The sequence below is a fragment of the Mesorhizobium sp. B2-7-1 genome (assembly GCF_006440735.1).
Taxonomy (GTDB): Bacteria; Pseudomonadota; Alphaproteobacteria; order Rhizobiales; family Rhizobiaceae; genus Mesorhizobium.
Genome location: NZ_VFUA01000034.1, coordinates 1 through 54811, shown reverse-complemented (window position 1 = coordinate 54811; position 54811 = coordinate 1). Strand labels below are relative to the sequence as shown.

Genomic DNA, 54811 nt, shown 5'->3' with positions numbered 1-54811 from the left:
GAATGAAGGGAGCGACCGATGGCACAGGCGAAACGCAAACTGAACTGGCTGGGTGGAAATCCGGGCGACGGCTGGTACGAGATGAGTGAAGGCCTCGTGGCGCTGATCAACGAAGCCAATCCCGGACTCAACATCCAGCTTATCGCGGGCGGTGGCCGCAGCAATCTCGAGAGCGTCCAAGCGGGCCACGCTCACGTCGCGATGAGCATAGATGTCGTGACCAGCGCGGCGAGGAACGGTGGCGAACCGTTCATCAGCCCGATGGATAGGCTGAACGTGCTTGGAACGGGTTGGTCGCCTCTTCCCTACAATCTGCTGAAGGGACCCAATGGGCCGGCCGATTTGTCCGAGGCCCTGCATAAGGACGGTTTGCGCTTTGGCGCTCCGCCCGAAGACACGACGGACGAACTTGTATTCCGCCGTGTCCTCGGCTTTTGCGAGACATCCTACAAGGACATCGTGCGACGCGGGGGCAAGATCGTCCTCCGAGGATATGATGCGCTGGTCGATGCGCTGGCGCAAAGAGAGATCGACTATGTCTTTGGCGCGACAACGCTACCGGCCCGAAGCATCGCACAGGCAACGGCCACCAAGGGGCTGCGCCTAGCTCCTCTCCCCAATAAGGTCATCTCGCATCTGGCGCGGGAGTGGGGACACGGAAGCGGCATCATCCCCCAAAGCGCCTATCCTGGCCTGTGCGATGGCGACATTCCTACATCGTTCGTTCAGACAGTGCTGGTCGTGTCCTCTGGCGCGTCGGTCGACGACATGCAGGCAATCACGAGAACGCTGCTGGAACACCGCCAAAAGTTGCCCAGGATTCATCCGAGCCTCGCCGCCCTCAACCCGCGGACTGCGTGGAGGAACGTTCCCGCGCCAATGCATCCTGGAGCGTCACGAGCATTTCAAGAACTCGGTTTCATGAGCTGATAGGCGCCGTGCGGAGCAGCTGCGGCGTATCTTCCCGGGTCTATTCCGAAGGTCCGCGATTTTCGATTTGCGAAGTTTCGATTATCATGTGATTCCGGCGCGCGCCCACGCCTCCTCCCTCCATCGGGAAGCATCGTTCATGCAGGGCAGTCCATTACCCGACCAACTGTTCGAGCGCCAGGCATAAGGAGGGGTTGTCGAGACTGCTCGCAGCAGGAGGTTTTTCGATGCGGCTTTCCGCACCCGTCTATCATTTGAAGCGTCAGGCGAGGCTCCTTTCCCGGCGGGAAAATGTGCCCCTGCATCAGGCGCTCGACCGCGTTGCCGCCAGCCAAGGCTTTGGCAGCTGGAGCCTGCTCGCGGCGAAAGCCGCCGAGGCCGCGCCCGCCGGCGTCCTGTTGGCGCGGCTGATACCCGGCGACATGGTTCTCGTGGCGGCGCGGCCGGGCCAGGGCAAGACGCTGATGAGCCTCGAGCTCGCCGTGGCGGCCATGAAGCAAGGCAGTCGCGCCGTGTTCTTCACCCTGGAATACATGCACGCCGACATCCTGGACCGGTTCCGGGACATCGGCGTCGAACCGGCCGATTTCGCCCACCTGTTCGAGTTCGACAATTCCGACGCCATCAGCGCCGACTATATCATCGAGGCGTTGCGCTCGGCGCCGCGCGGCACGCTGGCGGTCGTCGACTATCTGCAACTGCTCGACCAGAGACGGGAGAATCCCGAGCTCATGGTCCAGATAAGCGCCTTGAGATCGTTTGCCCGGGAGCGCGGGCTGATGCTGGTCTTCATCTCGCAGGTCGACAGATCATATGATTGCGCTCGGAAACCATTTCCGGATATCGGCGATATCCGGCTGCCCAACCCCCTCGACCTGTCGCTGTTCGACAAGGCCTGTTTCCTGAACAAGGGCGAAATCCAGTTCCAGGCGACTTGAGAGCGATCCGCGTGGTGGCTATGTCGGTCTCGACAGGAAACGAGCCATGATCGAAATCGTCAAACCCGCGCTCGAACATTTGCCGTCCTACAAGGCGGCGCTGGAGCGCGGGTGGTCGCCCGACAATGTGCGGCTGCTGGAAGCGACGCGCGAGCAGCTCGAGGCGATCGAGAAAGATCCCGTCGAATTCCTCGCCGGCCTCGACGACCCCGAAGCGAAAGGGCCGCCCATCACCTTGCCCGACGGCGCCAAGGTCGCGCGGCTGCCGGGCTTCCGGCGCTGGATCTGGGACGGCGAGGCCGCCGGTTCGATCGGCTTTCGCTGGCAGAAGGGCACGTCGGCGCTGCCTTCGCATGTGCTTGGCCATATCGGCTATGCGGTGGTGCCGTGGAAGCGGGGCCGCGGCTATGCCACCGAAGCGCTGCGGCTGATGCTGGAAGAGGCGAGGGCGGTCGGACTCGACTATGTCGAGATCACTGCGAAGCCGGGCAATCCGGCATCGCAGAAGGTGATCGCGACCAATGGCGGCAGGCTCATCGGCCGCTTCTTCGAGGACGCCGCCTATGGCGGCGCGGAGAGCCTCAAATTCCGTATCGACCTTTAAAGGTCACTCGCCGGGCCTGGCCAGCCTGCCTTCTTCCGCCTTGTGGTAAAACTGGCTTGCCACGAGCCAACCCTTGAGCGGCCTGAGCGGCGGGATGCAGGTCGCGAGAACGATCGGGATCGAAACGAAGGCGTGGAACCACATGGAGGGCTCGAAGGTCACCTGCGCCCACACGGCGAAGAGCACCGAAGGCACGCAGGCAAAGCAGATGACGAAGAAGGCAGGGCCGTCGGCGGGATCGGCAAAGGAATAGTCGAGCCCGCAAACATCGCATTTCGGCGCCAGCTTCAGGAATCCTTCGAACAGGTGGCCCTCGCCGCAGCGCGGGCAGCGGCCCCGGATCCCTACCTGCCAAGGTATCAGACGTGGATAATGCGCAAGGTCTTCCATGATCGTCGCTCCAGTGGACCTCGCGGGTGGCCAGACCGGCCTTGAGGTCTCTCATGCATACATATATCATTCTTGTATGCATACAATGCGACAAAATGTATGGATGGTGAAAAGTGGCGGGCGAAAGTGACATCGGCTGGCTCCCGGTCCTGGAGGCGGGGCCGCGACCGGTCTATCTGCAGATCGTTGGCGCCCTGGCGGATGCCCGCTCGAACGGCCGCTTGCAGCCTGGAGACCGGTTGCCGCCGCAGCGGGAGCTTGCCCGGCTGCTCGGGGTCGATCTTACGACCGTCACGCGGGCTTTTTCCGAAGCGCGGCGCAGGAACCTTATCGACGCGACGGCGGGCCGGGGCACCTTCGTCACGCCGGGCGAACCTGAAGAGCCCGTCCTCGATCTCAGCATGAACATTCCGCCGGCACCGGCCGGCCTCAACCTGCCGGCCTTGATCAGGACGGGCATCGAGGGGTTGCTGAAGCGCTCCAGCGCCGAAGCGTTGCTTTCCTACCATCCCGGTCCGGGCTCGCCCGTGGAGCGCGCCGTCGGCTCGTCATGGCTGGCCGAAACGGGGGACAGGCTGCCGGTCGACAGGGTCGTTGTCGGCTCGGGCGCGCAGGCGCTGCTCACGGCCGTGCTCCTGTCAGAGACCCGCGAAGGCGACACGATCCTTGCCGATGCGCTGACCTATCCCGGGCTGATCGCGCTGGCCGGGGCCACGCGACGCAGGCTTGCCGCCGTCGCAAGCGACGGCGAGGGCATGCGGCCCGACGATCTCGAACAGGCGGCGCGACGGCATGGCGCCCACGTTCTCTACCTCAATCCGACGCTGCAGAATCCGACCGCATCCGTCATGCCCGAAGGCCGGCGGCGCGAACTCGCCCGCATGGCCGCAAAGCTCGAGCTGACCATCGTCGAGGACGATCCTTACAGAAGGTTGCTGGCTGCACCTCCGCCGGCCTTTCTGAAGCTGGCGCCGGAGCGGACCTTCCATGTCGCGACATTGGCGAAGTGCATCTCGCCTTTCCTGCGTACGGCTTTCCTGGCGGCGCCCGATCAGCAAGCCGCGGAGCGGGTCGCGGCAGCGATACGCGGCACGACGATGATGGCGCCGCCGCTGATGACGGGCCTTGCCTGCGAATGGCTGCGCAGCGGCCTTGCCGGGGAAATCACCGCCGCCGTGCGCGCCGAAGCGCAGGCCAGGCAAGAGATCGCGCGCAACATCCTGCCCGAAGGCTTTGTGGCGGCGGAGTCCAGCCTGCATCTGTGGTATCCGTTGCAGAGCCAGTTGCGCTCGGCCGAATTCGCCGACATCGCCCGCCGCCGAGGGCTGGCCATCAGCCCCGCAGAAGAGTTCGCGGTCGGAGACGACTTCGCCAACGGCTTCCGCCTGGCGCTGGGCGCTACCCCCAATCGGGAGCGGTTGAAGGAAGGTCTTCAAAGCCTGGCTTCCATCCTTTCGGGCGTGCCGGGCTCGTCGCGGCCGCAGGTCTGAGGCCAGCTATTCCGCCGCTGCCGGCAGTGGCGGCGTCGCGCGGCTGCGCCATTCCCAGGCCTGCGAGGCGACGGCCACCACCACCGCCACCAGCATGGCCAGGGCGCCGGCCAGCGGCAGGCTGCGATAGCCGTAGCCGGCATTGAGCATCGCCGCGCCCAGCGAGGCTGCGAGCGCGATGCCGACATTGAAGCCGGACGGGATCAGCGCGGAAGCGAGGTTCGAAGCATCGGCCGTCCAGGCGAGGATGCGCGTCTGGATCGGCGCGCCGATGGCGAAGTTGAGACCACCCCAGACGACGATGGCGACGACCATCGGCACCGGGTAGGGGCTGACAAGATGGATGACGCCGAGCGCCACCGCCTGCAGGGCGAGCATGACGATCAGCGACGGCATCAGCTTCCAGTCGGCGAGCTTGCCGCCGACCAGGACGCCGATCGTGGCGCCGACGCCGTTGAGCAAAAGCACCCAGGGGATCAGGCTCTGGTCGAGGCCAGTCACTTCGAGCAGCATCGGAGTGATGTAGGTGAACAGCGCAAACTGGCCGATCATCAGCATCAGCATCAGGATCAGCGACGTCCAGACCTGCTGGCGGCCGAGCACCCGAACTTCGCGCGCCAGCCCGGCGGGCCGGTTGGCGGCGCCCGCCGTTCGCGGCAACAGCGCCAGCATGGCGAGGATCGCGATGATGCCCAGCGCGCTCATCACCCAGAAGGTCGCGCGCCAACCCCAAAGGCTGCCGATCGCGGTGCCGGCGGGCACGCCGATGACATTGGAAACCGTCAGTCCCGAGAGAATGACCGCGACCGCCCGGCCGCGCTGGTCCTCGCGCACAAGGCTGACCGCAACCACCATGGCGACGCCGAAATAGCAGCCATGCGCCACGGCGGTGGCGACGCGCAACAGCAGCATCGAGGTGAAATCAGGCGCCAGCGCGCAGGCCACCTGGCCAAGTGTGAAGGCGATCGTGAGCCCGATCAACAGCGTCTTACGCGAGACTTTGCTGGTCGTGAGCGCCAGCAGCGGGCCGCCGATGGCAATGCCGCAGGCATAGCCGGAGACGAGATAGCCGGCGGTCGGCACCGAAACGCCAAGGCCCTGAGCCACCTCCGGCAGCACGCCGGCGATGACGAATTCGGTGGTGCCGAAGGCGAAGGCGGCAAGGAAAAGGGCAATCAGCGGCAGCATGGTTCAAAACATTTGGGAGGATGCATGCCTCAAACCACGCCCGGGCGGGCACGGCAATGCAGAAATTGACGATGGCGCTTTAGCTTTTCTTGACTGGACCGATCCGAGCCGGCCTATCGCTCCGCTATGCGGGCGTTTTGCGTCCATACGGGATCTTCAGCCAGGCCCGTTCATGCAGGTAGTAGAGCAGCGACTTGGTGACGACTTCGGTGAGGCCGATGGTGGCAGCGAGCTTGATGCTGCCGGTGACCACCAGCGATATGATCATCGTGTCGATCGTGCCGGTGGCGCGCCATGAGAGTGCCTTGGCGAAGCTGCGCGAATGCGTATCCATCGACCGATCGTCCTCCCATCAGGTCCTCAGGTGATCCTTAGCCGACGGAAGCGAGGATGAGCAAAGCCTAATTTTCTCGGCCGCAACCGCCGAGCCTCAGCTGGCCTTCAGCCGCGAGCCGCCAAGCAGGCCGCGTTCCTCAAGCACGGGATAGGCCATCGAAGCCAGCAGCGAGTTGATCTGCTTCAGGTCGCGAATGGTATCGAGATGGATCGAACTGGTCTCGACGCTCTTGGCCGTGCCGTCGCGCAGCCGCACAAAATGGCTGGCGCTTGTTTCCTTCTCGCGCTCGCGCAGCAGATCTTTTTCCAGCACCAGCTGCCTGGCGGTTTCCGGATCGCGCGAGACCAGCACGTTGAACGCGAGCCGCGCATTGGCAAGCACAGAGGAATGGAAGGCGCAAAGCTCCTGCCAGCCTTCGGGCGTGAACTCCAGACCGCGCTCCAGCTTCTTCTTCACATGCACCAGCATGTTGCGCACGATGATGTCGCCGACCTGCTCCAGCTTGACGCAGGCGCCGATCAACTCCTGGCACCGCAAGGCCTCGTCCTCGGTTAGCGGATTCCTGGTGATCTTGGCGAGATAGAGCTTGATCGCGGCGTGCTTCCGGTCGACGCGGTCGTCGAGCGCGGCAAGCGCCTTGATCTTGGCGGGGTCGGCATCCTCGTAGAGCTCGATGATGCGCTTCAGCATGATCTCGACCGTCTCGCAGACCCGCACCACCTCGCGCGTCGCGTTGGCCAGCGCCTGGCTCGGCGTATCGAGGGCGCTCTCGTTCAGCGCCGACAGCTCGACGACCTCGAGTGTGGCGGCCGGTTGCGGCTTGCTGCCCAGCGCCACGATCTTTTCGGACGCGCGGTAGACGAGGCCGGCCAACGGCAGTCCGGCGAGCAGGATCAGCACGTTGAACAAAATGTGGGCGTTGACGATCTGATCCGGCGCGGTCTTGCCGAGGAAGGCGACGTCCGGCTTGAAGGTCATGATCAGGACCAGCATGATCAGTGAGCCGAGCCCGCGCATCAGGAGATTGCCGATCGGCACGATGCGCACCTCCGGCGGCGCCGACCGCGTCAGCATCGGCGCGATCAGCGACGAGCCGAGGTTGACGCCAAGCACCAGCACCACGCCGAGCTCCGGCGTGATCAGCCCGCGGCCCGCCAGCGTCGCCATCAAGAGGACTGCGGCGATGCTCGACTGGAACAACCAGGTGACCAGCGCGGCCAGGAGATAGGTGGTTATGGAGTCGCCCGAGAAATAATTGATGATCAACGGCATCAACTGGCTGTTGCGCAGCGGCTCCGACGCCTGGCCGATCATCTCCAGCGACAGGATCAGCAGGCCGACCCCGATCAGGATACGGCCCAGCTGCCGCCAGTCGCGCCGCTCGGTGGCCATGAACATGACGGTGCCCGCGATCAGGCAGAGCGGCACCAGAAGCGTGAGGTCGAAGGTGAGCAGTTTGGCCACCAGCGCCGAGCCGATCTCGGCGCCGCGCACGGCCAATTGCCCGGCGGCGCCCGAAACGATGCCGGCGCCGGCGAAGGAGCCGACCAGCAGCGTCACCGCGGTCGAGCTCTGCAGCGCGACCGCCAGCCCACAGCCGGCCAGCACCGCCATGATCGGATTGCGCATGGTGGCGCGCAGCCTGTGGCGCAGCACGTCGCCATAGGCGCGCTCGACCCCTGTCTTCACCATGCGGGTGGCGAACAGCATCAGCGCCACCGCGCCGGCAAGGTGCAGGAGGACGACGGAGCCGCTCACAGCCCACCTCGCAAGGTGGCTCTGGCAATGCGGAGAGAAGGACGAATCTCAATCATTTCAATGCGTGGAAATATACCAATTAAGATTAGCCGAATAATAGATTTTTCTGATGCGATGATAGTCTCGGCTCGACGGCGCATGTCGGAAATGAATGGCGGAAGCATTGGTTGCATGCGCCTGGCGGCGGCGCCTTCGCTCGGAATGAAGCGATGCCGGGATCGCACGGCCGACGCGATCCGAAGCCTTGTTGAAGCAGGCTCTGCAAGCATCGGAAACCATTACAAAATTGTAATTTTCATGTTCAGTTTCAGTTCATCCATTGGCGGCTATTCCTCTGCCTATCGACAACAAGGAGTACCGACCATGAAGCGTCTCATACTTTCCGCCGTCACCGCCTCCATGCTGGCCGCCTCGGCCTTCTCCGGCCAGGCCGCGCCGCTCGCCCAGCCGAGCGCGCCGCAGTCGAACTACACGCAGGTCGACTGGCAGAAGCCCAACCGGCATGTCGACAAGCGCGTCATCGTCAAGAAGAAGGTGGTGAAGCGCAACCATTGGCGCAACGGCCAGCGCTATTCCAGCTGGAAGCGCCACCAGCCGGTCCGCGACTGGAACCGCTACGGCCTGCGCCGCCCCGGCCCCGGCCAGGAGTGGATCCGCGTCGGCAACGACTATGTGCTGGTCAGCATCCTTTCCGGCATCATCTTCGGCGCGATCGCCGCGCAGTAGTCGGCGACAATCCGAAAATCCAGGAGAAGGCGGCCGCATGGCCGCCTTCTTTTCGTCTGTGAAAAGCGGGTACGATGGGGCGGACGGGGTCGCCCTTGCCAGGCGGCTTGCTTATATGGAGGGCAAACGAGTTCCCCGATGCGCTTTCCGCCCGCCTTCCTCGACGAGATACGCGACCGTGTGCCGATTTCATCGGTCATCGGCGCGCGCGTCGCGTGGGATAGGAGGAAGACCAACGCGTCGCGTGGCGACTATTGGGCCTGCTGCCCATTCCACGGCGAGAAAAGCCCGTCCTTCCATTGCGAGGACAAGAAGGGCCGCTACCACTGCTTCGGCTGCTCGGTGTCGGGCGATCACTTCAAGTTCCTCACCGAGCTCGACGGCATGAGCTTTCCCGAAGCGGTGGAGAAGATCGCCGAGATGGCCGGCGTGCCGATGCCGGTGCGCGATGAACGGGAAGAGCGGCGCGAGAAGGAACGCGCCAGCCTCACCGACGTCATGGAGATGGCGACCACCTTTTTCCAGGAGCGGCTGCAGAGCCCGGAAGGGGCAAAAGCCCGCGCCTATCTGAGGGAACGCGGACTGACGTCGGCGACACAGCAATCGTTCCGGCTTGGCTTCGCGCCCGACAGCCGCAATGCCTTGAAAGAGCACCTGGCGGCAAAGGGCGTGCCGAAGGCCGATATCGAGGCCTGCGGGTTGGTGCGGCATGGCGACGACATTCCGGTCTCCTATGACTGGTTCCGCGACCGCATCATGTTCCCGATCCCGGATTCGCGCGGCAAGATCATCGCTTTCGGTGGGCGCGCGCTGGCGCCCGATGCGCTCGCCAAATACATGAACTCGCCCGACACCGAGCTCTTCCACAAGGGCAACGTGCTCTACAATTTCGCTCGCGCCCGCAAGGCACTGGCCAAGGGCGGCACCGTCATCGCGGTCGAAGGCTATATGGACGTGATCGCTCTGGCGCAGGCCGGCTTCGAGAACGCCGTGGCGCCGCTCGGCACGGCGCTCACCGAAAATCAGCTCGAACTTTTGTGGCGCATGGCGCCGGAGCCGGTGCTGTGCTTCGACGGCGACAAGGCCGGATTGAAAGCGGCATGGCGTGCCGCGGACCTGGCCCTGCCTTCGGTGCAGGCCGGACGCTCGGCTCGTTTTGCCTTGCTGCCGGAAGGCAAGGACCCCGACGATCTGGTCAAGGCCGAGGGGCCGGACGCCTTCCGGGCGGTGCTGGCGGAGGCGCGGCCGCTCGTCGACCTACTATGGATGCGGGAGACCGCCGGCGGCGTCTTCGAAACGCCGGAGCGTCGCGCCGAACTGGGAAAGAGGCTGAGTGAGCTCGCCAGCCGTATCCGCGACGAGAGTGTGCGCTACGAATATCAACAGGTAATGCGCGAGCGGGTGCGGAGTTTCTTCGGCGCCCAGCGCGACGCCAGGCAGGGCCGGCACGAAGGAGGCCGGCCGGGAGAGCGCGGCCAGGGCAAGGCCGCGGCACCCGGCGGGCAGTTCGCCAAGGGTGGAGGCGGCCGCATGGCGATCAGCGAAAGCCTCGGACAGTCGGCGCTGGTCAAGCGCGGCGGCGAGGGCATGCCGGTGCGCGAGGCGACGATCATCGTGGCCCTGGTCAATCATCCGGCGCTGATCGACGAGAATTTCGCGCATGTCGAATTCCTCGACCTGGCCAATTCGGATTTGCGCAAACTCCACGTCGCCATCCTCGACGCCATGGCGCATGACGCGGCCGACGAGCGCGGCGCGGTCATCGCCACCATCGAGCGCGCCGGCTGCGGCGGCATCTGGGAGCGGGCGGTGGAGTTGATCAAACGCGCGCGGCAATGGCCCGCACTCGAGACAGCGGCGCTCGACGATGCCCGCGACGCCTTCAACCAGGCGCTGCACTTGCAGCGTAGCGCCCGCACATTACATAGAGAGCTGAAACAGGCGCAGGCGGCGCTCGATGCAGATCCTTCGGACGAAAACTTCCGGCATCTCGTCGAGATTCAAGCGCAATTCAACGATGTGCAGGCAACGGAAGCGCTGATCGAAGGGTTCGGCGTTTCGTCGGGCAGGGTTGGACGCGTTTAGGCCGGACTGCTCCCGGAAATGAAGTGGAAATGTGCAGCGCGTCGAATCGACGCCGCTAAGTCGGGTAATTGATTCGCTTTTTTCATGCGAATCATGCCAGAGGCGCTTGACCTTCTGGCAGATTGGCGGAATCAGGACGATTCGAAACGTTAACCGTGCCCCGGCGTCGCGGGAAATTTGAGCGATGTGAGGTATCGGTGACGTCTGGACAGGCAAAGTGCCTGCTCCAGATATCAGGGTTAATCTGGACTTAATGCATGTCGCCCAAAAGTGGAAACCGGTTTGGGACAGCGACGTGCACAAAACAAAAGAGATGACGCGGTTACTGGGCCGGTGAAAAGCGTTCTGGTGCGAGCGCGTCCAGCATAACCGGTCCGGCAGTTTACGCGGCCTCGATATTCGGCCGCTTGGAGACGACAAAGAATGGCGACAAAGGAAAAGGAAGAGGTCGAGACCGAACGCGAAGGCGCCACCGATGGCCCCCTGCTCGACCTTTCCGACGATGCTGTCAAGAAGATGATCAAGGCCGCGAAGAAACGCGGCTATGTCACGCTCGACGAGCTCAATGCGGTGCTGCCCTCGGAAGAGACGGATCCGGACCGAATCGAAGACATCAATGCGATGCTCAACGACATGGGCATCAATGTCGTCGAGGACGACGAGCAGGGTGAAGAGACCGAGGCCGAAGCGCCCGCCGACACCGAGGAAGACGCCAACGAGCTCGCCGAGCAGACCGGCACCGCCGTTGCCGCCACGACCACCAAGAAAGAGCCGACCGATCGCACCGACGACCCGGTGCGCATGTATCTGCGCGAGATGGGCTCGGTGGAATTGCTGTCGCGCGAGGGCGAAATCGCCATTGCCAAGCGCATCGAGGCCGGCCGCGAGACGATGATCGCGGGCCTTTGCGAAAGCCCGCTGACCTTCCAGGCCATCATCATCTGGCGCGACGAGCTCAACGAATCGAAGATCCTGCTGCGCGAGATCATCGACCTCGAGGCGACCTATGCCGGCCCCGAGGCCAAGCAGGCGCCCGTCGTCGAACGCATCGAGGAAGCGCCCAAGCCCGAGGAAAAGCCGCGCGGCCGCGCCGCGGCACGCGAGGAAGAAGACGACATCACCAATGTCGGCGGCGACACGCGCGGGCTTGAGGAAGAGGAAGACGACGAGGACGAGGCGAGCCTGTCGCTGGCCGCGATGGAAGCGGAACTGCGCCCGCAGGTGATGGAGACGCTCGACGTCATCGCCGACACCTACAAGAAGCTGCGCAAGCTGCAGGACCAGCAGGTCGAGAACCGCCTGGCCGCCGCCGGCACGCTCTCGCCCAGCCAGGACCGCCGGCTGAAGGAGCTGAAGGACCAGCTGATCAAGGCGGTGAAGTCGCTGTCGCTTAATGCCGCGCGCATCGAGGCGCTGGTCGAGCAGCTCTACGACATCAACAAGCGCCTGGTGCAGAACGAGGGCAAGCTGCTCAGGCTCGCCGAGAGCTATGGCGTGCGCCGCGAGGAATTCCTCAAGGAGTATCAGGGCTCCGAGCTCGATCCGAACTGGACCCGCTCGATCGCCAACCTGACCTCGCGCGGCTGGAAGGAATTCACCAAGAACGAGAAGGACGCGATCAAGGAGCTGCGCGCCGAGATCCAGAACCTCGCCACCGAAACGGCGATCTCGATCCTGGAATTCCGCAAGATCGTCAACCAGGTGCAGAAGGGCGAGCGCGAGGCCGCGATCGCCAAGAAGGAAATGGTCGAGGCGAACCTTCGCCTCGTCATCTCCATCGCCAAGAAATACACCAACCGCGGCCTGCAGTTCCTGGATCTCATCCAGGAAGGCAATATCGGCCTGATGAAGGCGGTCGACAAGTTCGAGTACCGCCGCGGCTACAAGTTCTCGACCTACGCCACCTGGTGGATCCGGCAGGCCATCACCCGCTCGATCGCCGACCAGGCGCGCACCATCCGCATTCCGGTGCACATGATCGAGACGATCAACAAGATCGTGCGCACCTCGCGCCAGATGCTGCACGAGATCGGCCGCGAGCCGACGCCGGAAGAACTGGCCGAGAAGCTCGCCATGCCGCTGGAAAAAGTGCGCAAGGTCTTGAAGATCGCCAAGGAGCCGATCTCGCTCGAAACGCCTGTCGGCGACGAGGAGGATTCGCATCTGGGCGACTTCATCGAGGACAAGATGGCGATCCTGCCGATCGACGCGGCGATCCAGGCCAATCTGCGCGAGACGACGACGCGCGTGCTTGCCTCGCTGACGCCGCGCGAGGAACGCGTTCTCAGAATGCGCTTCGGCATCGGCATGAACACCGATCACACGCTGGAAGAAGTCGGCCAGCAGTTCTCGGTCACGCGCGAGCGTATCCGCCAGATCGAGGCCAAGGCGCTGCGCAAGCTCAAGCATCCGAGCCGCTCGCGCAAGCTGAGAAGCTTCCTCGACAGCTGAGCGGAAACGCAAACACACCAAGATCCAAAGGGCGCCTCTGGCGCCCTTTTTGCGTTTCCGGCTACCCTCTCATGCCGCCTTGCCGGGTTTGCCCGAGAGGAGGATAATTCCGGGGTCGGATGCATTGAGGGCGACAAGCCGGATGCCCGCCCGGCGTCAGCCGTCAACGGCCAGACGCCTGCACCGTGGCCCCGGAGGGAGGTGTGCCATGACAACCTACATCGTGCTTATCAACTGGACCGAGCTGGGCGCCAGGAATGTGCGGGAGTCGCCGAAGCGGCTCGATGCCGCCAAGAAGCTGCTGGGGGAAATGGGCGGCTCGTTCAAGTCGTTCTACCTGACCATGGGCGAATGCGACATGGTCGCCATCGTCGAAGCTCCGGACGATGCGGTGCTCGCCCGCTTCGCGCTGCTGTTGTCGTCGGGCGGCAATGTCAAAACGCGGACGATGAAGGCGTTCCCGGAATTCGCCTATCGCGAGATCATCAGCTCGCTTGGATGAAGCGCAGGAACAGGGCTGGCCGATCGGTCACATTGCGGCGCTGCGCCCGGTCGCCGATAGTCCCGGCATGCCCAAGCCTTGGCTGACCGTCTGGTACAACACGCGCTGTCCGGTGTGCGATGCCGGCATCAGCCGCCAGAAGCGACGGCTCATCGAGGCGGTCAAGGCGGGCCGGGTCGAATTCCGCGACATCAATTTCGAACCGGAAGCGCTTTCCGACTTCGGCGCTTCGCTGGAGGATATCCGCCGTCGGCTGCATGCGACTGACGCCAGCGGGCGGTTGCTGGTCGGCACCGACGTGGCGGTCGCGGTCTGGCGGCTTACGCCGGGCGAGGGGTGGCTGGCGACCCTGTTCGGCAACCCTGTCGTGCTGCCGCTGACCCGCTTTGCCTATGACCATTTCGCCGACCTTCTCTACGCCTGGAACCGGCGCAAGGGCCGTTGGTAGGCGGTACTCCACTTCCCAAATCTCAGCGATGCCGGGGCCTTGGCGCATCGTGCGATACATCGTAAGATATATCTTGACTCCGCACGGGGCGCGCCTTACTTAAGATGTATCGTAAGATATAACTCAAGGAGCAATCCATGCACAGACACGACCATTTCGGGCACAATCATTTCGGCGAACGCATGTTCATGCGCATGGCCGGCAAATTCGGCGGCAAATTTGGTGGCAGAGGGGGTGGCGGCTTCGGTCCGTTCGGCCATGGCGGCAGGGGCGGCGGACGCGGCGGCCCGGGCGACATGTTCCGTGCCGGACGCATGCTGGCCGACGGCGATCTCAAGCTGATCACGCTGTCGCTGCTGGCCGACGCGCCGCGCCACGGCTACGACATCATCAAGGCGCTGGAAGAGCGCACCAGCGGCGTCTACAGCCCGAGCCCGGGCGTGGTCTATCCGACGCTGACCTTCCTGGAGGAGGCGGGCTACGCGGTTTCCTCGAGCGAAGGCAACAAGAAGGTATTTTCGATCACCGAGGCCGGCAGGGCGCATCTGGAGGAAAACCGCGAGATGATCGACGGCGTGCTCGACCATCTCGAGCGTTTCGGCCGCAAGATGGCCGCGGCGCGCGAATGGTTCGGCTGGGGCGACGACAAGGACGAGGGACCCCGTGGCCGCTCTGAAACCCGCGACCGGTTCCGCGCGCTGCGCCACCGGCTGCGCGCCGCTCTCGGCGACATCGCCGACGCGCCGGAAGACAAGCAGGCCGAGGCGATCAGTATCCTGGAAGACGCCGCCGAGGCGATCGAGGCGCTGTCGCGCCGCTAAGTCCGACTGCAGTTTCTTCAGTTCAGCGAAAAAAAGGCCCGGAGCGATCCAGGCCTTTTTCTTGTCGGCCGGGAAGCGGTCAATCCTTGCCGACATACTCGCTGATCAGCTTCTCATTGCGCGCCTTCTCGATCTTGGCGGTGGTCTCGGCGGAGATGCGTTCGTCGGTGCGGTACTTGACCAGGTTCACCAGGCTGCCGGTGAGCAGGAGGACGCCCATCGCCCAGTAGCCCTTGGTCGAGAGGTCGACCGGCGCCAGCCACAGCGACAGGGCCAGCATGAAATAGGCGGCGCCCACCGACACGGTGTTGAACAGGATATAGGTCTGATTGCCGTTCATCTCAGTGTTCCTTTGATTTGATCCGTTTGGGAAAATTCAGGTTCAGTTGAGCGATTTCAGGCGTTCAAGAACATCCTGGGCGCGTACCTTGGTGGCTGGTCCATGACCCGCTTCGGCGAGGCGTTCGCGGATCGCCTCGTGGCGCAGCTCGCCGTCGATCTCGTCGAGGATGCCGGCCTCCTCGAACGGGTCGGGGCTCGCCTTGATGCGGGCGAGCAGTTCCTCCGCTTCGTTGATGCTTGCGGTGCGGCCGATCGAACGGTTGAGGCGCGACTGCGCCTTGCGTTCGGCATCGATCGCCCTGGCGGAAATCATGCCCTGGTTGAGATCGATGATGCGGCGATGCGCCTGTTCGACGGACAGACGCATCCGCAAGGTCTTCTCGCCGAGGCTCTTCACGGTGGCGCGGCGGACCTCGCGCTCGTTCTCGAGCTCGGCGATCGCGGAAGCGCCGCCTTCGGCAAGCGTCTGGTTGTTGGCGGAAAGCGCGCTCAGCGTGCGGGTTTCCAGGTCGGCGATGCGGCGGTCGAGCTGGTCGAGGCCGGTCTGCTCGGCACGCTGGCGCACGATCAGCGAGGCGAGCGTCTGCTTGGCGGCGGCGAGGCCCGCCTCCGCGTCGCGGATGCGCTGGGCCAGAAGGTCGATGGCGAAGCGGTCCTTCAGATTGTCCTCGGCCCGGGCGCTGGCGCCATCCAGCAATGTCTTGATCAGGCTAAGCATGGTCTTCTCCCTGTTGATGTGAACGTTGTTCACGAGGCAAACATAACATGAAATGAACATTGTTCAAGAATTATTTTGAACGCTGTTCATGAGGTGTTGGACATGGTAAACGCAGGCCGATGGAATGAAGCCGGGCGGGCTGCACCGGCTCCGGGGACAAGGACAGGAAACTGCATGGCGCTGGACAAGGAAGAGATGAGCGAGAAGGTGCTCGCCATTGCCGAGGCGCTGCTCAACGAGGGCGGCGCCGAAAACCTGAAGGCGCGCACCATCGCCGAGCAGGCCGGCATTTCGGTCGGATCCGTCTACAATCTGTTTGCCGATCTCGACGAGGTGCATCGCGCCGTCAACATGCGGCTGCTCGACCGGCTCGGCGCGACAGGCTTGGCGGCGATGGCCGATCTAGAAAGGCAAGGGGTGACCGATGTCCAGCACCGCATCCTGGCGATGGCCGCCGCCTATGTGCGTTTCGTCGAGGCGCATCCCGGCAGTTGGCCGGCGGTGCTTGCCTTCAACCGCCGCCGCGCGACGCGGCCCGGCCCGGACGCCTATGACGCGCTTCTCGACGCGCTCTTCGACATCGTCGCCGGCGTGCTCAAGGCAGGCGATTTCGATCTCGACGACGGCCGCCGGGCGCTTGCGGCGCGGACCTTGTGGTCAAGCGTGCATGGCATCGTGACCAGCGGCTATGTGGCGAATTCGGACAGCCGGCAGGGCGAGGAGATCTGGCATCAGATCGAGCTTCTGGTCGGCGTCTTCGTCAAGGGGCTGGAACACGGCGGCGCATTCGCGCATGCTGAGACAAAGCCTGTGTGAACAGGGGCCTGTGTGAAGAGGGGCCTGTGTGAACAGGGGCCTGCGTGAACAAGGGGGCGCCGCAATTTCTGGTGCCCGTATGAAATGGGAGTTTTGAAAAATGTCTTTTCTGAAGAAGCTTTTTGGCGGCGGCAATAGTGAGGCTACGGAGACCGGCTCCGCCAAGCCGGCCAAGCAGGTCGAGCACAAGGGCTTCCTGATCAGCGCGACGCCCTATAAGGCCGAGGGCCAGTACCAGACCTGCGGCGTCGTCTCGAAGGAAGTGGACGGCGTGATGAAGGAACACCGCTTCATTCGCGCCGACCGTTTCGCCGGACTGGACGACGCCGTCGACATCTCGATCAAGAAGGGCATCCAACTGGTCGACGAGCAGGGCGAGCGCATCTTCGGCTAGCGCCGCCCAGTCAGAATGCGACCTTGTCGCCGCCCTTGAGCTGGAGGATCTGCCGCGCCTCGTCGGGTGTGGCGATCGAGGCGCCGAGGCCTTCGATGATCTGGCGGACCTTGGTCACCTGTTCGGCGCTGGAGCGGGCGAGCTTGCCCTTGCCGATCCACAGCGAGTCCTCCAGGCCGACGCGCACATTGCCGCCCAGCGCGATCGCCTGCGTGGCGATCGGCAATTGGTGGCGGCCGGCGCCCAGCACCGACCAGTGATAGTCGTTGCCGAACAGGCGGTCGGCCGTGCGTTTCATATGGGCGACGTCTTCCGGATGGGTGCCGATGCCGCCCAGGATGCCGAACACGCTCTGGACGAAGAATGGCGCCTTGACCAGGCCGCGCTCGACGAAATGCGCCAGCGTGTAGAGATGGCCGATGTCGTAGCACTCGATCTCGAAGCGCGTGCCGTTGTCGGCGCAGGTGCGCAATATGTGCTCGATGTCGCCGAAGGTGTTGCGGAAGATGCGGTCGCGTGAGGATTCCAGATAAGGCCGCTCCCAGTCATGCTCGAAGGTCTTGAAGCGTTCCAGCATCGGGAACAGCGCGAAATTCATCGAGCCCATGTTGAGCGAGGCGACCTCAGGCGCGAACACCTTCGCCGGCCTGACACGCTCCTCCACGCTCATCGTCGCGGCACCGCCGGTGGTGATGTTGACGACGCAGTTGGAGCGCTGCTTGATGACCTGCAGGAACGGCGCGAAGGCCTCGGTCGACTGGTCGGGGCGTCCGTCGACGGGATTGCGCGCATGAAGATGGACGATCGCGGCCCCCGCTTCGGCCGCCTCGATGGCCGCGGTGGCGATCTCCTGCGCCGTCACCGGCAGATGCGGCGACATCGATGGCGTATGGATCGAGCCTGTGACCGCGCAGGTGATGATGATCTTGTTCTGGTTCGCCACTTTGATGCCCTGACTTCGTTGTTGGACCGCGCCTACTTGACCGCGCCTTGCGTTATGCCGGAAATGAACTGCTTCGACAGCACGATGTAGAGCAGCGTAATCGGCAGCGCCGCCAGTGTCAGCCCGGTGAACAGCACCCCCCAGTCGGTGGTGAATTCGCCGACGAACACGGTCAGCCCTTGCGGCAGTGTCTTCAAATTGTCGGAGGTGATCAGGACCAGGGGGAAGAAAAAGTCGTTCCAGATCGGCACCGCGTTCTGGATCGCCACGATGACCAGCGCCGGCCGCGCCAGCGGCAGCATGATCGACCACATGATGCGCAGCTCGCTCGCGCCATCCATGCGGGCGGATTCCTCCAGCTCGCGCGGCAAGGTGCGCAGGAAGCCGGTCATGATGAAGACGGCGGAGGGGATGCCCATCGCCACATAGACCAGCACCAGACCGAGATAGCTGTCGACGAGGCCGAGCGTATCCAACTGGATGAAAAGCGGGATGATCGCGAGCTTCAGCGGCACCGTCATGCCGCTCAGGAAGAACATCAGAACGAGCGAGCTCAGCCGGAACCGGTAGCGGGCGATGGCATAGCCGGCCAGCGTGCTGAACAGCAGGATCAGCGCGACCGATGCCGCGGTTATGCCGACCGAATTCGCCAGATAGCGGACGAAATTGGTCTCGGTCCACACCTTCTCCAGATTGGCGGTCGAGAAATGCGTCGGCAGGGAGAGCGGCGAGGAAAAGATCTCGGCGTTGGTCTTGAACGACGACGTCACCATGACGAACAGCGGATAGATCATGATGACGGCATTGACCGCCAGCAAGAGCTGGATGGCGCCGTTCCTGACGGTCTCGCCACGATCCCTCACTGCTCGATCTCGCGGCGGCGCAGGTAACGCAGGGCTATTGCCGTGACGCCGGCGACAAGGATGAACATCAGCACGGCCAGCGCGCTGCCCTGGCCGAAATCCTGGATGCCGGTGGTCGTGCTGCCGAAGGCGGTGCGGTAGAAATAGAGGCCGAGCACATCTGTCGAGCCGCCAGGCGAACCGGTCAGGCCGGCCATGACATAGGGGATTTCGAACCAGTTGAAGCTGCCGATGAAGGTCAGGATGGTGACGATGGTGACGCTCGGCGCGATCAGCGGCCAGACGATCTTGGTCATCAGCGCGTAGTCGCCGGCGCCGTCGAGGCGGGCGGCTTCCAGCATGTCCTTGCTGATGCGCTGCATGCCGGCGAGCAGCACAAGCGTCGGGAAGCCGAGCCAGTGCCAGATGTTGGCGAAGAGGATGCTGCCGAGCGCTGTGTTTTCGTTGCCGAGCCACGGAACGGCGCCGATCCCGACCAGCCCAAGCAGCTGGTTCACCAGCCCGAACAGCGGATGCAGGAACAGCTTCCACAGGAAGCCGACGATCACGGCCGACAGCACCACCGGCAGGAAGACGATGACCTGGTGGACGCGATGGCCCGGAAGCGCCTTGAGCAGCGCGAAGGCGATCAGGAAAGCGGTGCCGTTCTCGAAGACCATCAGCGCCAGGAAAGCGATGACATTGTGCTTCAGCGCATTGTAGGTCCAGTCGCTGAACGGCTTCTCGAACAGGACCTGGCGGAAGTTTTCGAGCCCGATGAAGCCGGATGGCCTGAGCCCATTGAACTCATAGAAGGCGAAGCGAAAGGCCGAGAGGAGCGGCCACAGCACGAACAGCACCATGACCACCAGCGCCGGCGTCAGCAGCGCGGCAATCCAGAGCGCCCGGCGCCACAGAAAAGGTCTTTCGGTGTGGCGCCAGCCGTCGGTCATCTCATTTGCCCTGGAACGGCTTGTACCATTTGGCGAGGCCGTCGGTGAGGTCGGCGGCAAGCTGGTCCGGCGCGATCGAGCCGGACATCATCTTGGTGATGTCGCCCTGCAGCAGCTCCGATCCCGTCGGCTTCTCGAAGCGGAAATAGACGACATTGATATGCGGCATCGCCGTCTCGTTCAACTTGGCGACATGCGACAGCAGCTCATCCTTGATGACGACGCCCTTGATCGGCGAGATGTTGCCGAGAAGCGCGGAGAACTTGTCGCCGAACTCCTTGGTGCCCATCCAGTTGACCAGCTTGAGCGCCGCTTCCTTGTTGGCCGACTTGGAATTGACTGCATAACCGCCGTCGAAGAACTTGGTGGCTTGCGGCGTGTCCCCGGCCTTGGCCATCGGCGGGGCGACGAAGTCCATGTTGATGGCGGGGTTCTGCGATCGGTAGGTGGCGATGTCGAAGCTGCCGCCGGCGAGCATTGCCGCCTTGCCGCTCAGGAACAGCTGGCCGGCCGTCTCGTAGTCGATGCCTTCGAAGCCGTCGGGCATGTAGGGACGCAATTCAAGCAGCTTGCCGAGCGCCGCGACATAACGCGGATCCTTGAAGGTAGCCTTGCCGCTGGTGAGGTCGCCGACGAAGCCCTGGCCGAGGAACGGGTTGGTGAAGATGGCCACGAACATCTCGTTGAACCAGCTGGTGCCCATGCCATTGGCCAAGGGATAGATGCCCTTCTCCTTCAGCGCCTTGCTGACGGTGATGAACTCGTCCCAGGTGGTCGGCGGCGTCAGCCCTGCCTTGGCGAAGACGTCCTTGTTGATGAACAGGCCAAGCGTCTGCGAGGCGAAGGGCAGCGAATAGACCTTCTTGTCCGCGCGGTAGGTGCCGGACACCAGCGCGTCCGCCGGCTGGTTGGCGAGCGACGGCACGGTGTTCATATCGAGTGGCTCGAAGTAGCCGGCCTTCACGAACTGCTCGAGCCAGCCATAGGCGTGGGTGTGGATGACGTCGCCGCCCTTGCCGCCGGCCAACGCCGTCGAGACGATGGTCGGATAATTCTCGTCCGGGAAGGATTCGAACTTCACGTGGACGTCCGGATTGGCCTTTGTGAAGTCGGCGAAGAGCTCGTTGTAGGCGGCCTTGTCTTCCTGGCGCCAAGTCCAGAACGAGATGTCGGTGGCATGCGCCACGCTTGATGCGAATCCCCATGCGAAAGAGGCGGCCGCGAGGGCCAGGCCGATCCTTCTCCTGCTCATCTTGCTGATCTCCCATTGCGCGCTTGATGCGCTTTTGACGGGATCGATCAAATCATAGTTCTTGCTGTCTGGAAAGATAGTTTGTAAAGTTTCCTAACTAATGTGATTGCAGCATTGCGCAGGGCTTCGGCGGCGCGTCTGGCGAAGGGAATGTTCGTGGATCGGAACCTGTTGGCGGGCGTGGACATAGGCGGCACCAAGACGCGCATCATGGGGCGTCGCGGGAACATAGTGCTGTTCGACAAGACCATCGTGACCGACGAGTGGCGCATCCGCCAGATGGAGGCCGATGCGGCGAAGCTTGCGGCCATCGTCATGGACCTCTGCGACGGCGCGGCCCCGGCCGCCATGGCGGTCGGCGCGCATGGTTGCGACACCGACGAGCAGTGCCGGCGGTTCCAGGCGCTGCTGTCGGCCGCCCTGAAAACGAGCGTGCAGGTGGTAAACGACGCCGAACTGATGGTGCCTGCTGCGGGCTACGATGACGGCATCGGGGTGGTGGCCGGAACCGGTTCGATCGCCGTCGCGCGCACAGTCGAGGGCAAGATGCTTGCCGCCGGCGGCTGGGGCTGGATCCTCGGCGACGAAGGCAGCGCCGCGGCACTGGTGCGCGAAGCCGCCAAGGCGATCCGCCGCGCGCTCGATCGCGGCCAGGAGGGCGATCCGCTGATTGCCATGCTGATGCGCGAGATCGGAACCGACGACCAGACCAAGCTCGGCATATTGCTCAACGAGACGAGGGGCGCCGCGGCCTGGGGCCGCTACGCCAACGCCGTCTTCGATGCCGCGAACGCTGGTTCCCCGCTCGCTTCGCGCGTCATCAAGGAAGGCGGCGAGGGGCTTGCGGCACTTGTGCCGCTGCTGATCGAACGCGGCGCCAATGCCTCGCTGGTCGTTGCCGGCGGCGGCGTCATTGCCGAGCAGCCGACGCTGATGGAAGCTTTCGTCGTGGCGATGGCATTGGTGTCGCCGGCAAGCCGCGTGGTCCTGCTGCGCGAGCCGCCGGTGATCGGCGCGGTTGCTCTGGCCGGGCGCCTTGTCGCTGGCCAGAGCCGTGGCAACGGCTGAAGGGTGGATCGAGGGAATATCGAAGATGAAGCGCATCGGTTACCGGCCCGCGGTGTCACGCCAGGCCGAAAGCCTGGAATTGGGAAGGCAGGCCGTGGCGCGAGCGCTCGACACGCTCGACCTGTCGGGTTTTTCCGGCGGCACGATCGGCTTTGCCGGCATCGGCGCCAGCTATCAGGCAGCGCTCGCCGGAGCATATTATCTGCGCCAGCCCGGCAGGCGGGGTTTGGCCTTCGTGCCGACCGAGCTCTATGGCCGGACGGGTGCGGCGGCGGACGCCTTTGTCGCTTTGTCGGCCTCCGGCCAGAGCCGCGAAATCGCCGACGTGATGCTGGAGGCGAAGGCCTATCCGCGCCTTGCCATCTGCCGTGGCGCCGACAATCCGCTGGCCGGTATAACCGGCGCGGTGATCGCGATGGAATCGGGCGCCGACAATGGTGCCAGTTCGACTGGCTACACCGGCACTTTGCTCGCGCTCGGCATGCTGGTCGACAGGATCGCCGGCGGCGCCTTCGACTGGACGCAATTGCCGCCAGCGGTCGGGCGGCTGCTGGCCGACGGCTGGAAGAGCGCTGGCCGGGCGGCAGGGTTGCTGGCCGGCCGCGCCTCCATCGACATCGTGGGAGCTGGTATCGGCTTTGCCAATGCCGGCGAGGCGGCGATGCTGATCCGCGAGGCGGTCCGGGTTCCCGCCTCCGGCTGGGACACGCTGAACTATCTGCATGGCCCAATGGAATCGCAGGACGCGGCCACCGGCCTTATCGCCTTCGGTGACGACCGCGAGGTCAAGATCGCGCAGGATATGGCCGGCTTCGGCTGCCCCTCGGTTCTGATCACGCGACGGACCGATATCGCCGCCACGGAAAAGCTCGCCGTGATCGTCATCCCGGCGCTCGGCAATGCGATCGCGGACGGCATCCTGGAGATCATCGCGCTGCAGATGATCGTCGCAGACTTGCAGGATGCGGCCGGACTCACCGACATCACTTTCCGCTATCGGCAGACCGACACGAAGCTGAAGCCCTGGTCGCCGACGGAGCTTTAGTTCTCCTGGACACCAGACTTGTTCTCTCAGTGGGCGCATTCGCGCAATCCGCCGAAACGCATCACAATGGCAATTGTCGCGGTTGATTCGTGGTATGCGATCCGGCGCGCCCGGCCGAGCGCCGAGAGGATGAAGGCGGAACAAGCGTCGCAGATGGCTCCATCCGAAATCCCCAGCCTGACGGAAAGCGCCCGCGCCGTTTTGCGCCTGCTGGCCGCGCAGGGGCCGGTGACGCGGCCGAAGCTCGGCTCGATGCTGGAGCTCTCCAAGCCGACCATGTCGGCCGCGGTTTCCGAGCTTAGCGCGCTCGGCCTCGTCGCGTCGCGCGGCACCGAACGCGGCGCCATTGGGCGGACCGCGACCATCTATGGCATCGGGCCGGGCGCCGGCTATGTGATCGGCATCGATGTCGGGGCGGCACAAGTGCGCGCCGTCGCCTATTCGATGGACGCCCAGCCCTTGGTGACGGTGGAAGAGAGCATTCCGGAGGGGGCGACCACCGACGGGATCGGCGCGGTCGTGCTCTCGGTCGCCAAGTCGATCCCGGCAAAGGTCGGCAAGAATTTCCGCACCTTGCGCAGCATAGCGGTCGCGGTGCCGCGCATCGTCTCGCACAGCCGCCTCGGCAATGGCCAGGGCAACGGCCCGGACGCCGTGCTGCACACCCTTCGCCGCAAGATCGATGTGCCGATCATCCTGGAAAACAACGTCAATTGCGCGGCGATCGGCGAAATGCATTTCGGCGCGGCGCAGGGCCACCAGACCTTTGCCTTCCTGCAGGTCGGCGTCCGCGTCGGCCTGGGTCTGATCAATGAAGGCCGGCTTTATCGCGGCGCCGGGGGTGCGGCCGGCGAAGTCGGCCGCATGCCTTTTCCGTGGTCGGCCAGCGAAGTGCCTTATCGCGAAGGGCTCGAGCATTATCTCGGCTCGCGGGCGCTCGTCGAACGCAGCCGGCAGTCCTGGCCGGCGGAAGAAGGATCCCCGCCGAGCTCAGCCAAGGAATTGTTCGCGCTGGCGCTGGCAGGGTCGCGCCCGGCCGCCGCGGCGGTGTCGCGCCATGCCGCCGATATCGGCCGGCTCGCCGCCGGCTGCATCGGCATGTTCGATCCGGGCCTGATCGTGCTTGGCGGCGGTGTCGGGCGCAATGCGCTGATGACGGCCGAGGTCGAGCGCATGGCCGGCGAACTGGCCTGGCCGACGCCGATCGCCGTCAGCGCGCTGGAAGATGTCGGCACCGCGCTCGGCGCCATGAAGCTGGCGCTGGATTACAGCCTTGGGCTGATCCTGCGCGAGGACCGCCACCCGGCCGTGGTGCTGCCACCGCTGTAGGGCGGGGGCACAACTAAGCGAATGCAAAAAAGGCAGGCGCTGGCGGGCGCCTGCCTCTTTCATTTCCTGGCATCGGCGGTCAGGCCGCGACCGCGACCTGATTGGCATTGGCAGCCGCGATCGCGTCAACCTTGGCGGTGGCCTTGGCGAGCGCGGCCGTGACCGCATCGGCGCCCATGCCGACGCCCTCGACGCGGATGACCTCGACGTCGGTCATGCCGAGGAAGCCGAGCACGCTGCGCAGATACGGAACCGCATGGTCCATCTGCACCGCGGCGCCTTCCGAATAGATGCCGCCGGAAGCGAGCACGATGTAGACCTTCTTGCCGCTGACGAGGCCCTTCGGGCCACCTTCGCCATAGGCAAAGGACCTGCCGGAGCGGGCGACGTGGTCGACCCAGGACTTCAACGTCGAGGAGATGTTGAAGTTAATGAAGCCGGTGGCGAGGATCACGGTGTCGGCGGCGAAAAGCTCGTCGAGCACGGTGTCGGAAACGCCGACGACCTCGGCCTGGCGCGGCGTACGGGCTTCGGCCGGCGTATAGATGCCGGTGGCGTAGTCAGGATCGATATGCGGCAGCGGATTGGCGACCAGATCGCGCACGACAAGCGTGTTGGACGGATCGGCGGCATTGAGCTTCTGGGCAAGATCGGTGGCGACGCGGCTCGAGTGCGAAGCGGCGCCGCGCGGGCTGGACGTAACGAGAAGAATAGACATGGCGGTGTCCCCTTGGGGTTGGATTGAAACTTTCCAGCCCAATATGGGATTGCCGCTCCATCAGAATAACTGGTATAATGTGTATACAATCCATCAACAAAATGGATATAAAAGCATGCAGCCGAACCCGACATTGGATCAGCTTCAAATCCTGGTGGCGGTGGCCGACACCGGCAGCTTCTCGGCCGCGGGGCGTAAGCTCAACCGGGCGCAGTCGGTGGTGAGCTACGGCATCGCCAATCTCGAAGCGCAGCTCGGCCTGAAACTGTTCGAGCGCGAAGGCGTGCGCGAGCCGCAGCTGACCGATGTCGGCAAGGCGATGCTGGAGGACGCGCGACGCATGATCGGCGTCCTGCAGCGCATCCGCTCGCGCGCCGACGGCTACCGGCAAGGGCTGGAAGCGGAAGTGGCCGTATCTGTCGACGTGGCGCTGCCGTCACCGGCGCTGGTGCGCGTGCTCAAGGCTTTCGAAGCCCAGTTCCCGGCGGTCACGCTGCGGCTTTATATCGGCTCGCTCGGCCTGATCGTCGATCAGGTCGTCAACGGCCAGTCGGATCTCGGCTTCGGCGGCCTGCAAGGCGATGCCGACGTCACCCTGCTGCGCATCGGCTTCACCTCGATGGTGCCGGCCGCGGCGCCCGGCCATCCATTGGCCAAACTGCCGAAGCCGGTCGCCGTCGAGGATTTGCGCGAGCACATCCAGATCGTCGTCTCCGATCAGTCGGAGCGGACGCGCGGGCGCGACTATGGCGTCTTTGCCTATCGGACCTGGCGGTTGACGGACGTGCGCACCAAGCATGCCTTGATGCGCGAAGGTCTTGGCTGGGGCGGCCTGCCGCGCTGGCTGATCGCCGACGACCTCGCCAGCGGCAGGCTGGTGGAGCTCGACCTGGAGCCCTATCGCGAGGTGCGCTCGCCGCTCTATGCCATGCACCGCGCCGACCGCAGCCCCAAGCCGGCGGCATCCTGGCTGATCGACGAGTTCAAGCGGCAGCTCGGCTGCTTCAACGAGATGGAGCCGGGCGTCTGGACGGAGGAGGGGCCGCAGACAAGCCGTCCATGAGCGCGACCAACACCACGCGATAATCCGCGCCGGACGCGCCTGCCTCGACGGCCAGGGCGGCCCGGTCGAAGGCGGCGGCCAGCAAGGCGGTCAGCGCCTCGGCCGGCAATCTGGTCATCGCTTGCGCCCGCATCGCGGCGACCAGGCCTTCGCGCAGCGAGCGGTTGCCGTGCCGGTTGTCGATCTCGTCCATGGCGGCGCGCCCCAGCACGGCCGGCCCGTCAAGCAGCAGAAGCCGCGTGCGGCCGGGCGCCCGCATGGCCTCCAGATAAGCGTCCGATCCGGCGATCAGCGCATCACGGGCGGAGAGCGAGGGCGGCGAGGCATGATCGATCTCGGCAGCCACGGCTGCCGCCTCCTGCTCGACGACCGCCGCGAACAGCGCCTGCTTGTCGGCGAAGTGATGGTAGAGCGCGCCGCGCGTGACGCCGGCCTCGGCGACGATCTCCGGCGTGCCGGTCTCGGCATAGGATTTTTCCGTGAATAGTTTTCGCGCCGCACGGATCAGATCGGCGCGCGTCGCCTCGGTGCGGTCGCGGTTGGAGCGGCGTCCGGACTCTTGTTGCATACATGCAGCCTGTATGTTATTTGCATCTACATACAGACTGTATGTTGAATGGGAGGAGAAGGAAAGATGAAGACGACGAGCTATTATCCTGTGCTGATGACGGATGATGTCGCAGGCACTGCCGCCTTCTATATCGAGCATTTCCGCTTCAAGGCGCTCTTCCAGAGCGACTGGTATATGCATCTGCAGTCGGCCGAGGACAAGCGCGTCAATCTCGGCATCGTCCAGGGCGACCATGAAACGATCCCGCAAGAGGGGCGCGGGCGCACGACCGGCCTGCTGATCAATTTCGAGGTGCGCGATCCCGACGCCGTCTACGAGCGCGTCGTCGCAGCCGGCCTGCCGATCCTGCGCAGCTTGCGCGACGAGCCCTTCGGCCAACGGCACTTCATCACCAGGGACCCGAACGGGGTGCTGATCGACGTCATCAAGCCTATCCCGCCAAGCGATGAATTCCTGGCGCAATACGCCGAGGGTACGGCGGGGAGCTAGACTGGGCGGCTGGTCTCAGTTCGCCCGTGCCACCGGCGTCACCATCACCTGGCTGATACCGGTGCGGCGCACCACCGTGCAGAGCGTCTCGCGGCCGATGCGCTCGGCATCGAGCATGCGCACGAGATCGTCGACGCCCGTCACCGGACGGCCGTCTATTGCCGCGATGATGTCGCCTTCCTTCAGGCCGGCCTTGGCCGCGGGACCGTTATTCTCGACACCGCGCAGGCGCACCGCCGTGTTCGTGGTCACTTGCGACAGGAGTGCCGCACGGCGGGGCAGGTTGGTCGTGTCGGCGGAAACGCCGATGAAGGCCCGACGGACGCGGCCGAAGCGGATGATCTCGGAGATGACGAAATTGGCGGTGTTGGAGGCGACCGCGAAGGCGATGCCTTGCGCGCCATGGATCATGGCGGTGTTGACGCCGATCACCTCGCCGGCCGACGACACCAGCGGCCCGCCGGAATTGCCGGGATTGAGCGCGGCATCGGTCTGGATGACGTCGTCGATCAGCCGGCCGGTCGAGGCGCGCATCGAGCGGCCGAGCGCCGAGACGACGCCGGCGGTGACGGTCCATTCGAAGCCGAGCGGATTGCCGATGGCGATCGCGATCTGGCCGCGACGCAGGCGCTTGGAATCGCCGAGCGGCGCGACATCGGCGAAATTGCCGTCGGCGCGCACCAGCGCGATGTCGGTGTCGGGGTCGCGGCCAAGCACGTGGCCTTCGCGCGACGCGCCGTCCGGCATGGTGACGCGGACGGCGCGCGCATCGCCGACGACATGGAAGTTGGTGACGACCAGCCCATCCTGCGCGATGACGAAGCCGGAGCCATGGCCGCCGGCGCCGATACGCTCGATGCGGCACACTGCCGGGCCGATGCGGTCGACGGCGTCGGCAACGGATGCCGAGTAAGCGTCGAGCAAACTGTCATCCGATGGAAGTTTTTCGGCTGCGAAAGCCATGGGCGTGTTCCCTCGTAGAATGATGACTATATGTGCGGAGCAGCCGCAGGCGCCGCGACCTGACCAGATGGCCAGTCCGGCCGGCGACTAGCCGTCAGGCGAGTATCCCCGGCGGCGTTCCGGAGCGATATCTGGGTCACCGAACCCAGGAGACAGTCTTATGAGCGACTTCAATCTCAGTGCCTTTTCCGACGCGATCGCCGATGTCGCGGCCACCGCCGCTCCGGCGGTGGCGAGCTTCGTCACGCACCATCACCGCACCGCGAGCGCCTTCCATTGGCGCGACGGCTACTTCGTCACCGCCGAGGAAGCCGTCGAAGCCGGCGAGGAGATCGAATTGACGCTGGCCTCGGGGGAAACCGTGAAAGCCGAGCTTGTCGGCCGCGATCCTTCGACGGGCGTTGCCCTGTTGAAGCCGGCTTCCGTGGCTGCCGGTTTGCCGCAATTGGCTGAGGCCGGCGCCGTGCGCCCCGGCAATCTGGTACTCGCCGTCGGCAACAGCGATGGCGCCGCGCTTGCGGTGTTCGGCACGGTCGGCGAAGTCGGTCCGGCCTGGCGCTCGATGCGCGGCGGCACGATCGACCGGCGCATCAACCTCGCCATCAACACCGGCGGGCGTTTCGAGGGCGGGCCGGTGCTCGACGCCAAGGGCGGCCTGATCGGCATGCTGTTGTTCGGACCGCGCCGACGCGCGCTGGTCATGCCTTACGAGACGATAGAGCGCGCTGTGGCGACACTGCGCGAGAAGGGCCATGTCGCGCGCGGCTATCTCGGCGCCGGGCTGCATCCGATCCGCAATGACGACACCAAAGGCGCCATGGTGATGAGCCTCGACGAGAACGGCCCGGCCAAGGCCGCCGGGCTGCATGTCGGCGACATCGTCATCGCCTGGAACGGCGAGGCAGTGCATGGACCGCGCGAGCTGATCCGCAAGCTCGGGCCGGACAGCGCAGGCACAACGGTGACGCTCGGTGTTTCGAGCGGCGGCGCGGAGCGCGACGTGTCGATCACTATCGGCGAGAAGCCGCTGAGCTGAGAGGGCCGATGGCAAGCAGCGCCGCACAAGTGATCGCAAGACCGGAACCGTCAGCCCACCGGCTGACGGTGCTGGTGGCGCTCGGCGATGCCCGGCGCGCCGAGCAGCTTGCCGATGCGCTGGCCGCGAGCGACGATCTGGCGCCGGCATTGGCTGGAAGTGGCGTCGGCCAGATGGCGGATGTCGCTGTCGCCGACGAGGCCGGCCTGGAAAGCCGGGTCGTCAGTTCGGCCACGCCCGTCGTCCTGCTTTCGCGGCGGGTGGGCAGCGAGCGGGTGGCTGACAATGTGCTGGCCGTGCTGCCCCTCTCCGCAGATGGCCTGCTGATCGCCGCCGCCGCGCGATTGGCAGCGTCAGGCTACCGCGTCGGCAAGGCGCCGCCGTCGGAGGTCGCGCATGACGCTTTCCACGATGACGAGCTTGCCGAGGAAGAGACGCCCGACGACAACCAGCCCCGCCCGGCCTTGTCGCCGCGCGAGGCGGAAGTGCTGGCGCTGCTTGCCGAGGGCGCGCCGAACAAGGTGATCGCCCGGCGGCTCAACATTTCCGTGCATACGGCGAAGTTCCACGTCGCCGCGATCCTGATCAAGCTCGGTGCCGCCAACCGCACCGACGCCATCGCAATCGCGATGCGGCAGGGGCTGGTCCTGGTGTAGGGTCACCTGAATCTCAAGTGACCCAGGTCCGGTGCCACCGAGGTTGCTACCCTACGCAACGTAACCGCTTCGACTGCTTTCGGCTCTTGCGTCACGGCTGTGCGCCGCGCAATTTGCCTGCCTGTTTAAGAGGGAGGCGAAGGATGTCGCTCAACGGAAAGACGCTGTTCATCTCGGGCGGATCGCGCGGCATCGGGCTGGCGATCGCGCTGCGCGCGGCGCGCGACGGCGCCAATGTGACGATCGCGGCCAAGACCGCCGAGCCGCATCCGAAGCTGCCGGGCACGATCTACACGGCGGCGCAAGAAATCGAACAGGCCGGCGGCAAGGCGCTGCCGGTGCTTTGCGACATTCGCGACGAGGCGCAGGTCTCCGACGCGGTGGCCAAGACGGTCGAACGGTTCGGCGGCATCGACATCTGCGTCAACAATGCCAGCGCCATCCAGCTTACCGGCACGCTGGAGACCGACATGAAGCGCTACGATCTGATGCACCAGATCAACACGCGTGGCACCTTCCTGGTCTCCAAAATGTGCATTCCCCACCTTAAGTTGGCAAAGAACCCTCACATCCTGAATCTGGCGCCGCCGCTCGACATGAAGGCCAAGTGGTTCAAGAACCACGTCGCCTACACGATGGCGAAGTTCGGCATGTCGATGTGCACGCTTGGCATGAGCGCCGAGTTCGCGGGAGCCGGCATCGCCGTCAATTCGCTATGGCCGATCTCCACGATCGATACCGCGGCCGTGCGCAATCTTCTCGGCGGCGCGACGGTGGCGGCGATGAGCCGCTCACCCGACATCATGGCCAATGCCGCGCACGCCATCTTCATGCGATCCTCGCGCGAGGCGACCGGCAATTTCTACATCGACGAAGAGGTGCTGCGCGCCGAAGGCGTGACAGACTTTTCGGTCTACGCGCCGGGCGCGGCCGATCAGCTCGCTGGCGACTTTTTCGTGCCCGACGAGGTGTTCGCCAATTCGGACACGAAGATAACCCGAGCCTTCTAGAGGTGTCTGGGGTAATCCATCTGTTGATGCAAGATGCGCACAACATCGATGGATTGCTCATTCATCCGCAGATACACTACGTGAGAACCGACTGAGTATTTCAGTAGGCCAGGTCGGATATCCGACGCGTTTCGTACTATCGCCGGAAATTGGTCTATCAGATTGAACGTGGAATGGATGGAACGGATATAAGCGTCGGCTCGCTCTGCTCCCCACAGGTTAAGCGAATAATTCCAAATACCGTCCAGGTCCGACTTTGCCTTCGGCGAGTACCGGACCGCCCGCTTCATCCACGTTTCTTAGACTCGAGAAACGCCTCAATGTCGAATGGTTCGGGATCGCCTGACATATCGCCCTCGTCGATTGCGGCGCGTAGCTGCTCGATCTTTAGTTCCTGTTCTTCAAGAAGACGAAGACCTGCGCGAACGGTCTCACTAGCCGATCCAAAGCGACCTTTTGCGATCTGTCGCTGAATGAAGGTGTCATACTGATCGCCAAGGGTGATAGAGGTGTTTTTGGGCATGATAAAGCTCCAATACCAATAGATGGTATCAGGGGTGTGTCATGCTGACAAGGTCAACGCGCCTACTCTTCCATCTTCTTGCCCTTGGCCAGCGCCATGATCCGGTCGATATAGGCCAGCATCAGCGCCGAGACGACGAAGGCGAGATGGATGATGGTCAGCCACATCAACTGGTCGGTCGTGTAGGACACCGAATTCAGGAATACCTGCAAAAGGTGGATCGAGGAGATTGCGACGATGGTCGAGGCGACCTTGACCTTCAGCGAGCCGACATCGATCGTTCCCAGCCAATGGACCTCGCCGTCCTGCTCGTCGAAGCGGCTGACGAAATTCTCGTAGCCCGAGATGATCACCATCACCACCAGCGAGGCGACGAGCGCGGCGTCGATCAGGCCGAGCATCTTCAGGATCGTGTCGGTGTCGCCGAGCGTGAAGGCGCTCATGACGAACTCGTAGAGCTTCTTGCCGAAGGACAGCGCGTAGATCGCCAACGCCACGCCAAGCCCGAGATAGAAAACCACCAGCAGCCAGCGCGAAGCCAGGATGACGGATTCGATGGCGAGTTCGAGACGCTTCATAAAGGCTTCCGGTCAAATTGCGATAGGTGGGTATTTCGGCCAGACGGGACGAGTTTTCAAGGCAAAAAACCCCGCCGGGGAGGGGACCCGGCGGGGCTCAGTGTGTCCCGCTGGAGTCGGGACAGGGCAGGGAACGCCCTGCCTAGAATCTGGGTGTCGCAATGCGGCAATTCAATGAGTTAGCTCTAATCGACAGGACAAATCTTCTTGAGCCAGGAAAGGAAAAGGCCCGTCCGGCGCGGACGGTCCTTTTCCTTAAGCACTGATTCCAAAGATCCGGGCAGGGTCTTAAAATCAAACGCTGAACCGTGTCGCGCTGAATGGGCTCAGCGCGACACGGTTTATGTCTGTCCAAGTGCATGTCGTTATCCCAAAACCGCTGCACACCTTTGGGCGACATGCACTGATCACTGGTCGCTGTTGCTCGCCACCGGCGCGACCAGCGAGGTGATGCGGCGGATGGCGACACGCCGGTTCTCCCGGTTCGGACCGGGCGTGTTCACCTTGAGATATTCCTCGCCATAGCCCTGCGTGGTGAGGTTCTCGGCCGGGATGCCAAAGGCGTTGGTCAACGCCTCGGCGACCGCCTCGGCGCGGCGGTCCGACAGCGCGAGGTTTGCTTCCGGCGTGCCGACCGCGTCGGTGTGGCCTTCGATCAGGAAGGTCTCGGCCGGGTTTTTCTTCAAAAGCTTTTCCATGGCGTTGGCGACGCCATCGAGCTTCTGCACCTCGGTGTCGGAGATGGTGGCCGAGCCGAACTCGAAGTTCAGCGTGTCGAGATCGATGCGCCGGGCGATGTCGCGCACGCGGGCCGAGCGCTTCACCTCGTCGATCGAATAGAGACGCTGCACCCTTTCCACCGGCGGCTGCTCGAGGAAGGTGTAGTAGTCGTCGTCGCTCTCGACATCCTCGGAATCGAGGATGTAGTCGCGCCGCGGGATGGTCAGCCGCATCGGCGGCAGGTCGTCGCCGGGATCGCGCCAATCGCCGTCATCCTGGTATTGCCGCTCGTCGACATAGCTCAGCACATATTCGCGGCCGTCCGGCATGACGCGCGAACGCTGGATGACATCGCCATAGCGGTTGCGGATGGTGACGACGCGGACGCCGTTGCCGCGTTCCACCGTCTCGCGCGTGCGGTCGCCCGACAGGTCCTCGTAGTAGACATCCCTGGCGCCGCGGGTGATGCGGGGCGCCTCGTTGCTTTCCACGAATGTCTGGTTGTTGAACTGGAGGATCACACGGTCGCCGAACTGCTTCACGACGTCGGCGCCCTGCGGTCGCCGGCGGTCGCGGGCAAACTGTTCGGGCGTGCGGTCGATCCGCTTGCCCTTCTCCTCATCGACGGGGACGATCTTCTCGGGCCTGATCGCCTGCTGCGCCGACTTGTCGTCGGTGGGTGGCGGGCCCTGATCGACCGGAGCCGGCCTCTGCGCCTGCCTGCCACCTTGCTGCTGCCCGGCCTGATTGTCGTTCTGGCCGTTGCCGGCCTGCCCATTTTCGGTTTGAGCGCCGCCGGTCTGGGCACCGCCGGTCTGGGCGCCGCCGTTCTGGCCGTTGTCGTTGCGGCCACGGTGCTTGCGCACGGCATCCTTCTGGCTGTCCAGAACGGGCGCCTCGTTCGGATTTGCGGTTTCGCCCTGCGCGGCGTTGCCGCTATTGGCAGGCTGGTTGTTGTTCGCCGGCTCGCTGCCGTTGGCTGGCTGTTCGCCGGTTGCGGGTTGCTGCTCGCCGGTCGTGGGCTGCTCGCCATTTGCCGGCTGTTCGGAAGTCGGCTTCTTGCGCTTCTTCTTGTCCTGGGCCTGTTCGCCCTGGACCGGCTGCTCGCCATTCTGCAACGGTTCGGCTTGCGGCACAGGTTCACCTGCCGGCGCCAGCTTTTTGGCCGGCTCGTTGGTCTGCGTCTGCTCGGCGGGGGCGTTTTCGTTCTGCTGGTTCTGCCGGTGCTTTTTACGACCCTGGTTGCCACCTTGCTGGTTGTCATTGGCGGGAGCGGTCTGTTCGGTCGGGGCGACCTGCTCGCCGGCCTGGCCAGCGGGCGCCCCCTCCGTCTGCTGCTGATCGTGCTTGCGCTTCTTGCGGCCCTGGTTGCCCTGCTGGTCGCTTTGTTGCTGGTCTGTCGCGGCAGGTGCGACCTGCTCCGCAGGCTGCTCAGCCGGCGCCGCTTCCTTTTGCTGGCTGCGCTTCTTCTTGCGCGGCTGCTGGTCTTCGGTCGCGGGCTGGCCGCCCTGGTCGGCGGGTGCCGCCTCGATCTGCTGCTGCTGGTCACGCTTCTTGCGCGGCTTGACCTGCTGCTCGGCCGGGGCAGCTTCCCCCGACTGGCCATTATCCATCTGCTGCTGCTCTTGCCGCCTCTTGCGTGGCTTCTGCTCGGTCTCGGCGGGTGCTGCTTGTTCGCCGGCCGGCGCCGACTCGCTTTGCTGCTGCTGCTGCTCGCGCTTCCTTTTGCGCGGCTGCTCGGCTCCGCCCTGCGCGCATTCCTCGGCCGACTGGCCTTCGGCGCAAGCGGCCTGGGCCAGCACGAGCGGTGCCCCATGCAGGCTGCCGGAAGCGACACCCCCCTGCAGCGGGTACGCGCCCAACGGCGCGGATGCCATAAGCAGGCCGATTGCTGTGCCCGCCAGAATCCGTGGTTGGCGTTTCATATCAATTTTCTCCTAGTGGGGTCCCATCCCTGCCCAAACCTTCATCAACCGCAATTGGTTCCGTCGGGCATTGGCGCCAGCCAAGGATGCCTGGCCGGCCTTTTGAAGGCTATTTCGTGTTTTTCTAATGTTGATACTGGGTCACCTGTCATCGTAGCGCTTGACCGGAAGGCCGCGGAGGGCCAAATCCACCAAAATGACCGCGCCGTTCTGGAAAACGAAGACGCTTGAGGCGATGACCCCGGCCGAATGGGAATCGCTTTGCGACGGCTGCGGCAAATGCTGCCTGTCGAAGCTCGAGGACGAGGATACGGGCGAGATATTCTGGACAAGCGTCGGCTGCAGGCTGTTCGATGCGCAGAACTGCCGTTGCTCCGACTATGCCAACCGCCTGGCGCGGGTGCCCGATTGCGTCGGCCTGACGCCGCAGAATGTGCGCACCATCGCTTGGCTGCCAAAAACCTGCGCCTACCGGCTTATCGCCGAGGGCCATGATCTCTACTGGTGGCACAGGCTTGTCTCGGGAAGTGCGGCGACCGTGCACGAAGCCGGCATTTCGATCCAGGGCCGGGTGAAGGCCAAGGAAACCGATCTGGCCGAGCCGGACGACTACTTTGATTATATATTGGATGACGAACCGTAACCGGTTCGCGTCTGGATGGGGGCTCGCGTTGTGACGAACGACGAACCCAGCGGGTTCGTGTTTTGATGACGAAGCATAACCGGTTCGCAACGCATATTGATGACGAACGCCGAAGCGTCCGCGTTTAAGGACGAGGCGTGATGAGGTTCGCGTTTGGCATAAGAGCGACGAACCCTGGCGGGTTCGCGGTTAAGGACGGACCTGATCAGGTTCGCGTTTGGCATAAGAGCGACGAACCCTGGCGGGTTCGCGCTTATATGAACCGGACATGAATGGCTGGTTCGCGGAAAGTTCAGACACAAAAAGGCATTTTCCAATCATCGGTTCTACGGGCGCAAGCCCACAACAAGGAGAGAAGACGATGTTCAACACGATCAAGACGGCAGTCCTTTCGGCCCTTGTCGGGCTTGGCACTTTCGCCGCCATTCCGGCGCATGCGGACAGCCTCTATCTCGGTTTCGGGGACAGGCACGACCCGCGTTTCGGCATCTACACCGGCGACGATGACGGCTATCGCCGCGACCGCGACCGCGACCGCGATTGGCGCGGCTGCTCGCCGGACCGCGCCCTTGATAAGGCCGAGCGCATGGGTCTGCATCGCGCCCGCATCGTCGACATGAGCCGCCGCACGGTGAAAGTGGCAGGCCGCCAGTATGGCGACCGTGTCGTGGTGGTGTTCGCCAACGAGCGCGGCTGCCCGATCATCTATCGCTGAGGCAGGAGCCGAAAGGACGATCCTCCGCGAGGATCGCCTATAAGTACGATCTTCTTTGAAGATCGACTTTGAGTAGCGGAGCCCCTCGAGGTGAGGCGCGGCTCGAAAAAAGCCCCGGAGGATCGATCCTCCGGGGCTTTTTTGTTGGTGGCGCTTGCGACGCCTGCGGCGCGCTTGCGATGCCGGTCGGCTGTTACTTCAGCTCGAAGGTGACCGTGACCTGGACGTTGTAGGAATTTTCGCCGGCCTGCACCGGCACGGCCGAGCGAGCGGCATCGAACGACTTGGCCGCCATCGGCATCGGTACCGGCGCGACATTCTGGTCGGTGATCTCGAGCACCTTGCCCAGGCTGATGCCGGCCGCTTCGGCGAGTGTCTTTGCCTTGGCCATCGCATCGGCGACGGCCTTCTTGCGCGCCTCGGTGATCGTCGCCTTCGGATCGTCATTGGTGAAGGTGATGCCGCCACCCTGGTTGACGCCGAGCGACACCGCCTTGTCGAGGATCTCGCCCGTCTTGTCGACATTGCGCACGCGCACCGACAGCGTGTTGGTCACCTGATAGGCGACGAGTTGCGCCTCCTGGCTGCCGTCGGCCTTGTTGGTGTAGTTGTAGCGCGGGTTGATCTGGATGCCGGCCGTCTGCAGGTCGCGGTCGGCGATGCCGGCGGATTTCATCGCCGCGATCACCGACGCCATGGCGTCGTTGTTGGCATCGAGCGCTTCGCGCGCGCTCTTGGCCTCGCGCATGACGCTGAGCGAAAGGATCGCCATGTCAGGCGCCACGGTCGCTTCGCCTTCGCCCGACACGATGATGCGGGGCGGCGGTTGGGTGTCGGCGGCGCGTGCCAGCGCCGGGAACGCGACCGCGGCAGCGAGCGCGATGGGCAAAAGATGTCTGGTCATGAAAACTCCTCGAAGTCTACGGTCCTCAGTCCCGTGCCGCATCGCATTTCGACCCCGCAAAGGCGCCGATTCCCTGCGATGCGGCGCATGGGCCTGGACCTGTTCACGCGCCTTGTGGGCGCAAGCCGCTCTACGCAGCGAATATGGGCTGATTTTGACGGTTCCCGCCAGAGCTTTCGAAAGCCTTGTGCGACGACAAGAAAAACACTAAGCCAGCCCGCGTGGGGCCTGTAGCTCAATGGTTAGAGCCGGCGGCTCATAACCGCTTGGTTGGGGGTTCGAGTCCCTCCGGGCCCACCAAAATACTCATCTAAGTAACTGATTTTACTTGCTTATTATTTCCTTGCCCACGCCGTGGACTCGAACCCCTCATAGAAATCAATCGGGAACGATTTCGAGGCCTGCCGCGAAGTGATCTTTGAGTCGTTCCGGACTCACCGGATTGGACGTGTGGCATGTTCGCGTCATTCCGAGTGGCGCGGTAGGTTTTCACAGGGTTGTGTATTCACGGAGAGAGGAAGCAGCGTGCCCGGTCACATTTTTAACACAAATCCAATATCAGTAGCGTTATACCATTACATCCAGCGAAAATTGCGCTTCAATCACCGTCCGAGGAGATCAAAGGAATGCGTTCCATCCCCTTTCTGGCCGCCCTTCTCGTTGCAGCGCCGCTGCTGACCGGCACCGTTGCCCGGGCTGAAGATAAGATGAACATCGTGGCAGCGGAGAATTTCTATGGCGATCTCGCCCGCCAGATTGGCGGCAGCCATGTCGCGGTGACCAGCATTCTGTCCAATCCCGACGATGATCCGCATCTGTTCGAGACCAGCCCGTCGACGGCGCGCACCATCGCCGATGCCAAGATCATCATCTACAACGGTGCCGATTACGATCCTTGGATGGACAAGCTGCTGTCGGCCTCGGCCAAGCCAGAGCGCACGACCATCGTTGCGGCTGACCTGATCGGCAAGAAGCCGGGCGACAATCCGCATCTGTGGTACGACCCGGAGACGCTGCCGGCGGTCGCCAAGGCGCTCACCGCCGACCTGTCGAAGCGCGATCCGGCCAACGCGGTGCATTACGAGGCCAATCTGAAGAAATTCCAGTCGTCGCTGGATGCGATCGACAAGGAGATCGCCGACGTTAAGAAGACCTATGCCGGCACCGAGGTAACCGCTACCGAGCCGGTCTTCGGTTATATGGCAGAAGCCCTAGGTCTCAAAATGCTGAACTACGACTTCCAGGTGGCACTGATGAACGACGCCGAGCCGAGTCCGACCCAGGTGGCGGCGTTCGAGAAAAGCCTGAAGGACGGTTCGGCCAAGATCCTGTTCTACAATTCGCAAGTGACGGACGAGGCGACGACAAGGCTGCTCGACATTGCCAAGCAGAACAAGGTCACTGTCATTGGCGTGACCGAAACGGAGCCGGCCGGCGAGACGATCCAGTCCTGGTTCGGCGGTCAGATCGACGCAGTCCAGAAGGCGCTCGCAGCCCGCACCCAATGAGCGCCGTCGCATTCGAGCAGGTCACGCTTACCTATGGGGGACGCCGGGTTCTTTCCGACGTCTCCTTTTCGATTCCGCAAGGCGCATTTGTCGGCCTTCTGGGCGCCAACGGTGCCGGCAAGACGACGATGCTGCGCGCCATACTCGGCCTGATCAAGCCGGCCGGAGGGGCCATCTCCGTGCTTGGCCGGGCGCCGAAACGCGGCAATCCCGCGATTGGTTATATGCCGCAAGCGCGACGCGCCCTGACCCATATGGGGATCAGCGGGCTGGACTTCGTACTCAGCGCAGCCGGCGGGCATCGCTGGGGCTGGCCGGTCCCGTCGGCAGCCGAGAAGGAAGCCGCCTGGAAAGCGCTTGAGGAGGTCGGGGCAATCGACCTCGCTCGGCGTCCGCTGGCCGAGCTTTCCGGCGGCGAGCGCCAGCGCATCCTGATCGCCCAGGCGCTGATCGGCGATCCGCAACTGCTGCTGCTCGATGAGCCGTTGATCAGCCTCGACGCAGCGCATCAGCGCACCATCATCGACCTCGTGCACGAGGTCGGCGACCGTCTCGGCATTGCTGTGCTGTTCTGCTCGCACGAGATCAATCCGCTGCTGCGCGCCGTCGATTTTGTGCTTTATCTCGGCAATGGCCAGGCCGCGATCGGCTCCGTCGACGAGGTCATCAGCGGGCCGGTGCTGTCGAAACTCTACGGCACATCAATCAATGTGGTGCGGGTCGCCGGGCGCATCTTTGTCATGGCCGACGATGTGGAACTGGAAAGCGGCGCGCATGTCCACGATCTTTGACTATGAATTCATGCGCAATGCCTTTTATGCCTGCACGATCGTCGGCATCGTCGCCGGCACGGTCGGCTATTTCCTCGTCCTCAGGGGCCAGACCTTCGCCGGCCACGCGCTCGCCCATGTCGGCTTTCCCGGCGCCACCGGCGCCGGCCTGATCGGTCTGTCGCCGTTCTTCGGCCTGACCGTTTTCACCGTCGTCGCCGGCATCGGCATCGGCCTGCTCGGCGAGCGCGCGCATCGCGACGTTGCCATCGGCATCGTGCTGACGCTGTCGCTCGGCCTTGGCCTGCTGTTCCTGCATTTCTACACCGCCTTCGCCTCGCAGGCGACGAATGTGCTGTTCGGCAATGTGCTCGGCATCAGCCTGCGCACCGTCATTGTGCTTGCGATGCTGGCAGTGGTTATCCTCGTCGCCCTGGTGACGATCGCCCGGCCGCTGCTGTTCGCCAGCCTGCAGCCGGAACTCGCCGAAGCACGGGGCGTGCCACTCAACCTCGTCTCGACCCTGTTCATGATCCTGGTCGCCGTCGCCACGGCGGAAGCGGTGCAGATCGTTGGCGTGCTGCTCGTCTTCGCGCTGATGGTGGCGCCCGCGGCAACCGCGCTGAGGCTGACACGCGGCGTGCTCGCCGGCATCATCGCCTCGATGCTGCTTGCCGTCGCCATCGCCTGGATCAGCCTGTCGCTTGCCTTCCTGACCGACTGGCCGACGAGCTTCTGGATCACCGCTTTGGGCGCTGCCGTCTACCTGATTAGCGGCTTCGCCGGAGGCATGGTGTCGCGCGGTGGATTTCGCACTGCGAAGTTGTAGCGAGAAGAACCCACCGGGTGGATGGGCCTGCAAATTGATCGCGATACAAGAATCTCGGGGCAGCCTCAATCACCCTCACGGTGCGATCGGTTGGGGCGACCGTCGCCAGCCAGCTTCTCAGCGCCACATATCGACAAGATAGGAGCAAAATGAGAAACTGGCTAAGCTGATCGCAAAACATAATCACTCTTTTGGCGCTGTTCGGAGTTCTGGGGCCGACAGGTGCCCTGATTGTCGCAATCCTGAACAATTGAGCAGGCGTTTGGTGTTGGAACATGCCGGCCACCTGCTGCGATCGACGGACGAACTATCCGCAACAGACCCGGATGACCGATAGGTTCGGCACAAAACCAAGGCCCGTGCGGGACAAGGGTTGACCGCCTGTCCCGCAGGATGCGTGCTACTGCTGCGCCATCGTCTGCTTCGCCATGGCATTAGCGAGTTGGTCTACGTTGTACTTGAACATCTTGGCATATGTTGGCGCCGGCCCTTCGGCCTTCGACAGCGCCTCAACATAGAGCTCACCACCGGGTTGTGCGTTGGTCGCGCTGGCGATCTGCCGGACAAGCCGCGGATCATTGGAATTCTCGAAGAAGTAAGCCTTCACATTCTCCTTCTTGATCTGGTCGATCAGCTTCGCGACGTCGCCGGCCGATGCTTCAGCTTCAGTTGAGAACCCAAGCGGCGCCAGGAAGGTTACATCGTATTCGCGCCCGAAGTACCCGAAGGCGTCGTGGCTGGTCAGCACCTTGCGAGCCCCTTGTGGGAGCGCATCGATCTTGGCGTGAGCATAGGTGTCGAGTTCTCGCAGTTCTTTGATGTAGCGCTCGGCATTCGCTTTGAAATGGATGGCATCTTCTGGATCGGCCGCGGAAAGCGCCTTCTCGATGTTGTCGACCCAGAAGACCACATTGAGCGGGCTGTTCCAGACATGCGGGTCGGTGATCGTGGCGCCGTCTTCTTCCATTGTGCGTTTGTCGATGCCCTCGGAGGCAACCACGGGCGTTCCTGTATAGCCCGAACTGCTGATCAGGCGATCCATCCAGCCTTCGAGCCCTTCGCCGCTGACAAAGACGACATTGGCGGCCTTCAGGTTCCTGGCGTCGTCCGGCGTGGGTTCGTACTCATGCGGGTCGCCGTCCGTAGGAACGATGGTCTTGACCTCTACGCTATCTCCGCCGACTTCATGGACGACATCGGCAAGCACGGTGAAGCTCGCCACGACCTGTAGCGTCTTGGCCGACGCTCCTGCGGCCATGGCAAGAACGGCTAAAGCCGCCAGGCCTATCGTGGTGTTGAGTCTCAGTCTGTTCATGATGGATCTCCTTTGATCAGCCCGTCAGGTGAGGGCGGGGAAATAGACGCCGCACGGCTCCCGACGGGGCGGCGAGCAGCGAAACGCCATAGAAGAGGCTGGCGGTCAGGATGATGCACGGCCCCGACGCATAGCCGAGATGGAAAGAGGCGATCAGCCCTACGAAGCCAGCGACGGCGGCGGTCAAGGCGGCGACCACAAACATAGCCGGCGCGGTGTGTGTCCAAAGGCGGGCGATGGCTGCCGGCAGCATCATCAGACCGACAGCCATAAGCGTGCCCAGCGCCTGGAAACCGGCAACCAGGTTCAGCACGACCAGAAAGAGAAAGTTCAGGTGGTGGAGCGAGCCATGCCCACCGACTGCCCGCAAGAATCCTGGATCGAAGCACTCGACGATCAGCGGCCGATAGACGATCGCAAGGATGAGCAGGGTCAGCGAAGCTATGCTTGCGACCAGATAAAGCGCCGGAGCATCAATCGCCAGAATGGTCCCAAAAAGCACGTGCAGAAGATCGCGGCTGGAGCCACGCAACGAGACAATCAGCACCCCGGCGGCGAGCGAGGTGAGATAGAAGGTGGCAAAGCTGGCGTCCTCGCGCAGGGAGGTGGTGCGGCTGACGATGCCGGAAAGGATGGCAACGGCAAGGCCCGCGATCAAGCCGCCGACGCCCATGGCCGTGAGGGAGAAGCCGGCAAAGAGAAATCCAATCGCCGCGCCTGGAAGGACTGCATGGCTGAGCGAATCGCCGACAAGGCTCATCCGCCGAAGCATCAGAAGCACGCCGACTGGTCCTGAACCAAGCCCGAGGCAAAAGCAGGCGACAAGCGCGCGGCGCATGAAGCCGTATTCCACGAACGGTGCAATCAGGAACTCGTGCAGGCTCATGCTGCGTTCTCGTGCGGGCTCGCGCAAACCTGCGCTGCCTCGTCCCAATTTTCCGCCATGGCGCGTGCCTTGAGCAGGTTCTGCGCCGTCATCACCGAGGCGGTCGGTCCCCAGCCGATTGGCTCGCGCGCAATCAGCAGCGTTTGCGGAAAATGTGCCCGGACCTGCTCGAAATCATGCAGGACGGCGATGATCGTTCGGCCATCACGATGCCAGCGAAGCAATACATCCATGAGGTCACGGGTCGTGCGAGCGTCGATGGCCGTGAACGGCTCGTCGAGCAGCAAAACCTTGGCGTCCTGGAGCAGCAGGCGTGCAAACAAAATCCTCTGGAACTGCCCGGCCGAGAGGGAGCCTATATGCCGTCGTTCGAAACCTTCGAGTCCAACCGCTGAAAGAGCCTTGCGGGCCTTCATTGCGATGCCCGCGGTGATACCGCGAAAGGCACCTGTCTGATGCCAGGCGCCGAGCATGACCGTATCCGCAACGGTGAGAGGAAAGCTTCGGTCGATCTCGGCGGCCTGTGGAAGATAGCCAAGGTCACGCAACCCGAGGCCGCCGAGATCGATATGACCTTCGGCGATGGGAAGCTGCCTCATGAGCGCCTTGACCAGCGTAGACTTGCCGGCGCCGTTCGGCCCCGTGATCGCCGTCATGCTTCCAGGCGCGAACCAACCGGAAAGGTGATGGACCGCGGGATGCCGGTCATAGGCAACCGTAACGTCCGAAAGACGGATGGGGGAATCGGTCACGGCAGCGAAACCGCCCACGCAACCATCAGCCAAAGCGCTATTACAATAACGCATACGACCCCCAAACGCTCGAGGACTGACCAGACGAGAAACGATCGGACCAACAGGCCGCGCCGCTTTTGCGAGGGTGCCTGGCTCATGCCGCTTCTCTTACCCAGAGCGGAAACGGGTCGGGGAGGTTTTTCCACTGGTCTGGCAAGAATGTATCGGTGTCCAAAAGACACGAATCGAGTTCGGCACGTATCCGAATTTCGTTCATCGGGTGCACCCCAATGATTACGATCTCCTGTCGGCGATCACCCCATATCGGATCGAAATAGGATCGCATGGACTCGCGCCATTCATCATGCTCGGGCCATTCCCCCTGCGGAACAGCCGACCACCAAAGGCCCCGTTTCTCAGTGCGGACCAGCGCGCCCGCCTGGCTGATCTCTCCGACATGGTGCGGTCGTGTGGCCAGCCAGAAGAAGCCCTTCGCCCGCACGACTCCCGGCCATTCGCGGTCTATGAAAGCCTTGAAGCGTGCAGGGACGAAGGGTCGGCGTGCCCGATAGACAAACGAGCGGACGCCGTATTCTTCAGTTTCCGGAACGTGGTCCTTGAAATTATTCAATTCCTTGAACCAAAGCGGATGCTCCTGCGCCTTTTCGAAATCAAAGAGACCGGTATCGAGAATGGAGCCAAGCGGCGCCGCACCAAAGTCGGTCTCGACGATGCGCGCGTCCGGATTGAGCGCACGCAGGATCTTCCGGGCGGAATCAAGGTCCGACCTGCTCGCCGTCGAGATCTTGTTCAGCACGATGACGTCGGCGAATTCGATCTGGTCGACGAGAAGGTCGACGAGTGCCCGATTGTCGGTATCGCCAAGCGACTCTCCGCGATCCCTGAGGAAATAGCTCGACCCATAGTCCTTGAGCAAATTGGCCGCGTCGACCACGGTTACCATCGCATCGAGGCGCGCAACGTCCGAAAGGCTCCCTCCTTCCTCGTCGCGGAACTCGAAGGTGGAGGCAACGGGAAGAGGCTCGGAGATGCCTGTCGATTCGATCAAGAGGTTGTCGAAACGGTCCTGTTCGGCAAGCGCGCGCACTTCCTTGAGGAGGTCATCGCGCAGCGTGCAGCAAATGCAGCCATTGGTCATTTCCACCAGTTGCTCGTTGGCCCGCGACAGGTTTCCACCATCGCGAACGAGAGCGGCATCGATGTTGACCTCGCTCATATCGTTGACGATGACAGCGACGCGCCGCCCTTCCCGATTGTTGAGAATGTGATTGAGAAGCGTGGTCTTTCCGGCTCCGAGGAAGCCGGAAAGGACCGTGACAGGTAATCTTCGCCGTGCTGCGATCGGCATGACGTTTCTCCAGGCTTGGCTTGACGAGAGCATTCCGGAACGTTGAGGTTGACGGACGGATACGTTATGTTATTACGTACGTCAACAAAGAATCGTTACGTTATCTCATAACGAATGTGACCCGCTATGCTTCGTCGATCATATGGGCAAACCGCGACGGTGGGGCAGATACCCGAGCTAACGAGGAACCAAAAGCTGGTGTTGGAGGTCATCTCCCATGCCCGGAAGCCGGTCAGCGCGTATGACATCCTCGATGAAATCAGGCCGCAAGGCATCCGGTCGCCAGTGCAGGTCTATCGGGCGGTCAAGAAACTCATCCAGGATGGTACCGTCCACAAAATCGAGAGCCTGAATGCGTTCGTGCTATGCGCCGGCCCGCATGCCCATGGTCGGGGGACAGCAATTCTGGCGATTTGCGAACGATGCGGCCGGGTCACGGAGTTCTGCGACGACATCATCGATCGCCGGCTTGCCGAAGGGGCGCGGCGCCAGAGTTTTAAAATTTCGGCTGTGAGCCTCGAACTTAGCGGGCTATGCGCTGACTGCCTTTTCGAAGCGAACGCAACCCTTTGAACGGCAGATTCCAAATTCTCTGAGAATCCAGATCATCATTTGGAAGGAAAGATTGATGTCAATGCCTGCCGAGCGCACTCCAGTAACCGTGCTTACCGGTTATCTTGGATCCGGGAAAACCACGCTGCTCAACCGCATCCTGACCGAGAAGCATGGCAAGAAGTACGCCGTGATCGTCAATGAATTCGGCGAAGTCGGCATAGACAACGATCTGATCGTCGATGCCGACGAGGAGGTCTTCGAGATGAACAACGGATGTATCTGCTGCACGGTTCGTGGCGATCTGATCCGCATCATCGAAGGTCTGATGCGCAGACGCGACCGGTTCGACGCGATCCTCGTGGAAACCACCGGCCTCGCCGATCCCGCGCCGGTCGCGCAGACGTTCTTCGTCGATGAGGATGTGCGCACAAAGACCAGGCTGGACGCCATCATCACCGTTGTCGATGCCAAACACCTCCTAGGCGAGCTAGACAAAGCGCATGAGGCTCAGGAACAGCTCGCCTTCGCCGATATCGTTCTCCTTAACAAGACCGACCTCGTTTCAGCCGAAGAGCAGAAACAGGTTGAGGAGCGCATCCGCCGCATCAACCCCACCGCAGCGATCCATGGCACGGAGCGCTGCGGTATCGATCTCGAAAAGATTCTAGAGCGGAACGCCTTTGACCTCGATCGGATTCTCGAGGTTGAGCCGGATTTTCTCGACGTGTTTCACGAGCACGAACACGACGATCACGTGACGAGTTTTTCGTTGGTGACGAAGGACCCGCTCGACTCTCAAAAGTTCATGCCATGGATCGGGATGATCACGCAGCACTTCGGAATGGACATTCTGCGCATGAAGGGCATCCTCGCATTCAAGGAAGACAATGACCGCTTCGTCGTGCAAGCTGTCCACATGCTGCTGGAGGGCGATCATCAGCGGCCTTGGAAGGAAGACGAAGAGCGCGTCAGCCGTCTGGTGTTCATTGGCCGTAACCTGCGCAAGGACATCATCGAAGACGGCTTTCTGGCGTGCCGTGCATGATACCATTCTTCAATCCGCTGGCGCCTCGCAGCAGAACGGTTCCTCCCTCTTCGTCGAGAATCAAGGATTGGGTGAGAGCCCATATCGGTTGGTCCGAAGATATGACCATTTCGGTGAATGAAATCATCTGCCGCGATCAGGGATGCCCGGACGTCGAGACGGTCATCGGCATCATAGTGGCAAACATGCCGACCCGGTCCATCCGCATTTTGAAGCCCATAGAGAATGTGCGCGAAACGGATGTGGCTCATGCGCTGGAAAATACCGGGCCCCGATCGGCCGTTCAGGAAAAGCGAAGGGATAGGAGAGGCTGAGGTATTCGGGCTCATTCCCCCGCCAAACCGTTGGCGGCGGACCCTCAGAAATGCCATGCAAGGACGGTCGACCGAAATTCCCCGGCAACCTCACAGCGCTTGTTCACGGAAGGGATGGCCTTGCAGCGTTCCGTGAACGGTCGCCTTGCCGATTGATGCCCGGAAACGGTGTTTCAAAGCGGTTTGCTCCGCCTTCGGTGAACGACGCCGGCGGAGGCGGTGGCGCAAGCACCGGAGGCTTGGAGGCTATTGCCGCGCCGCCAAGAAGAAGGCCAATCGCAATCAGCCAGCTGCCAAGGATGCGCGCGGCAATCGGAAACCAGCCGTGCCAGAAGGCGTGCCCGCTGAGACCAATGGCAGCCAGGATCCACAAACCGATAAGCGTGGCGACCATCGAAATTGCGGGATCATGCAAGGTGGGGTCGGTCAGCGTTGTGGCGACACCGAGCATCGCGCCGATCAACATGGCGCCAACGGGAAGAATCCATCGTCTGACGCGGGCAGGCAGGATCAACAGCAGGCCGGCCGTGAGCGCCGAAACTGGCCCGGTCAGGAAAAGGTGCGTTGTCACCCCGGGGACGTCCGCCATGATGGCGAGATACCGATCACGAAAGGCAATTCCGAGCACGACGCCCAGGAGAAATGTTGCCAGTGCGGCAGCCACGTGGCGTCCGCGCGCCAGTGCGATCGCCACACCCAATCCGGCAAGCGGCATGACCCGTTCTGCGGAAAGGCCACTGTTGAGAATCCACCATGTCGTCACCGACCGCTCGGATCGCGTCTCCAATAGGAGAGCGCAGATCGAGGCAATCCCGAGGAATGCCAGCAGGGGGCCGGACCAGCGCAGAGCCCCCGGCGTTGTTCGCTCGGTGTCCTTCTCAAGTGACAAGGAAATAGACGCCTCCAACCGCGATCAGCCCGCCCAGCGCTTGCGATAGCCGTCCGCCGAACGGCTTGCCTAGAACAAGCCCGACCCCGATGCCAAGAAGATGGATCAAGCCGGTGGCGATGACAAACCCGATTGCGTAGTCGGCTGGATCGGCTGCGTTCGGAAGCTCCGCACCGTGAGCATATCCATGACAGATCGCAAACACTGCGATCAACAGCAAGGCCATCCATTCCGCCGGCCGCCAGGCGCATGCAATGGCCAGTCCTAGCGCGATGATCGAAAGCGCGATTCCGATCTCCACGCCGGGTAGAGGGATTCCCGCAATGCCGGCGATGCCGCCGAGAACCATGATCAGCGGGAAGGCAACAGGCAGCGTCCATATTGATCGTCCGCCGATCTGAGCACCCCATAGGCCGACGGCGAACATCGCCAGAAAATGATCGGGGCCGGTCAACGGATGCTCGAACCCGCTGCCGAACCCCCCAGATCAAGACTGAATTATGTGAGCCTGGACCGCCGTCGGCATGGATATGAGTACACAACTGACGACCAAGAGAGAGACGAAGACACGCCCTGGCCGAAAGGCATCGGTTTGCCTAAAGTTCGGTTGATGCGCCGCGACGGTCTGCTGTCTAGGCAATAGTCACCCCCACCCAAGATCAATAGTTCCGGAGAGAACTCTTTCGATGGTTCTAGCGATAGAGTGTGCGAGACCCATTAGCAATTTCAACAGTGGGCGGCACCGTGATGCGTATCGTGCCCGCCGGTCTATCGCGAAGCGCTGTGAGCTTGGCGATCTCGCCATCGCATTCGCCTCGACGCGCTGCCTCCTCCTGGCCGAAGGCCGTCTTCGATGGAGATGCTGGCCTGCCGTGCCAATGCCCCGAAACAGTCGCTCATCTCATTGTAAAGTCACCAGCCGTTGCGGTGAGCGTTTAGCGACACAACTTTAGATGCATGGCAAAGGTTTTTGGGAGAATCCGCGCGCTCGGTACGGCGGTGACGGCAGCCGTTGCCATCTCGCTCGGCGCCGAAGCAGGTGCGAAGGTGCTTGAGCTGCCGGCGACCGCGCCCACACCACAGATCCGGCCAGACGAGTCGCTCGACGAGGGGCTCGCCTCAAGGCAATCGCCTGTGCCGAGCCCGCGGCCGGAGGCGGCGCCTCATCCGACAGCGTAGGCCCACTGGCGCCAATTCCTGCCGCGCAGGCACCGCTGCCCCGCCCAACCGTGCCAGCCGAAAAAATGTGTCTGAATGCATCGACGAATTGCAGGCGCTTGGCGTCGACTTCTCCAAGCAAGCGCCAATCACCGACCCGATCAGCTGCTCGGTGCAGAACCCGGTCAACATGGCTCCGAAGGGCCCGTATGCTCGCAAAGGTTTATGCGTCACGGGACCATGCGGAACTATACGGGAAGAATTCGGATTTTGACCCACGAAAAAGTCAATGAAATCAGGGACTTTCTTACGCCCTCCGGGCCCACCACTATCGTTATTTATCAAGGCTTTATAGGGTGGTTCGCCACGAGGTTCGCCAATAGGTTCGCCAAGCATCGGCTTGCGCGTCACGAGACGCACGACCCATCCCTTGGACTGCCGCCGTACCTGCGATGCCTCGCGCGAATAGAGTTCTGCATGATCGATGTCGTCGTGACCGAGCACGTCCATGAGCTGCCTGGTCGAAGCCTCTGCCTCGGCCAGACAAACACCGAGAGACTTCCTTAAGCCATGGAGGGTCAGGCCCTTCGGCATGCCGGCAAGCTTGCACCAATGCGCCATCATTCCAGTCAGCGACTTGGCGGAGAAAGGCTCTCCATAGCCGTTGACCAGGACAGTCTCGCCGCGCCTGTCGGCCGCATCTAGAATCTCAGACAGCATCGGTGTGATCGGCACGAAGAGCCGTTTGCCACCAGTTCGTCCCTTGTTCTTGGCCTGAACGATATCAAACCCATCGAAGTGACGCTCGATGCCATCGATGAACACACGACGAGTGATTCTCTGATCCCAGCGCAGGCGCGCGACGTCGCCGCGGCGGTTGCCGAGCCAAAGTGCCAACCCGTAGCAGGTGCGCGCCGCGGTGCCGAACTGCCAACGCTTTTCAAATAGCAAAGACCTTGGGCACGATGGAGAACGATCGCGCTTGATACACGGTTTGCCAACCATACTCTCACGCTGGACGGCGCAATGTTGGATGCTGTGACGGTGAGCGGCCCGGCAGCCGCCGTCGGGTGTGCGGCCAGCGATTGCCGGGCCTGACCGGGCAGTTGTGAGTCCAGCCGGCTGACAGCATCATATCAGCAACATCTAATGCTTCATCCTGCGAATAGGGGAAAGCCACGCAAGCGACACGCGGCTTGAGCTTGTTAGCCCGGCATGGGCCGAGGCGTTCCAAACTTTGCACGATATCGCAATTGCCGAAATGGCTTTCAGCAAGCTCCAAAATACCTGACCATCTCGGTCTTGATGGAGCCCGCAAGCGGGTCGTGGCAGCTCGTCCGAGTGGAGGTTCCGCAATCAGCACGCCCTCGCGTCCCGCCGGCGGCTGGTTCAAACGTCCTTCGTTCGAAGGGCTATTATTTTAGCATAAGCTGATATGACAAATATCAGCCGGCGCCCTGTATCTAGTCCGTGCCCCGCCGGTCAGGCCCGGCTCGTGGGCACCCCCCGCTTTCGAGCCGGGCCGCTCGGTCGTCGACCTGGTATCGTTTCGGCGCTATCGGTTTGGGCGGTCTTCGCGCACGATGTTGTAGAGAAGAAGCCCCGCCATCAAAGACACGACAGCGCCTACCATGTCGTGGCCCGTCAGCCCCGAAAAATACACGAACGCAAATGCCAACTCGGCCATGGTCCACCCGGGAACGCGATGCCTCCTGAGAAAACCCCTAGAGCAAGCCGATGTTCCTGACGTCAGCGCCAACACAGGCAACGGCCCCGCGTTTCTGGAGACTAAGACGCGCGAAGGCGGGGAGTGGTGGCCGCGACCTGCGGAGGGGGCAGTGTCGGGAATCACCTAGGTTAAAGCAGAGCGCGCAAAGGTGGCGCAATGTACATTGCCTTGCCACCCTCAGGCGAGGTGAGACCCGGCCGTCTCAAACACATGGTCCGGTCGGGTCTCTTGGGAGGACACTTATAGGCCTAGACGCGCGCATTCAGAATGTTCTGCATGGCCGATTCATTTTGGGGGGACGCAATGGCTTTGTCCAATCGCCTGTTCGACCAGGATCTGACCTTCCAATGTCCCCGCTGTCACGTCCTGCTGGTCAAGAAAGGCTCCTGGATCAAGAGCATTACGAGCTTCAAGTGCGAGCGATGCCAAGAAACGGTTCGGCTGCCCTACGGTGACAAGCTCGCCATTTTCGAACGGCATCTGCGACTGGCGGGATGATTTAATCCGATCGCCGGGTGCCGCCTTGCAGGCCTTCGGAGGCGCCGAATTGGACTCTATATTTGCCTACCGGAAAGCGCGTGACATCTGGTCGGTGAGCGGCTTCAACAGATAAGACCAGACACTGCGCCGGCCTGTGCTTATGTGAACCTCGGCCGGCATGCCGGGCTTGAGCACCTTCGCGTCCCTCAGGCAACCCGTCCTGTTCTCGACGCTGATGCGTGCCGAGAAATAGGGCGCTTGGCGCTGCGGGTCCTTGATCAGGTCTGCGGAAATCCACTTCACCGCGCCCTGGCAGGCGGGTGTCGTACCGGCATCGAAGGCCGGGAAACGGATCGAGACCGGTTGACCTGACCGAATGTCATCTACCCGCGCCGGAGGAATGAGCGCGTCCACGACCAGATTGTCCGCATCGGGGACAACTGTCATCAGCAGTTCCCCGGGAGCGATTACACCGCCAATCGTGTGGACGGAGGATTGCTGTATCGTTCCCGATTGCGGGGCGCGGATTTCAGTTTTGGTCAGCTCGTCCTGAGCCACTATCTTGCGTTCGTCGAGCTCGGTCCGCTTGGCTTCCGTTTCGCGGAGCTCCTTCGTCACTTCGCTTCGCCTTTGTTCGTCAAGCTGCAGAACCTGCAGCTCGGTTTCGGTGATCTTGACTTGGGCTTCCGCGACGGCCGCCGCCAGCCGCCCGGATTCGCCTTTGGCCCTTGTCGCGTCCAACCTGACGTTGCTGAGTCTCTCTTTCGAAACCAGCTTCTTGGAGTAGAGAGAATCCACATCGGTGAGATCGCGGCCCAGCAAAGCAGCGGATTCGTCCATCGCGGCCTGCTGGGCCTTCAGTCCTTCGAGCTGACGCTCAATCTGCTCGGTTTGGCTCCGCAGCAGCGTTTTTTGACCAGCCAGTTCCGACGCTCGCGTCTGGAGCAAGGCGCGCTCGCCATCGACCAGGGCCGCCACGCCCGGCTTGTCCATCTCCGCCTGAAGAGCAGCTGGAAGCTGCATTGTCGTCAGCCCCTGACGCTCCGCCTCCAGTCGGGCGAGCCGTGCTGTGGCGCGATCGAAATCCTCGCTTATGATCTCAAGGTTTGCCCGCGCCAGCGTATCGTCCAGCCTGAGCAACACGTCTCCGACCCGAACATGATCGCCATCCTGCGCAAGGATGTCGCTGATCGTGCCGCCGGCCTGGTGCTGCACCTTTTTGGTGTTGCTTTCGACCACGACGGTCGCGGGTGCGATCACAGCGCCCGCTATCTGGGTCAAGCCGAGCCACAGCCCTCCGCCAACGACCAGCAAGCAAGTCACCATCAGCCCGAGCGCCAGGCTAGGTCCGAGGTTGCCGGGGGGCGTGAGCACTTTCGTGCCCGTAGAGCGCACACCAGCGTCGAACCGGCTGTACCATGGCAGGAACGCAAAAACGCGAGGCAGAACATCACGCATGTCCGCTCACGCCCCTTTGGATGGGAATCACCGGGGAGGGGCGGTGCGTGGCGGAAGAGGGTGGTCGTGCGATGCTCGCCAACACCTCCTCGCGAGAGCCAAAGGTGCGAACCATGCCGTTGGACATCACCAGAACCTGATCGATGTTGGTGAGAGCGGACGGACGGTGTGCAACGACAACAACGATACCTCCGCGCTGGCGGACGGCCAGAATTGCGCCAGCAAGCGCGGCGTCGCCTTCGACATCGAGATTTGAGTTTGGCTCGTCCAGGACAACGAGAAACGGCTCGCCATAGAGCGCCCTGGCAAGCCCGATCAATTGTCTCTGGCCTGCCGACAAGGCCCTGCCTCCCTCGCCGATACGAGTTTGAAAACCTTCCGGCAGATGCATGATCATCGAGTAGACGCCTGCGGCCCTGGCGGCCGCGAGCACACCCTTGGAATCGCTCTTGCCGCCGAACCGGGAGATGTTGTCCGCTACCGTCCCGTCAAAAAGTTCAACATCCTGCGGCAGATAGCCGATATGAGCGCCGAGCGAGTGCGGGTTCCACTGATCAAGAGGGGCGTCGTCCAACCTTACGTTGCCGTTGAGCGGTCTCCAGGCCCCGACCAAGGCCCGCACCAGCGTCGTCTTCCCGGAACCGCTCGGGCCGACGATGGCCATGCCCGCGCCGCGCGACAGCTGAAAACTTACGTCGAGCACGGTTGGCTTTCGCGCGCCGGGCGGCGCTACCGTCAACGTCTCGACGGTCAGCCGCGTTTGCGGCCGGGGCAGTTCCAAAGGCTCGATCGGGTTTTCGAACGAGTCCAACATGGCCTTGAGTTGGAAATAGCTATGCCGTGTCGCCAGAAAGCCTTTCCAATTTGCGATCGCCGCATCGACCGGAGCAAGCGCGCGGCCCAGCAATATCGATGATGCGATGATCACGCCGGGGGACGCTTCGCCCCCGATGACTAGGTACGCGCCGAGGCCCAGCACTGAAGACTGCAGCGCCATCCTCAGCGCTTTCGACAATGAGCTGGTCCCTCCTATGATGTCGGAGAGCCGCTCCTGATGCGCCAGATAGCCATGAACGATGTCGCTCCAGCGCCTCGCCAGCCTGGGAGAGAGGCCCATCGCCTGGATGACCTCGGCGTTGCGACGGCCGGACTCGGCCAGCGCGCGCTGCGAGATCATGGCTTCGGATGTCAGTCTGGCAGGCCTGCGGCCGAAGATTTCCGCGACTGCGGTTAGCGCCACCACCGCAAGAGCGCCGATCGTGGCCAGCACGCCGAGCGAGGGGTGCAACATATAGATGATTAGCAGATAGAAAGGGATCCAGGGTGCATCGAAGATGACTGTCGGCCCGGATCCCGCAAGAAAGCCACGCAGGTGGTCGAGGTCCCGCAACGGATCGAGCCGGTCTGCTTCCCGACCTGCCTTGAGCGGCAAAAGCACCGAAATGGCGAATGCCCTTTGATGCAGGTTTCTGTAGAGCCGGCTGGAAATACGGACCAACAGGCGAAGCCGAATGAAGTCGAGCAGTCCGTAAGCGGCATAGAGGCCCAACATTCCAATCGTCAACCCGACGAGGGTCGGAACACTCTGCGAGGGCAGCACCCGGTCATAGACCTGGAGCATATAGAGAGACCCGGTCAGCGCCAGGAGGTTCGTCACCGCGGAAAAGAGCCCGACGCCAAACAAGCCCTGGGCGCAGTCCGACATCGCGATCCGTAAAAGGGAGGAGAATTCTTGCTTGGTCTTCATTGCCATCCGATTTCACGCGGATAACCGCGCGGCTTTGTTGACGCTGCCCGAGATGAGAAACCTTGATTGCATGGATATGCAGGTCCGAGCGATTACCGGACGTGAGGCGTCGCTAATGCAGCCTACTTTAACCCAAATGAAGCGAAATCGTGGCTCTGTCCCAAAATGGGGCAGTAAATCGGTGAAAAGCGGGGATAACGTTAGGAGAAAGCTTCGTGATAACTCGATTGACGAAGCGAGATTGCACTGAAAACATTGAGCTTTTCTTCGAGGGTGCCAAGGAAGATGCGGAACTTGATCACTTATTTTGACCGGCGAAATCGGTATGTGATTTCTGTCTAATATAGCTTTCGTCTAGGCAAACGGTGCAGGGGGCGTTGCCGAATTACAAGAAGGAACAAGCATGGCAACTCTGCACTATGCGTCTGGCGGTTCGGCCGCCGCGGTTGCGACCGCTGGATTCAACCTCGTCGACGTTCAATACCTTTCCCAAGTGAATGAACTCACCGACGGAATGAAGGCGCTGGTCTATCTGGGCGCCCATGACGGCGTCACCCAGTCTTTCATCGATCAGGTCACCCCTTTTCTCAACAATCCGAAGGTGTTCGGGTTCTATCTCATGGATGAGCCGGACCCTACGGGCAAATGGGGAACCTATGCCAGCGCGGCAACTTTGAAGGCCGAATCCGACTGGATACACTCACACTTCCCAGGCGCGAAAACCTTCATCACGATGATGAACATGGGGTCTTCGACCAATCCGGATTTCACCAACACCTATAATCCCGCAAATACCGGTATCGACTATTATGGTGTCGATCCCTATCCGGTGCGCACCGGCACAACCACCGTCGACTACGACATGATCGACAGAGCCGTGGCCGCGGCCGTGAAATCCGGCATCCCGACCGATAAGATTGTTCCTATCTATCAGGCTTTCGGCGGCGGCGGCTGGATGACCGACACGGGCGGAAAACATGTCATGCCTACGGCGACTCAGGAGCAGGTCATGGTCGATCACTGGTCCAAGCTCGTTCCGTCGCCCGCGTTCGACTATGTGTATGCCTGGGGCTCGCAGAATGGCGACACTGCGCTCGAAAATTCGCCGGAACTGCAGGCTTTCTTCCGGCAGCACAATGCC

54 protein-coding genes, 1 tRNA gene and 3 pseudogenes are annotated in these 54811 nt (G+C 62.8%); 31 read left to right on the top strand and 27 right to left on the bottom strand.

Features of this window, described 5'->3' with window-relative positions; genetic code table 11:
- Window positions 1-18 precede the first annotated feature (18 nt).
- The 3 genes from FJ471_RS15370 to FJ471_RS15360 all read left to right on the top strand — a co-directional run bounded on the left by FJ471_RS15370 (window position 19) and on the right by FJ471_RS15360 (window position 2472).
- Window positions 19-930 (top strand): TAXI family TRAP transporter solute-binding subunit, encoded by a 912-nt coding sequence (locus FJ471_RS15370; protein WP_140804375.1) that lies wholly within the window; start codon window positions 19-21, stop codon window positions 928-930.
- Between the two features lie 227 nt (window positions 931-1157).
- On the top strand, window positions 1158-1868 hold the full coding sequence (locus tag FJ471_RS15365; protein ID WP_140804373.1) for a DNA helicase: 711 nt from the start codon (window positions 1158-1160) through the stop codon (window positions 1866-1868).
- Between the two features lie 46 nt (window positions 1869-1914).
- Window positions 1915-2472, top strand: coding sequence for a GNAT family N-acetyltransferase (locus FJ471_RS15360; RefSeq protein ID WP_140804371.1), 558 nt, complete (start codon window positions 1915-1917; stop codon window positions 2470-2472).
- Between the two features lie 3 nt (window positions 2473-2475).
- On the opposite strand, the gene FJ471_RS15355 is transcribed toward FJ471_RS15360, so the two are convergent.
- Window positions 2476-2862, bottom strand: a complete 387-nt coding sequence (locus FJ471_RS15355; protein ID WP_140804369.1) for a DUF983 domain-containing protein — start codon at window positions 2860-2862, stop codon at window positions 2476-2478.
- Between the two features lie 113 nt (window positions 2863-2975).
- On the opposite strand from FJ471_RS15355, the gene FJ471_RS15350 reads away from it, so the two are divergent.
- Window positions 2976-4352, top strand: a complete 1377-nt coding sequence (locus FJ471_RS15350) for a PLP-dependent aminotransferase family protein (protein ID WP_140804368.1) — start codon at window positions 2976-2978, stop codon at window positions 4350-4352.
- Between the two features lie 6 nt (window positions 4353-4358).
- On the opposite strand, the gene FJ471_RS15345 is transcribed toward FJ471_RS15350, so the two are convergent.
- From FJ471_RS15345 to FJ471_RS15335, 3 genes are all read right to left on the bottom strand, one after another.
- Window positions 4359-5540, bottom strand: coding sequence for an MFS transporter (locus FJ471_RS15345; RefSeq protein WP_140804366.1), 1182 nt, complete (start codon window positions 5538-5540; stop codon window positions 4359-4361).
- 124 nt (window positions 5541-5664) lie between these two features.
- Complete coding sequence (locus tag FJ471_RS15340; protein ID WP_040989497.1) at window positions 5665-5874, bottom strand: DUF2061 domain-containing protein; 210 nt, start codon at window positions 5872-5874, stop codon at window positions 5665-5667.
- 96 nt (window positions 5875-5970) lie between these two features.
- Window positions 5971-7635: a Na/Pi cotransporter family protein gene (locus tag FJ471_RS15335; protein WP_140804364.1), complete on the bottom strand. Its 1665-nt coding sequence runs from the start codon at window positions 7633-7635 to the stop codon at window positions 5971-5973.
- 363 nt (window positions 7636-7998) lie between these two features.
- Between FJ471_RS15335 and FJ471_RS15330 the strand changes: the two genes are divergently transcribed.
- From FJ471_RS15330 to FJ471_RS15305, 6 genes are all read left to right on the top strand, one after another.
- A complete protein-coding gene (locus tag FJ471_RS15330; protein ID WP_140804362.1) occupies window positions 7999-8361 on the top strand; it encodes an RcnB family protein in 363 nt (120 codons plus the stop codon).
- A gap of 138 nt (window positions 8362-8499) precedes the next feature.
- The gene (gene dnaG, locus FJ471_RS15325; protein ID WP_140804360.1) at window positions 8500-10446 is read left to right on the top strand and encodes a DNA primase; all 1947 of its coding nucleotides are present in this window, start codon (window positions 8500-8502) and stop codon (window positions 10444-10446) included.
- Window positions 10447-10869: 423 nt separating this feature from the next.
- A complete protein-coding gene (gene rpoD, locus FJ471_RS15320; protein ID WP_140804358.1) occupies window positions 10870-12897 on the top strand; it encodes an RNA polymerase sigma factor RpoD in 2028 nt (675 codons plus the stop codon).
- Between the two features lie 208 nt (window positions 12898-13105).
- Window positions 13106-13399, top strand: coding sequence for a GYD domain-containing protein (locus FJ471_RS15315; RefSeq protein WP_042646984.1), 294 nt, complete (start codon window positions 13106-13108; stop codon window positions 13397-13399).
- A gap of 67 nt (window positions 13400-13466) precedes the next feature.
- Window positions 13467-13847 carry a DCC1-like thiol-disulfide oxidoreductase family protein gene (locus FJ471_RS15310; protein WP_140804383.1) on the top strand — a complete coding sequence of 127 codons (381 nt, stop codon included), beginning with the start codon at window positions 13467-13469 and terminating at the stop codon, window positions 13845-13847.
- 137 nt (window positions 13848-13984) lie between these two features.
- The gene (locus FJ471_RS15305) at window positions 13985-14668 is read left to right on the top strand and encodes a PadR family transcriptional regulator (RefSeq protein ID WP_140804356.1); all 684 of its coding nucleotides are present in this window, start codon (window positions 13985-13987) and stop codon (window positions 14666-14668) included.
- 79 nt (window positions 14669-14747) lie between these two features.
- Here the strand turns inward: FJ471_RS15305 and FJ471_RS15300 are convergent, their stop codons facing one another.
- Both FJ471_RS15300 and FJ471_RS15295 read right to left on the bottom strand, forming a co-directional pair.
- Window positions 14748-15008, bottom strand: coding sequence for a YiaA/YiaB family inner membrane protein (locus FJ471_RS15300; RefSeq protein WP_140804354.1), 261 nt, complete (start codon window positions 15006-15008; stop codon window positions 14748-14750).
- Between the two features lie 42 nt (window positions 15009-15050).
- The gene (locus FJ471_RS15295) at window positions 15051-15728 is read right to left on the bottom strand and encodes a PspA/IM30 family protein (RefSeq protein WP_140804352.1); all 678 of its coding nucleotides are present in this window, start codon (window positions 15726-15728) and stop codon (window positions 15051-15053) included.
- Between the two features lie 174 nt (window positions 15729-15902).
- Between FJ471_RS15295 and FJ471_RS15290 the strand changes: the two genes are divergently transcribed.
- Both FJ471_RS15290 and FJ471_RS15285 read left to right on the top strand, forming a co-directional pair.
- The gene (locus FJ471_RS15290; protein WP_140804350.1) at window positions 15903-16544 is read left to right on the top strand and encodes a TetR/AcrR family transcriptional regulator; all 642 of its coding nucleotides are present in this window, start codon (window positions 15903-15905) and stop codon (window positions 16542-16544) included.
- A 100-nt stretch (window positions 16545-16644) separates the two neighbouring features.
- Window positions 16645-16938, top strand: coding sequence for an HlyU family transcriptional regulator (locus FJ471_RS15285; protein WP_140804348.1), 294 nt, complete (start codon window positions 16645-16647; stop codon window positions 16936-16938).
- A 10-nt stretch (window positions 16939-16948) separates the two neighbouring features.
- Here the strand turns inward: FJ471_RS15285 and FJ471_RS15280 are convergent, their stop codons facing one another.
- From FJ471_RS15280 to FJ471_RS15265, 4 genes are read right to left on the bottom strand one after another with little or no spacing between them, the layout of a single operon-like run.
- The gene (locus FJ471_RS15280) at window positions 16949-17881 is read right to left on the bottom strand and encodes a 3-keto-5-aminohexanoate cleavage protein (RefSeq protein WP_095817398.1); all 933 of its coding nucleotides are present in this window, start codon (window positions 17879-17881) and stop codon (window positions 16949-16951) included.
- Window positions 17882-17913: 32 nt separating this feature from the next.
- Window positions 17914-18744, bottom strand: coding sequence for a carbohydrate ABC transporter permease (locus FJ471_RS15275; RefSeq protein ID WP_140804346.1), 831 nt, complete (start codon window positions 18742-18744; stop codon window positions 17914-17916).
- The gene (locus tag FJ471_RS15270; RefSeq protein WP_140804344.1) at window positions 18741-19676 is read right to left on the bottom strand and encodes a sugar ABC transporter permease; all 936 of its coding nucleotides are present in this window, start codon (window positions 19674-19676) and stop codon (window positions 18741-18743) included. The genes FJ471_RS15275 and FJ471_RS15270 overlap by 4 nt, the downstream gene beginning before the upstream one ends.
- Window position 19677: 1 nt before the next feature.
- Entirely contained in the window at window positions 19678-20928 is a 1251-nt protein-coding gene (locus tag FJ471_RS15265; RefSeq protein ID WP_140804342.1) for an extracellular solute-binding protein, read from the bottom strand.
- Between the two features lie 150 nt (window positions 20929-21078).
- Between FJ471_RS15265 and FJ471_RS15260 the strand changes: the two genes are divergently transcribed.
- From FJ471_RS15260 to FJ471_RS15250, 3 genes are all read left to right on the top strand, one after another.
- Complete coding sequence (locus tag FJ471_RS15260) at window positions 21079-21996, top strand: BadF/BadG/BcrA/BcrD ATPase family protein (RefSeq protein WP_140804340.1); 918 nt, start codon at window positions 21079-21081, stop codon at window positions 21994-21996.
- A 25-nt stretch (window positions 21997-22021) separates the two neighbouring features.
- Window positions 22022-23041, top strand: a complete 1020-nt coding sequence (locus tag FJ471_RS15255; protein WP_140804338.1) for a sugar isomerase — start codon at window positions 22022-22024, stop codon at window positions 23039-23041.
- Window positions 23042-23194: 153 nt separating this feature from the next.
- Window positions 23195-24370 (top strand): ROK family transcriptional regulator, encoded by a 1176-nt coding sequence (locus FJ471_RS15250; RefSeq protein WP_140804336.1) that lies wholly within the window; start codon window positions 23195-23197, stop codon window positions 24368-24370.
- A gap of 79 nt (window positions 24371-24449) precedes the next feature.
- On the opposite strand, the gene FJ471_RS15245 is transcribed toward FJ471_RS15250, so the two are convergent.
- Window positions 24450-25088 (bottom strand): FMN-dependent NADH-azoreductase, encoded by a 639-nt coding sequence (locus tag FJ471_RS15245; protein WP_140804334.1) that lies wholly within the window; start codon window positions 25086-25088, stop codon window positions 24450-24452.
- Between the two features lie 115 nt (window positions 25089-25203).
- On the opposite strand from FJ471_RS15245, the gene FJ471_RS15240 reads away from it, so the two are divergent.
- Window positions 25204-26151: a LysR family transcriptional regulator gene (locus FJ471_RS15240; protein ID WP_140804332.1), complete on the top strand. Its 948-nt coding sequence runs from the start codon at window positions 25204-25206 to the stop codon at window positions 26149-26151.
- Here the strand turns inward: FJ471_RS15240 and FJ471_RS15235 are convergent.
- Window positions 26093-26719, bottom strand: a complete 627-nt coding sequence (locus FJ471_RS15235) for a TetR/AcrR family transcriptional regulator (protein WP_140804330.1) — start codon at window positions 26717-26719, stop codon at window positions 26093-26095. The genes FJ471_RS15240 and FJ471_RS15235 overlap by 59 nt on opposite strands.
- 66 nt (window positions 26720-26785) lie before the next feature.
- Here FJ471_RS15235 and FJ471_RS15230 point away from each other — a divergent pair, with 66 nt between their 5' ends.
- The gene (locus tag FJ471_RS15230; RefSeq protein WP_140804328.1) at window positions 26786-27211 is read left to right on the top strand and encodes a VOC family protein; all 426 of its coding nucleotides are present in this window, start codon (window positions 26786-26788) and stop codon (window positions 27209-27211) included.
- 15 nt (window positions 27212-27226) lie between these two features.
- Here the strand turns inward: FJ471_RS15230 and FJ471_RS15225 are convergent, their stop codons facing one another.
- Window positions 27227-28174: a trypsin-like peptidase domain-containing protein gene (locus FJ471_RS15225; protein WP_140804326.1), complete on the bottom strand. Its 948-nt coding sequence runs from the start codon at window positions 28172-28174 to the stop codon at window positions 27227-27229.
- Between the two features lie 160 nt (window positions 28175-28334).
- Here FJ471_RS15225 and FJ471_RS15220 point away from each other — a divergent pair, with 160 nt between their 5' ends.
- From FJ471_RS15220 to FJ471_RS15210, 3 genes are all read left to right on the top strand, one after another.
- Entirely contained in the window at window positions 28335-29210 is an 876-nt protein-coding gene (locus FJ471_RS15220; protein WP_140804324.1) for a S1C family serine protease, read from the top strand.
- 8 nt (window positions 29211-29218) lie between these two features.
- Entirely contained in the window at window positions 29219-29866 is a 648-nt protein-coding gene (locus tag FJ471_RS15215) for a helix-turn-helix transcriptional regulator (protein WP_140804322.1), read from the top strand.
- A 143-nt stretch (window positions 29867-30009) separates the two neighbouring features.
- Window positions 30010-30876 carry an NAD(P)-dependent oxidoreductase gene (locus tag FJ471_RS15210; protein ID WP_140804320.1) on the top strand — a complete coding sequence of 289 codons (867 nt, stop codon included), beginning with the start codon at window positions 30010-30012 and terminating at the stop codon, window positions 30874-30876.
- On the opposite strand, the gene FJ471_RS15205 is transcribed toward FJ471_RS15210, so the two are convergent.
- From FJ471_RS15205 to FJ471_RS15190, 4 genes are all read right to left on the bottom strand, one after another.
- On the bottom strand, window positions 30873-31166 hold the full coding sequence (locus FJ471_RS15205; protein ID WP_140804318.1) for a type II toxin-antitoxin system RelE/ParE family toxin: 294 nt from the start codon (window positions 31164-31166) through the stop codon (window positions 30873-30875). The two genes, FJ471_RS15210 and FJ471_RS15205, sit on opposite strands and share 4 nt — an antisense overlap.
- Window positions 31163-31399 (bottom strand): type II toxin-antitoxin system ParD family antitoxin, encoded by a 237-nt coding sequence (locus FJ471_RS15200; protein ID WP_140804316.1) that lies wholly within the window; start codon window positions 31397-31399, stop codon window positions 31163-31165. Before FJ471_RS15200 ends, FJ471_RS15205 begins: the two co-directional genes overlap by 4 nt.
- 62 nt (window positions 31400-31461) lie before the next feature.
- The gene (locus FJ471_RS15195; protein WP_140804314.1) at window positions 31462-31977 is read right to left on the bottom strand and encodes a TIGR00645 family protein; all 516 of its coding nucleotides are present in this window, start codon (window positions 31975-31977) and stop codon (window positions 31462-31464) included.
- Between the two features lie 407 nt (window positions 31978-32384).
- Window positions 32385-34622, bottom strand: coding sequence for an OmpA family protein (locus FJ471_RS15190; protein WP_140804312.1), 2238 nt, complete (start codon window positions 34620-34622; stop codon window positions 32385-32387).
- Window positions 34623-34818: 196 nt separating this feature from the next.
- On the opposite strand from FJ471_RS15190, the gene FJ471_RS15185 reads away from it, so the two are divergent.
- Together FJ471_RS15185 and FJ471_RS15180 are read left to right on the top strand one after the other, a co-directional pair.
- Window positions 34819-35265: a YcgN family cysteine cluster protein gene (locus tag FJ471_RS15185; protein WP_140804310.1), complete on the top strand. Its 447-nt coding sequence runs from the start codon at window positions 34819-34821 to the stop codon at window positions 35263-35265.
- Window positions 35266-35626: 361 nt separating this feature from the next.
- On the top strand, window positions 35627-35980 hold the full coding sequence (locus FJ471_RS15180; RefSeq protein WP_140804308.1) for a hypothetical protein: 354 nt from the start codon (window positions 35627-35629) through the stop codon (window positions 35978-35980).
- Window positions 35981-36173: 193 nt separating this feature from the next.
- Here FJ471_RS15180 and FJ471_RS15175 read toward each other — a convergent pair whose 3' ends face one another.
- The gene (locus tag FJ471_RS15175) at window positions 36174-36884 is read right to left on the bottom strand and encodes an SIMPL domain-containing protein (protein WP_140804306.1); all 711 of its coding nucleotides are present in this window, start codon (window positions 36882-36884) and stop codon (window positions 36174-36176) included.
- A gap of 224 nt (window positions 36885-37108) precedes the next feature.
- Here FJ471_RS15175 and FJ471_RS15170 point away from each other — a divergent pair.
- The 4 genes from FJ471_RS15170 to FJ471_RS15155 all read left to right on the top strand — a co-directional run bounded on the left by FJ471_RS15170 (window position 37109) and on the right by FJ471_RS15155 (window position 39991).
- A tRNA-Ile gene (locus FJ471_RS15170) sits at window positions 37109-37184 on the top strand.
- A gap of 326 nt (window positions 37185-37510) precedes the next feature.
- A complete protein-coding gene (locus FJ471_RS15165; RefSeq protein WP_140804304.1) occupies window positions 37511-38392 on the top strand; it encodes a zinc ABC transporter substrate-binding protein in 882 nt (293 codons plus the stop codon).
- Window positions 38389-39183 (top strand): ABC transporter ATP-binding protein, encoded by a 795-nt coding sequence (locus FJ471_RS15160; RefSeq protein ID WP_140804302.1) that lies wholly within the window; start codon window positions 38389-38391, stop codon window positions 39181-39183. The genes FJ471_RS15165 and FJ471_RS15160 overlap by 4 nt, the downstream gene beginning before the upstream one ends.
- Complete coding sequence (locus tag FJ471_RS15155) at window positions 39167-39991, top strand: metal ABC transporter permease (protein ID WP_210242027.1); 825 nt, start codon at window positions 39167-39169, stop codon at window positions 39989-39991. The genes FJ471_RS15160 and FJ471_RS15155 overlap by 17 nt, the downstream gene beginning before the upstream one ends.
- Window positions 39992-40391: 400 nt before the next feature.
- Here the strand turns inward: FJ471_RS15155 and FJ471_RS15150 are convergent, their stop codons facing one another.
- The 4 genes from FJ471_RS15150 to zigA all read right to left on the bottom strand — a co-directional run bounded on the left by FJ471_RS15150 (window position 40392) and on the right by zigA (window position 44295).
- On the bottom strand, window positions 40392-41249 hold the full coding sequence (locus FJ471_RS15150; protein WP_246684736.1) for a zinc ABC transporter substrate-binding protein: 858 nt from the start codon (window positions 41247-41249) through the stop codon (window positions 40392-40394).
- Window positions 41250-41322: 73 nt separating this feature from the next.
- A complete protein-coding gene (locus FJ471_RS15145; RefSeq protein ID WP_140804298.1) occupies window positions 41323-42192 on the bottom strand; it encodes a metal ABC transporter permease in 870 nt (289 codons plus the stop codon).
- Complete coding sequence (locus FJ471_RS15140) at window positions 42189-42944, bottom strand: metal ABC transporter ATP-binding protein (RefSeq protein ID WP_246684737.1); 756 nt, start codon at window positions 42942-42944, stop codon at window positions 42189-42191. The genes FJ471_RS15145 and FJ471_RS15140 overlap by 4 nt, the downstream gene beginning before the upstream one ends.
- 136 nt (window positions 42945-43080) lie before the next feature.
- Complete coding sequence (gene zigA / locus FJ471_RS15135) at window positions 43081-44295, bottom strand: zinc metallochaperone GTPase ZigA (RefSeq protein WP_140804294.1); 1215 nt, start codon at window positions 44293-44295, stop codon at window positions 43081-43083.
- Between the two features lie 126 nt (window positions 44296-44421).
- Between zigA and FJ471_RS15130 the strand changes: the two genes are divergently transcribed.
- From FJ471_RS15130 to FJ471_RS15120, 3 genes are all read left to right on the top strand, one after another.
- Window positions 44422-44868 (top strand): Fur family transcriptional regulator, encoded by a 447-nt coding sequence (locus FJ471_RS15130; RefSeq protein WP_140804292.1) that lies wholly within the window; start codon window positions 44422-44424, stop codon window positions 44866-44868.
- A 55-nt stretch (window positions 44869-44923) separates the two neighbouring features.
- Window positions 44924-45895, top strand: coding sequence for a GTP-binding protein (locus tag FJ471_RS15125; RefSeq protein WP_140804290.1), 972 nt, complete (start codon window positions 44924-44926; stop codon window positions 45893-45895).
- A 101-nt stretch (window positions 45896-45996) separates the two neighbouring features.
- Window positions 45997-46209 (top strand): hypothetical protein, encoded by a 213-nt coding sequence (locus FJ471_RS15120; protein ID WP_140804288.1) that lies wholly within the window; start codon window positions 45997-45999, stop codon window positions 46207-46209.
- A gap of 103 nt (window positions 46210-46312) precedes the next feature.
- Here the strand turns inward: FJ471_RS15120 and FJ471_RS15115 are convergent, their stop codons facing one another.
- The 3 genes and pseudogenes from FJ471_RS15115 to FJ471_RS15105 form a co-directional block, all read right to left on the bottom strand.
- Entirely contained in the window at window positions 46313-47098 is a 786-nt protein-coding gene (locus FJ471_RS15115) for a hypothetical protein (RefSeq protein WP_140804286.1), read from the bottom strand.
- Window positions 47088-47570: pseudogene (locus FJ471_RS15110) on the bottom strand (HupE/UreJ family protein); the annotation flags it as partial. The pseudogene FJ471_RS15110 and the gene FJ471_RS15115, both read right to left, overlap by 11 nt.
- Before the next feature lie 1097 nt (window positions 47571-48667).
- A pseudogene (locus FJ471_RS15105) lies at window positions 48668-49261 on the bottom strand (tyrosine-type recombinase/integrase); the annotation flags it as partial.
- A 1000-nt stretch (window positions 49262-50261) separates the two neighbouring features.
- On the opposite strand from FJ471_RS15105, the gene FJ471_RS15100 reads away from it, so the two are divergent.
- Complete coding sequence (locus tag FJ471_RS15100) at window positions 50262-50483, top strand: hypothetical protein (protein ID WP_246684735.1); 222 nt, start codon at window positions 50262-50264, stop codon at window positions 50481-50483.
- A gap of 66 nt (window positions 50484-50549) precedes the next feature.
- Here the strand turns inward: FJ471_RS15100 and FJ471_RS15095 are convergent, their stop codons facing one another.
- The gene (locus tag FJ471_RS15095) at window positions 50550-51923 is read right to left on the bottom strand and encodes an HlyD family type I secretion periplasmic adaptor subunit (RefSeq protein ID WP_140804282.1); all 1374 of its coding nucleotides are present in this window, start codon (window positions 51921-51923) and stop codon (window positions 50550-50552) included.
- Complete coding sequence (locus FJ471_RS15090; protein WP_140804377.1) at window positions 51916-53670, bottom strand: type I secretion system permease/ATPase; 1755 nt, start codon at window positions 53668-53670, stop codon at window positions 51916-51918. The genes FJ471_RS15095 and FJ471_RS15090 overlap by 8 nt, the downstream gene beginning before the upstream one ends.
- Window positions 53671-54073: 403 nt before the next feature.
- On the opposite strand from FJ471_RS15090, the pseudogene FJ471_RS15085 reads away from it, so the two are divergent.
- Window positions 54074-54811: pseudogene (locus tag FJ471_RS15085) on the top strand (calcium-binding protein); the annotation flags it as partial.

What these genes read in the sequence shown, in the direction of transcription:
- FJ471_RS15370 (WP_140804375.1), top strand. Translation starts at nt 19, where the DNA reads ATGGCACAGGCGAAACGCAAACTGAACTGGCTGGGTGGAAATCCGGGC.
- FJ471_RS15365 (WP_140804373.1), top strand. Translation starts at nt 1,158, where the DNA reads ATGCGGCTTTCCGCACCCGTCTATCATTTGAAGCGTCAGGCGAGGCTC.
- FJ471_RS15360 (WP_140804371.1), top strand. Translation starts at nt 1,915, where the DNA reads ATGATCGAAATCGTCAAACCCGCGCTCGAACATTTGCCGTCCTACAAG.
- FJ471_RS15355 (WP_140804369.1), bottom strand. Translation starts at nt 2,862, where the DNA reads ATGGAAGACCTTGCGCATTATCCACGTCTGATACCTTGGCAGGTAGGG.
- FJ471_RS15345 (WP_140804366.1), bottom strand. Translation starts at nt 5,540, where the DNA reads ATGCTGCCGCTGATTGCCCTTTTCCTTGCCGCCTTCGCCTTCGGCACC.
- FJ471_RS15340 (WP_040989497.1), bottom strand. Translation starts at nt 5,874, where the DNA reads ATGGATACGCATTCGCGCAGCTTCGCCAAGGCACTCTCATGGCGCGCC.
- FJ471_RS15330 (WP_140804362.1), top strand. Translation starts at nt 7,999, where the DNA reads ATGAAGCGTCTCATACTTTCCGCCGTCACCGCCTCCATGCTGGCCGCC.
- dnaG (WP_140804360.1), top strand. Translation starts at nt 8,500, where the DNA reads ATGCGCTTTCCGCCCGCCTTCCTCGACGAGATACGCGACCGTGTGCCG.
- rpoD (WP_140804358.1), top strand. Translation starts at nt 10,870, where the DNA reads ATGGCGACAAAGGAAAAGGAAGAGGTCGAGACCGAACGCGAAGGCGCC.
- FJ471_RS15315 (WP_042646984.1), top strand. Translation starts at nt 13,106, where the DNA reads ATGACAACCTACATCGTGCTTATCAACTGGACCGAGCTGGGCGCCAGG.
- FJ471_RS15310 (WP_140804383.1), top strand. Translation starts at nt 13,467, where the DNA reads ATGCCCAAGCCTTGGCTGACCGTCTGGTACAACACGCGCTGTCCGGTG.
- FJ471_RS15305 (WP_140804356.1), top strand. Translation starts at nt 13,985, where the DNA reads ATGCACAGACACGACCATTTCGGGCACAATCATTTCGGCGAACGCATG.
- FJ471_RS15300 (WP_140804354.1), bottom strand. Translation starts at nt 15,008, where the DNA reads ATGAACGGCAATCAGACCTATATCCTGTTCAACACCGTGTCGGTGGGC.
- FJ471_RS15295 (WP_140804352.1), bottom strand. Translation starts at nt 15,728, where the DNA reads ATGCTTAGCCTGATCAAGACATTGCTGGATGGCGCCAGCGCCCGGGCC.
- FJ471_RS15290 (WP_140804350.1), top strand. Translation starts at nt 15,903, where the DNA reads ATGGCGCTGGACAAGGAAGAGATGAGCGAGAAGGTGCTCGCCATTGCC.
- FJ471_RS15285 (WP_140804348.1), top strand. Translation starts at nt 16,645, where the DNA reads ATGTCTTTTCTGAAGAAGCTTTTTGGCGGCGGCAATAGTGAGGCTACG.
- FJ471_RS15270 (WP_140804344.1), bottom strand. Translation starts at nt 19,676, where the DNA reads ATGACCGACGGCTGGCGCCACACCGAAAGACCTTTTCTGTGGCGCCGG.
- FJ471_RS15265 (WP_140804342.1), bottom strand. Translation starts at nt 20,928, where the DNA reads ATGAGCAGGAGAAGGATCGGCCTGGCCCTCGCGGCCGCCTCTTTCGCA.
- FJ471_RS15260 (WP_140804340.1), top strand. Translation starts at nt 21,079, where the DNA reads ATGTTCGTGGATCGGAACCTGTTGGCGGGCGTGGACATAGGCGGCACC.
- FJ471_RS15255 (WP_140804338.1), top strand. Translation starts at nt 22,022, where the DNA reads ATGAAGCGCATCGGTTACCGGCCCGCGGTGTCACGCCAGGCCGAAAGC.
- FJ471_RS15250 (WP_140804336.1), top strand. Translation starts at nt 23,195, where the DNA reads ATGGCTCCATCCGAAATCCCCAGCCTGACGGAAAGCGCCCGCGCCGTT.
- FJ471_RS15245 (WP_140804334.1), bottom strand. Translation starts at nt 25,088, where the DNA reads ATGTCTATTCTTCTCGTTACGTCCAGCCCGCGCGGCGCCGCTTCGCAC.
- FJ471_RS15240 (WP_140804332.1), top strand. Translation starts at nt 25,204, where the DNA reads ATGCAGCCGAACCCGACATTGGATCAGCTTCAAATCCTGGTGGCGGTG.
- FJ471_RS15235 (WP_140804330.1), bottom strand. Translation starts at nt 26,719, where the DNA reads ATGCAACAAGAGTCCGGACGCCGCTCCAACCGCGACCGCACCGAGGCG.
- FJ471_RS15230 (WP_140804328.1), top strand. Translation starts at nt 26,786, where the DNA reads ATGAAGACGACGAGCTATTATCCTGTGCTGATGACGGATGATGTCGCA.
- FJ471_RS15225 (WP_140804326.1), bottom strand. Translation starts at nt 28,174, where the DNA reads ATGGCTTTCGCAGCCGAAAAACTTCCATCGGATGACAGTTTGCTCGAC.
- FJ471_RS15220 (WP_140804324.1), top strand. Translation starts at nt 28,335, where the DNA reads ATGAGCGACTTCAATCTCAGTGCCTTTTCCGACGCGATCGCCGATGTC.
- FJ471_RS15215 (WP_140804322.1), top strand. Translation starts at nt 29,219, where the DNA reads ATGGCAAGCAGCGCCGCACAAGTGATCGCAAGACCGGAACCGTCAGCC.
- FJ471_RS15210 (WP_140804320.1), top strand. Translation starts at nt 30,010, where the DNA reads ATGTCGCTCAACGGAAAGACGCTGTTCATCTCGGGCGGATCGCGCGGC.
- FJ471_RS15205 (WP_140804318.1), bottom strand. Translation starts at nt 31,166, where the DNA reads ATGAAGCGGGCGGTCCGGTACTCGCCGAAGGCAAAGTCGGACCTGGAC.
- FJ471_RS15200 (WP_140804316.1), bottom strand. Translation starts at nt 31,399, where the DNA reads ATGCCCAAAAACACCTCTATCACCCTTGGCGATCAGTATGACACCTTC.
- FJ471_RS15195 (WP_140804314.1), bottom strand. Translation starts at nt 31,977, where the DNA reads ATGAAGCGTCTCGAACTCGCCATCGAATCCGTCATCCTGGCTTCGCGC.
- FJ471_RS15190 (WP_140804312.1), bottom strand. Translation starts at nt 34,622, where the DNA reads ATGAAACGCCAACCACGGATTCTGGCGGGCACAGCAATCGGCCTGCTT.
- FJ471_RS15185 (WP_140804310.1), top strand. Translation starts at nt 34,819, where the DNA reads ATGACCGCGCCGTTCTGGAAAACGAAGACGCTTGAGGCGATGACCCCG.
- FJ471_RS15180 (WP_140804308.1), top strand. Translation starts at nt 35,627, where the DNA reads ATGTTCAACACGATCAAGACGGCAGTCCTTTCGGCCCTTGTCGGGCTT.
- FJ471_RS15175 (WP_140804306.1), bottom strand. Translation starts at nt 36,884, where the DNA reads ATGACCAGACATCTTTTGCCCATCGCGCTCGCTGCCGCGGTCGCGTTC.
- FJ471_RS15165 (WP_140804304.1), top strand. Translation starts at nt 37,511, where the DNA reads ATGCGTTCCATCCCCTTTCTGGCCGCCCTTCTCGTTGCAGCGCCGCTG.
- FJ471_RS15160 (WP_140804302.1), top strand. Translation starts at nt 38,389, where the DNA reads ATGAGCGCCGTCGCATTCGAGCAGGTCACGCTTACCTATGGGGGACGC.
- FJ471_RS15155 (WP_210242027.1), top strand. Translation starts at nt 39,167, where the DNA reads ATGTCCACGATCTTTGACTATGAATTCATGCGCAATGCCTTTTATGCC.
- FJ471_RS15150 (WP_246684736.1), bottom strand. Translation starts at nt 41,249, where the DNA reads ATGGCCGCAGGAGCGTCGGCCAAGACGCTACAGGTCGTGGCGAGCTTC.
- FJ471_RS15145 (WP_140804298.1), bottom strand. Translation starts at nt 42,192, where the DNA reads ATGAGCCTGCACGAGTTCCTGATTGCACCGTTCGTGGAATACGGCTTC.
- zigA (WP_140804294.1), bottom strand. Translation starts at nt 44,295, where the DNA reads ATGCCGATCGCAGCACGGCGAAGATTACCTGTCACGGTCCTTTCCGGC.
- FJ471_RS15130 (WP_140804292.1), top strand. Translation starts at nt 44,422, where the DNA reads ATGCTTCGTCGATCATATGGGCAAACCGCGACGGTGGGGCAGATACCC.
- FJ471_RS15125 (WP_140804290.1), top strand. Translation starts at nt 44,924, where the DNA reads ATGTCAATGCCTGCCGAGCGCACTCCAGTAACCGTGCTTACCGGTTAT.
- FJ471_RS15120 (WP_140804288.1), top strand. Translation starts at nt 45,997, where the DNA reads ATGACCATTTCGGTGAATGAAATCATCTGCCGCGATCAGGGATGCCCG.
- FJ471_RS15100 (WP_246684735.1), top strand. Translation starts at nt 50,262, where the DNA reads ATGGCCGATTCATTTTGGGGGGACGCAATGGCTTTGTCCAATCGCCTG.
- FJ471_RS15095 (WP_140804282.1), bottom strand. Translation starts at nt 51,923, where the DNA reads ATGCGTGATGTTCTGCCTCGCGTTTTTGCGTTCCTGCCATGGTACAGC.
- FJ471_RS15090 (WP_140804377.1), bottom strand. Translation starts at nt 53,670, where the DNA reads ATGAAGACCAAGCAAGAATTCTCCTCCCTTTTACGGATCGCGATGTCG.